This window comes from Bacillus sp. AFS037270, from assembly GCF_002585305.1.
In genome coordinates, this window is the sequence record NZ_NUNF01000013.1 from 115,344 (window position 1) to 173,014 (window position 57,671).

A 57,671-nucleotide genomic window follows, 5' to 3' on the forward strand; every position below is an offset into this window, starting at 1 on the left:
AGGCATCTTGGTAGGTTGATAATATGTTAGAAGTATCTCCGGTACGGACAGCATTTAGAAAAATTTGATTCTCTTTGATGTAAGGATTTGATTCTTCTTTAAATTCTTCCACTCTATTACCTTTGACCACTCGTAATAAATCATGACGTAGTTCAATGACCCCTTCTTCTGAGTATATCTCAAGTCCAACCCTGCCAGAGTTTGGCAGGATACACGTGTTGGATATAGTTGCAATGATTCCATTTTCTAGCTTCATGGTGACACTGCCAATATCGGACACCGTCGTTCCCTCTACCTTTCCCTGCATGATTTGATTATTAAAAGCGGCATATACTTCGTTAATATCGCCACATAAATAACGTAATAAGTCAACAATATGTGTCGTCTGTTCTACAAATTGCCCACCTGATTTAAGTACATCTCTCCACCAAGGAACCATCGGCATGTTTCCCATCCAATATCCGAGTGCCATCCCGACGTGACGGTCATGAAGGAGTGATAGTGCTCTCTTCGTTGTATCTTTGTAACGCCAGTTGTATCCAACTGAAGTAATAAGTCCCTTTTCTGCTATTTTTCTTGCAATTTCATCTGGCTCTTCATTCATCGCAAGCGGCTTTTCCACAAAGAATGGGATATTCCTTTCAATTAAGGCATGTTCAATTGCCCCATGAGCATATGGTGGAACGCAAATATATACAGCATCTAATTTTTGCTTGTCTAACATCTCCTCCACATTTGTATATCCAGTGGCATTTGACCAATTCCTCGCCTCTTTCTCAGCCTTTTCTAGACTTGTTCCACAAAATGCTGTAACATCCACTCCATTCATTTCCCCTAAAATACTTGCATGAGTTTTGGTAAACCAGCCCGTACCAACAAAACCAACCTTCATAGAAATCTCTCCTTTTTTTAAGTTTCTACCAATAAATTAAACGCTTTCATATTTCCTGAGACAAAAAAGAAAAGTTGCTCCTAGAAATAAAGCTGTCCTGAAAACATCAATTGACATGATCTCTTCGAACAGCCTTAATTTTTATTTCCTATTATAGATCATTAATAACGATATAAGTTGCTTTTACTGGTCCATGTACACCCACAACAAGGTTTAACTCAATGTCAGCTGAATTACTTGGTCCAGTTATAAAATTAATACATGATGCAACATGCCCTGTTTTTTGATGGATCTCTCTCATCTTTTGAGCTGCTTGTGTCATTCTAGGAACAATTGAACTTTTTGGAATTAGGGCAATATACGTACTTGGTAAAAAGCTTACGGTCCGTCCTTTATTCTCATCGCTGAATAAAACAACTGTTCCCGATTCTGCTAGTGTGATTTCACTGATGGTTATACCGACATTAGCCTGTTCTGCTTTAGCGATGTTTTCTTCGCCTTTTGTATGATCCCATTCATACACATCGATATTATGATTTGGCCATTCTTGCTTCATTAAAGAATCGAGGCCCCACTGGGAAAAACGCTCATCCTTCCAAGTAACAATGGGACCACCGCCGTAATTTGTGACGACTTCATTAAGTGTCGATGATAACTCCCTGCTATCTGTTGAATAAATAGTCGTATGGATTTTCTTACAATGTTCTTTTAATACTTCTAACAATTCATCTTGTGTAGCATCTTTTAAAACCTCATCCTGAGGGCGGAATTTCCAGTTTGGTTTCTCCACAGGTTTAGAGATTCGCGGCCGTCCAAGTCTTGTGGCAATTTGATTAAGAAAGGCTTCACGATTTTGTATTGCTCCTGCCATATTATTGGCCCCCTTTTTCACGGTTTTTAAACCAATCTCTGAATCTTTCTTTATTTGGTGCCGGGAAATCGCGGATATCGGTCCAAGCTTTTAAAGGTCCTGGGCCTTTGTAAATTTTATCCCCTACCGTAAAAGGGTTCATTGCCGTTGGAGCAATTTTTGAACCAATTTTATAGAGTGTCGGTGAAGCCGCACCTAGTCCAAACGCCTTCATTGCTAGCTTTTCTGAGATCGGTGCTTTGCCTTCTTTTTCTACTATTACTTCTCGATGCTTATGAAGAAGGTTGTGCAACGGAATCTTTACTGGACAAACTTCGGTACAGGCCCCGCAAAGTGTCGATGCATAAGGAAGTTCTTTGTAATCATCATAACCGCCTAATAATGGTGACAAGACTGCTCCAATTGGTCCTGCATAAATGGATCCATAGGAATGGCCTCCGACATGACGATACACGGGACAAACATTGACACATGCTGCACAGCGGATACATTGGAGAACGGATTGAAATTCTCCGCCAAGGATATTAGACCTGCCATTATCCACAATAACTAGGTGAAATTCTTCCGGACCATCCACATCCAATTCCTCTCTTGGTCCTGTTAGTACCGTGATATAACTTGTTAACTTTTGTCCAACTGCACTTCTAGTTAATAGGGAAACAAGAACTTCCATCTCCTCAAAGGTTGGAACAATACGCTCCATTCCCATTACAGTAATTTGTGTCTTTGGTAAGGCTGTAACTAAATCCGCGTTCCCTTCATTTGTGACAAGACTGAATGATCCTGTCTCGGCGACAGCAAAGTTACAGCCAGTGATTCCGATATCTGCAGTCAAATATTCCTGACGCAGCGTTTCCCTTGCATGCCAAGCCAATTCCTCCGGTTTGGATGTCTTTGTGTAACCAAGCTTTTCTGTAAATACATCCCTGATTTGCTCTTTATTTTTATGTAAAGCAGGGACGACAATATGGGACGGCGGATCGTGGTCATCCACTTGGAGGATGTATTCTCCAAGGTCGGTTTCAATCACCTGGCAGCCTTCTTGCTCCAACATACCATTTAAGCTGATTTCCTCGGTTACCATTGATTTTGATTTAACTATTTTTTTAGCATTTTTTTGCTGAACAATGCCTCTAATATATTCATTGGCTTCTTCTTTTGTTTGGGCAAAAAATACATGCCCGCCCCGTTTTGCCACATTTTCACTTAATTGCTCTAAATAATAATCCAGGTGCTCTAAAACATGCTGACGGATTTCTTCCCCATGTGAGCGCCAGTCTTCCCAATTTCCTAGTTCTTCAGCGGCAACACGTCTTTTTACACCCATTCCGTCTTGCGCACTGGCCACTGCCCCGCGCATAAAGGAATCGTGAATCCCATTATCAACGCGCTCCTTAAATTGCTGGTCGCTGATTTTCATTGCCATCTATTCTTCCCCCATTTCAAGCAATCTCGTATTTGGTCATCAAAAAATCTATTAGCGGCTATTTAATACTTCCGCAATATGCAGAACCTTAATCGGTTTTCCTTTGCGATCAATCCGTCCGCCAATATTCATCAAACAGCCTGCATCCGCACCAATTAAGTAATCGGCCTCTGTTTCTTCAACATGGCAAACCTTTTCATCGACCATTTGCTCAGAGATTTGTGTCATCTTAACAGAGAAGGTTCCTCCGAATCCACAGCATTGTTCTTTTCCTGGTAATTCGGTAAACTCTAATCCTTTGACATTATTTAATAGAATCATTGGTGCTCTTTTAACACCTAGTAATCTTGTCATATGGCATGAGGTATGATAGGTAGCTTTCCCCTCAAATTTTGCCCCCACATCTTCTACTTTTAATACATCAACAATGAATTGCGTGAGTTCGTATGTTTTCTCTGCCAGTTTTTTGGCCTTCGGTTCCCAAATCGGATCTCCTTTAAAAATATGAGGATATTCATGGAACATAAAGGCACATGAGCCTGATGGAGACACCACATATTCAGCATGCTGAAAGGTGTCAATCATCCGCTTCATTGCTTCTTTGGATTCTTTTGTATAACCACTATTATAAGCTGGCTGACCACAGCATACTTGGGATTCCGGAAATTCAATCTCACAGCCTAGTCTCTCAAGCAGTTCAACTGTTGCCTTTCCTACATTACTCTGGAACATATCTACAAGGCACGTTGCAAATAAACTTACCTTCATTTTTTCTCCATCCCTTCAAATGAAGCTAAAAAACCTGATGAAATCGGCTTTTTGTTTTTATTTATTTTTGTTTTAATTATATTACATGTTTGTTTGTTTTTGAATAGTTATCTTCTAATAAAAAAATAAATCGACAGATGCATAGCATCTATCGATTAAATCTTAACCTCTAATTTTCCGTTTTGCTCCTCAACTAGTAAAAAAACTGGACGTTCTTTCGGAGTTTGATTGGGCGCATGAATGGTCAGCATTAATTCATTTTTTAATGTTTTAAATAACATGCCGTGCCCTCCGTCTTCATCCATTAATGGCTGCTCCTCGTGAATCCACGGTCCATCGATTGTTCCTGTTAATGATCGGGCCATCCCAACAGCATAACCACGTGCACTCCTACTCGACCATAACATTAATAAACCGTTATTTTGTGTCCGATAGAGGAATGGACCATCTGTAACATAATCTTTCTCTCCCCGCACAGGAATTGTCCACTCTGCATCAGAAGCCTTAATCAAAACAATTGGGTCCCCGATTGCATTTTTAAAATCTGAAGCTAATCGAACAGCACAAATTTCTCCGTCGTGGACCTGTAGCCACTCGTGACAAAAGATGAGCCAAGGATTATTGCGATCATCTATAAATAAGGTTCCATCTAGGCATTCCCAATTCCGGGGAGTAACAGGCTCCTCTGTCAGTGGATGAAAAGGACCTAAAGGATTCTCGGATACTAGTATTTGGGTCCCGCGGCATTTTCCATCTGCTTTAAAACTAGCAAACATAAAATATTGCCCCTGATGATAAAAAACTTCAGGGGCCCAAAAATGTTGATCGGCCCAAAATTCAGCGTCTGGCCGAAAAACTTGATAAGGCCCTTCCCAGTTTTCTAAGTCACTGCTTTTATAAGCATTGAAACCTGTCGCTGGTCCATCCCAGACATTTTCATCAGTAGTGCCATACAAGTAATAAGTGTTAGAGTCCCTGTCTGATAGAATAAAAGGATCCCTAATGCGGATATCATTCTTTTTTAACAAATCCTTTCCTCCCTTTGTTGATAATAGTTTAAAGAATTTAATTGTTTAAAATCCCTGTTTCCTCAACCATAATTCACATAGTCTTGGCCATTCTCTAGCCTCGGGATGTTCTTCAGCCAAACCTAACCCGTGCCTGCCACTTTCGAAGATATGAAGGTCAAAAGGAACTTTATGACGGCTTAATCGCGCTGCAAACTTTAAACTATTTTCGACAGGTACGGAGGCATCGTCGGCTGTATGCCATAAAAATGCCGGTGGAGTTTCCTCTGTAATTTGATTTTCATTGGATAATAGTTCAACTAATTCAGCTTCTGGTTTTTCACCTAATAAATTTAATCGACTTCCTTCGTGCGTATATTCTCCCATCGAGATTACGGGATAACAAAGAACCATCAAATCAGGACGGCTGCTATACCGTTCGACAGGGTCTTCTGCAACCGGGTTTCCAAAATCATAATGATTTCCCGCACTTGATGCAAGATGTCCACCAGCAGAGAAACCAAGAATTCCTACACGTTTGGGATCTAGATTCCAATCTGCAGCATGAGATCGAACCATTCGGATTGCTCGTTTCGCATCATTTAATGGAATAGGATGTTTGTAAGGTGCGACCCGATAGTTGAGCACTACAGCTGAAATTCCAATTGAATTTAACCATTCTGCAACCGGGTAAGCCTCATGTTCTGCTCGTCTTTCATAAGCTCCACCTGCGGCAACGATCATAACAGGAAAGGGTCCAGGTCCTTCGAGCAAATATGGTTGAATGCTCGGGGCACCTTCATTTGGTACTTTTTCTTCAAGGTTTATATCTTCCCGAAGCGGTATTATTTCAATCATTCTTTCTCCTCCATTTTTTTTTAACCTATTCTACAACATTTTGCAGCCACGTTTCTAAACACCCAAAAATCGGGCAGCCACTAAGGAGCCCGATTCCTATATACCTTGTTCTTGTAGAAAAACTTCATGCTTACGTTGAATTTTGTTAAACGCGTTACATGCCGGTTTCATGAATAACATTGCTAATAAATTCCCGCTAAATAAGATACAGATAGGCGGTACATAGGAAAGAACAAAACAGATTCCAAAACTTCCAATTAACATATAAAGAGTAGATAAAGGATTCATAATCATAACAAAAAATGAATTCTTGATTACATCCGTTAGTTTCATCTCGTAATGGACAAAAATCGGAATGAGGTAAAATAGCGTACATACAAAAATAAAGGTGATGATGAATAATGGTATATAGAGAAATGTAGCCATACTTTTTGCTGCGTTTTGGATGAATAACAGATCTGCATATAACACCAATCCTGCAGCCACTATAAACACTCCGAGAAAATTGCTTTTTACAAATTCTTTTTTATAAGAAGCCCAGAAGGTTTTGACAATCGAAACCTCCTCTTCGCCCAGCATCCATTTTCGCACAACTGCAAACATCGCCACAGTAGAAGGAAAAAAGCCGAAAACACCCAGACCAAGAATAGTAGAAGCAATCCATAATAAATTTAATAAAGCTAGTTTCGAGATCCAATCCATCAGTTTATAAATACCGCCTAAAATACTCGAAGTTTCCATAACCATCCTCCTTCTGAATTTTCAAAAAGTTGATCAAGCCCTGCCACTCCTATATTAAGGGGTGGCACGAATCATCAACCTTTTAATCCGCTTGTACTGATTCCCTCCACAACATATCTTTGGAAGATAAAGAAGATAACAAAGACAGGAACCAAGGTAACTACAGACATGGCAAACATGGCACCCCAGTTAGAAACGGTTTCATTACTTAAGAACATATTTAGTGCCATTGAAACGGTATATTTTGCGGGACTGTTTAAGTATAATACCGGTCCTAATAAGGAATCCCAAGTCCAATAGAAGGAGAAAATCGCCGCCGTTGCCAAGGCCGGTTTAATTAATGGCAAGATGATTTTATAGAAAATATTAAAGGTATTACACCCATCAATAGTTGCAGCTTCATCCAATTCTCTTGGAATCGTGCGGATAAATTGAACTAGTAAGAAAATAAAGAATGGATGTCCAAAGTATGCTGGTATTGCAATCGGTTTAATCGAGTTAAGCCACCCAAGTTTTGAAAAGATGATATATTGCGGGACCATGACAACCTCATATGGCAGCATCAGTGTTACCATCATAAGTCCAAACCAGAGTGCTTTACCTTTAAATTCTAATCTTGCAAAACCAAAGGCAATTAAAGACGATGAAATAACTTGACCAATCAAGGTTACGATAACCAGGACCGCAGTATTTTTTATAAACACTCCAAATGAATTACCGCCAATCCCCTTCCAGCCTTCAGCAAAGTTATCTAATATAAATGGATCAGGTATTAGTGATTTGGCTGTTACGAAGATGGCATTACTTTCTTTAAACGAACTCATCAGAAGCCAAATAACCGGATAAAGCATTAGGACTGCAAATCCACCTACAAGGATATGATAAGTCCACCATTTTACTGATTTTATCCGCATACGTTATTTCCCTCCTTCTGATTCGTAGTGAACCCAGAATTTTGATGTTGCAAAAATGATTGCCGTTAAAACCCCTACGATAATGAGCATGATCCATGCCATTGCAGCCGCATAGCCCATGTTGAAGAATTCGAATCCTTGTAAGAATAAATAAAGGGAGTATAAAAGTGTTCCATCCAAAGGTCCCCCGGTACCTTTTGAAATGATAAACGCTGGAACAAATGTCATAAAGGCACCAATCGTCTGCATGACTGCATTAAATAAAATGACAGGGCTTAACATTGGAAGGGTAATTTTGATGAATTTATGCCATCCGTTAGCACCGTCCACACTTGCGGCTTCATAGTAGCTTTTGGGAATCCCTTTTAATCCAGCTAAGAAGATTAACATCGAGGAACCAAACTGCCACACTGACAAAAAGATTAACATCCATAAAGCAGCTGTCGGGTCACCGAACCATCTGACACTAGGGATACCTAGCAGTTCTAATAGAAGATTAATAATCCCTTTGTCTCCAAAGATGTTACGCCACATAATTGCGACAGCGACGCTCCCGCCAATCAGTGAAGGCAGATAAAATAAGGAACGGTATAAGCCAACTGCCCGAGATGCCGTATTTAATATCGCCGCAATTAGAAGTGCAAATGCTAGTCTTAGCGGTACACCAGCGAATACATAAATGAGGGTAACTTTTAATGATTGCCAATACCTTGGATCAGCAGTAAACATTTTTTTATAGTTTTCTAATCCAATCCATTGCGGAGCGGAAAATAGATTATATTTCGTAAATGATAAGTATAATGAAACAAGTATAGGTATTAATGTAAAGGCAAGGAATCCAACCACAAAAGGGCTAATAAATAAATAGCCTTTTATATTTTCTTTAATTGCCCGTTTCCGTGCGCTCACAGGTGCAATATAAATACTTTCTTGTACGTGTTCTTTTACGACGCGTGTAGCCATTTTGCCATCTCCTTTTCTCCGGACCATCACCCTAAGATTGAAAGGGCGATAGCTGATCCGAGAAAGGACCAGCTATCGGATTAAAATTATTTCTTATTTTGAGCCAAAATGCTTTCAGCTTGTTGTCTAAATTGTTTTGCAGCATCTTCTACTTTTAAGTTTCCATAGCTCATTTGCTCATTTAAGCTATCAAAAAGCTCGATAACTTCTCCTGCTCCAACTGGATCTGGACCATTAAATGCTGAACTATGTTTTTCAGCCCATTCAACATAAGTAAATACTTGTTGCTGTGCTGGAGAAAGAAGCGGCTTTAGGGCTTCTTTGACTGCTGCAGATCCTGGAACACCACGATCACCAAGCGCTAACTTGTTGGCTTCAATATCATTAGTTAGGAAGTTAATAAACTTTGCTGCCTCTTCTTTATGCTCAGAGTTATTCGCAATTGACCAGAACATACTTGGTTTTAAGAATAATCCTTTATCACTATCTGGTCCTGGCATGCTGCTGATTTCAAGCGGTCTGTTTGCAACCTGCTGAATACCAACAAACTGGTTAGACCATTGCCAAATACCGATTGCTTTTTGTTTTACAACAGGATCATCTTCGATTCCTTTTACCTGTGCCATATAGTCAGGTGTTGGAACCGCTTTATCCTTTACTAAACCTGAAGTCATTTTGAAGAAATCTACGAATAATTTGTCATCCTTATATCCTAAACCTGTACCATTCTTGTTATAAAGAGACTTTCCTTGTGTTCTTAAATAGTAATTAAAAAATACGTCTGCCTTAACACCAGTATCTACAAATAGGCCCGCAGCCTTTGCTTTTTTAGCAAGTTCTTGATAATCATCCCATGTCCAGTTTTCATCAAGTGATTCAACACCGGCTTTTTTAAGTAAGGCTGGGTCATATTGATAACCAAGTACGTTTACCCCTGCATTAAGTCCGTATAGTTTGTCACCAAGTTTTCCGCCATCAATAATATTTTGATTGGTGTCTTTGGTGTCGATTTGTTTGTCTAAATATGGAGTTAAATCAGCGATTTGATTGTTTTCTGCATACTGTGAGAAATAAGAAAGGTCCATTTGAATAATATCTGGTAATTGGTTGGCAGCTGCTTGTGGAGCTAGCTTTTTCCAATAATCATCCCAGCTGGCATATTCTGCTTCAATCTTCACATTAGGGTTTTGCTTCTCATACATATCAATGATTTTTAATGTGTAATCATGTCTTGGCTGCGATCCCCACCAAGCAATACGAAGTGTAACTTTTTCATCTTTACTTGCAGCTTTTTCTTTCCCATCAGATTCGCTCTTACTTGTGGTACTGCTTCCGCTACATGCTGCTAATGAGAATACTAGAATAAGTGAAAACAGCATAACCATGAACTTTTTCATTAGTTGAATCCCCCTTTTTCCTTTTTGTAAGTGTTTACATTTGTAATTATACCTTCACTATTAGAATTGTCTGAATATAAATAACCGAGTAGTTTGTTTAAAAATCAGACATTCTATTATTAATATTAAAAAAAGACTCCGATATGGGTAATATACATTCCCCAACGGAGTCTTCCTGAGTTACTTATTTATTTTTCTTAAGTATTTCATTTGCCTCTTTTCTAAATTTCTGTGCCCCTTCCCGCGGTGTGATTTTTTTAAAAAGAATTTGCTCAGATATGTCCTGTAACAAATGAACAACCTCAATTCCTCCAAGTGGATCTGCTATTTCAACATTGTTGTTAGTATTTTCAACATTGAATACGTAGTCAAAAGCCTTTTTCTGTTCTGTGGATAGGCCCTTTTTGACTGTCTCCGCCACTTTAGATGAAACTGGAACACCTCTTTCACCTTTAATTAACTTATTAGCTTCAATATCATTAACAAAAAAATTAATAAATCTTGCGGCGGCCTCCTTATGTTTTGAGCTTTTGGTGATTGAAAAAAGCATACTGGCTCTTACAGACAAACTTGTCTGTTGATTTGGCCCTGGCGGGACAAAAATCTCAAGTGACTGTCCTGATTCTTTTGAAAAACTATAATATTGATTGGAATATGCCCATGTCATCGGAGCTTGTTGTCTCACTAATAACTCATCTTCAATCCCTTTAATCTGTTCTGTTACATCAACCCTCGGGAACGCTCCTTCGTCCAATAATCTTAATTGTCTATCAAAATAATCGACAAATAATTGATCATCTTCATATCCTAATGAAGTACCCTCTGGATTATATAAATTCTTTCCATTTGTTCGCAAAAAGTAGGGGAAAAATACCTCAGGCGGTTTCATTCCATTAGTTCCATATATATTTTTTTGTTTGTGAACCTCCATAGCTATTTTTTCAAAGTCTTCCCATGTCCAATTCTGTTTAGGGACCTGATTTGTTGCAGAGGCAACTAAATTCGGGTCCATTATTACAGCAGGGGCATTTAAACCTAATGGGAAACCATAAATTTGGTCCTCCACTTTTCCCCCTAAAAGGATTTTCTCATCAATGTATTTGGTGTTAATGGTTTTATTTTCGATGTAGGGTGTTAAATCTTCAAGTAAATTATTGGCGCTATATGCTTTTAAATAGAGAAGATCCATTTGCATAATGTCTGGTAACTGGTTTGCAGCGGCCATTGGAGCTAACCGCTTCCAATAATCATCCCAATTTGAAAATTCAAATTCAATATGGATGTCTGGGTTCTTTTCTTCAAACAATTTTATAACCTTCAGCGTATAATCATGTCTAGGCTGTTCGCCCCACCAAGCAAACCTCAGGTTGATTTTCTCTTCTTTATTCTTGGAAGAATCCGCACTGCTGCTTTCTGAACATCCAGTGAAGGCCAACATTACTACCAGGGGTAAAATGGAGATTAATAGTTTTTTCATCGTTTTATTCCCCTTTTGTCTCATTTTACATACCTTGGACAGATTCTCGTTTATATTCAGATGGCGTAAATCCCGTTTGCTTTTTGAAAACCTGACTAAAATATTGGGCATTTTCCCCAAACCCAATTTTTTCTGCTAACTCAAAGATTTTTACATCGCTTTCATTTTCAATCATATAAATCGCCTTTTCGATTCGGACCCGAGTCAGATAATTAGAGAATTTCTCGCCCGTTTCTTTTTTAAATAGCTTTCCAAGATAATCAGCATTCATATACAACATCTCATTTGCAACCCACTGCAGGCTGAGCTGAGGATCAGCTATATGGTTTTCTATAATTTCAAGTACTCTGCTGATAATGGCGGAATGTCTATTTTTGGTTTGTTGAAAAAATACATCCGTTATTTCCTCAGCGATATCCTTGAAAAAGGACTTCATACTTTGAATTGTTTCTAATTCTAAAAGAACCTGCAGCTTTGTTAAATATGAGTTCATACTATTGGTATCGCACAAACGAATCATGCTATTAAAAAGTTGAATGACATATGATTTTGTAGCACTTATATCGAATCTCAAATCGGCTAAATAGTCGAAAAAAGTTATAATTTCATCCTCAACTTCTCTCCAACAGCCTGATTTGACTAATCGGCAGAATTTCTGATCATCATAATAAAATTCCTGCTGATCATGATCATTATTTTGATTATCTATGTCTTCTTTGGTAATAATGCTGCCTTCACCTAAATAAAAACGATAATTTAGACAATCCAGTGCTTCCTTGTATAATTTATTCGCAATGCTGATATTCCCGGTTTCACTTACAGCAATGGTGCAATCCAGTTGATAATATTGATAAAAGTTTTTTCTAATCTTTTCAATTTTTTCATGCAGCAGACTATTTTCACCATTATCCTTTACAAGGATTAAAATTAATTCTCCTACTGAGCAACTAAGAATATATGATTTAAAATTTAGTTCAGCTATGTTCTTTATGGCAAACAATTGCTCAACTTGAAATGGGCCCTCAATCTGGAATAAAACTAGGCGAACATTGGATATGTCTAAATCTAACTCAAGAAGTTTTTGATAGGATTTAGAGTCGGTATTTTCATAAATATTTGTAATATATTCCTTCAACCACTGTTCCTTTGCATAAGGAAGAACATTTTTAAGGGTTTCTTGCATATTATTAATAAATTGTTCCCGCTCTTTCTCCTGATTTAACTCTTCACTTATTTCCTTAAGTGCTTCGATAATCGTATTTTCATTACAGGGTTTAAGCAGGTAATGTTTAACCCCATACACCATTGCCTGCTTGGCATAATCAAATTCACTAAACCCCGATAACAATATAAAACGGATCTCTGGATAATGTTCATGTACTTTTGCCACCAATTCAAGCCCATTCATTCCAGGCATTTTAATATCACTAATAACAATATCCGGCTTATTCTGAGTGATTTTTTCAAAGGCTTCAAGTCCATTCTTTGCCGTCCCCATTAAACTTGTCCCGATTGACTCCCATTTAATCACTTTTGACATACCGTCAGTTATGATTCTTTCATCATCAACTAACAATACTTTGTACATGTTCTTCCCCCCTGTCATATGGCAGAACTATGATGATTTTAGCTCCATTATTAGGTTCACTCTCAATTTCAACTCCGTAATCGTTTCCAAATGAAAGTTTAATCCGATCAATAATATTGGCTAATCCAATTCCTTGCCCTCTTGTCTTTACCTCCCCTTTCCTTAATTTTTCTAAAAAGTCTGGCTCCATTCCAGGACCATTATCTTCAACGATTAGCTGGAAATTTTCTTTATTTACTACTGAATAAATTCTTATTTTACATACATCTACCATATTCTCCAGCGCATAATGGATGGCATTTTCCACGAGGGGCTGCAAGGTTAGTTTAGGTATATAGACATCAAACAGGTCAGAATCAACCTGCATGTTAAAGTCCAATCTTTCTTCAAATCTATATTTTTGAATGACTATATAATTCTTAACAATGTTTAACTCATCTTCAATCGGGATGAGTTTCTTCTTTAGGCTGATTGAATTTCGCAGCAGAAAACCAAGCGCTTCAACCATTTTAGATATTTGGTCTTGATCATTCATTTTAGCGAGCCAGTTAATTGACTCCAAGGTGTTGTATAAAAAGTGAGGATTGATCTGTGCTTGTAAGGCTTTAAATTCAGTTTCTTTTATTGTAAGCTGCTTTGAGAGGTTTTCATTTACCAATTCATCAATTTGTTGAGTCATACCTTGAAAGGTTTCATGTAACTTACCTACCTCATCATTTGAGAGGACAGAAGACTTCATGAAACCCTTCTGAGCTTCCTTAAAATCACCATTTTGCACGTATTGCATACCCTCAACTAAGTTCTCTAAAGGAATAGTTATATTTCTGACAAATCTAATGCCAAGGACCGTTACAATAAAAAACATTAAAATAAAAATGATGATAAGTACTGTTTTTATAAAACTAATATTCTTAAAGATTTGATTAAATGGTATAGCATTCACATAGCTCCAATCAAAGTAATGAGAGTTGATGTGAACTAGGAAATAATTTTTACCTCCGATCGTTTTTATTTGATAACCGGGGTTCTCATTTATGGACAGGGCTATTTTTTTCAACGGGCTTGCAGAATTTGTCGGATAAATTAGTTCTTTATCATTGGTGATTAAAAACTCGCCATCAATTTTACTTGATCCCTCAAAGAGGCTGCTGACAAGTTTGTCCATATTCATATTAATAATCAATGTACCTAGCGGTTCAAAACTCAAATTCTTATATTGTCTAATTTCTCGAGCCGTAACAATCGTAAAATCATTTCCATGGGGGTTTACCCAGATGTTTTTTCCATCTGCTAATAATGCTTCTCGTAAAATACTCATTTTTAGATCAGATGGTAATTTAAAAGATCTAGGGCCAGCAACGTACTCTTCCCCGTTCGTGTCGACAAGAATTACGGATTGAATATATTTCTCGTTGTTCACGTAGCTTAATAATTTATCCACCATATTTGAATGAATACGATATTGTTCATACTCTGTCCTCTTTTCACCGTTTGTTGCTAAGTACTGTTGAATTTGAGGATCGGTCAAGATATTGTAAGAAACATCTTCCATTTTTTGAAGTTCATTTTCAATGATATTGGAGGATGTACTTAACACTTGGGAAGATTTACTGTAGATTTGTTCATCATAAATATGAAAAGCATATTGTAATCCAAAGAAGGTAAATAAAAAGGAACTAATCATAATCCATGAAACTAAAATAAACAGTTTATATTTAATTTTTAGATTGGCATATTTTCTTTTCGACAAATCAAAAACTGTCTTCATTAGAGTTTTCTCCAATAGATTATTTTTGAATATTTATAACTTTTAGCAGACTGAAAGCGTCATCATATTCTTTATATTGTAAATCATTCTACAAAATTTTTAAACCTTCGAGATACTTCAAATTTAGATAGTTTCATATGAATTAAATTTGGAATAAAAAATCCATATCGCCTTTGCACTGATATGGATTAAACGTAATTTATTATGTTTTTCAGTTACTTATTTTCCAGCTTCCAAGTTAGTGGATTATGCAATCACTAAACTCACCTAAGCTTTACTTAGAGACACCTTGCCCCGCCCTCTGTATTTTTGAAAATGCAAAGAAAGAAGACCACATAATGATAACTGCCGTCGTACTTCCGCTAAATATTGGGATTAATCCAGGGACCGTTGTCATCAAAAGGTAAATGGCAATCCCCCCCATCGCCATCAAAATGGTAGAAAGTGGATTCATTAACATGATGATAAAAGAACTTTTCAGAACCTGATGTACCTTAACATCGTAGTGCACAAAAGTAGGAAATGCATAAAAAACGGTTAATACAAAGCCAATACAAATAAGGAGAGCAGGATAATACATCAAATTAATTAGTCCACTCGTATTCTTTAGCAAATGAACATCGACATATAAGAAATATCCAAGAACAAGCAGAACTAGACCTAATAGATTACCTTTTATAAAATCCTTTTTGTAAGACTCCCAAAAAGTTTTAAAGACAGGAATATCGAAATCCCCCATTAACATTTTCCTCACGATTACAAACATTGCGATGGTTGCAGGAAAAAAGCCAAAAACAACTAAACCAAGGATAGAAAAGACAATCCATAAGAGATTAATATAGGCAAGCTTCATAATCCAATCACAAAGTTTATAAAATGCGCCGATTGCGCCATTCATCTGCATGACTCCATCCCCCTATTTAACTACTACTTTATTATTGCCTGGTGAATCATTAAATTAGCGTAGGCTGCTTTCATTGGTGCCATTTGCCTGAAACCAATTTTTCCTCCGCCATACACAGGGCCATACGTATGACCGTCATCTTCCCATTCAAGTACCACCAATTCATTAATGGAAAACTGTACAATCCCTTCATATTTTACTAATTTCATATGATAAGGAGGAAGGGCATCCTCTACGGGTGGAAGTGGATCAGCACCAATAGCCGCTAGGTGGAAGCCAAAGCTTTTTCGTAAATTGCATGTTCGGAACGCCCGTTCATCTGCGTACTTATGCCTGAAATAGGACAAGTGCAGTGAATTAATAGCACCTGAATGGTACTCCGGATACTGACCATGCCGAACCCGCAATTGTGGATCAAAGAGGTCCTCTCCATTTCTTCCGGCCGCCGCGAAAAAGAACATACAGAGACCTGGTTCCCGAACAGGATAAAAGTCCCATTCGATCATAATTTGGTCTGGAAAATCGACTGGACACCAATAAACCCAGTGTGCACGGTCCCCATAAATTACTGGATCAAGTTCGTTTTCTAAATGCATGCGGTTATGTTCAAAGCTTATCTTTGCTCTTCCTTCTAATTTCCAATCCTCAATATCTGTGTGCACTGTAAGAGGATTAGCGTAGAGGCATTCTCCTTTTTCAAATTGTTTAAATATCACTAAGCTGTCCCTCCCTTAAAGGTGAATTCGATCATTATTTACCTTACAATATAAATTCCTAATACTTTTCCTACAACCATACTTTTTTGCCATAACTGTTTATAGACTATACAAGTAGCTTTTTAAAACAAAAAAATGATGGCTTTAGTTAACCATCATTTTCTACCCTCGCATTATTTACTTCTTGATTGAGCTTTCGATATTGGCTGGGAGGTACACCAATTTGCTTCTTGAATATACGATTAAAATAGCTATGCCTATAGCCAACACTTTCCGCAATATCATTAATTTTCATATCGGAATGAATTAACAATTCCTTTGCCTTTTCAATTCTTAATTGGGTTAGATAATCAATAAAATTAATACCAATAATCTGCTTAAAGGCTTTACTTAACGAATATGGATTCGTTCCAACCTCGTCAGCACAACTTTCTAATGAAATATCATACATGTAGTTGTCCTGAATTTTAATGACGACCTTCTCAATTACACGCTTCAACTCCATATTCATCCGGCCCTCAATCTTTTGGATATACGGACAGATGACTTCCTCCGTAAACCATTTGATAATTCGGCCTGGTTCACGGATTTGCGAAAGTTCCTCAAACATATTTTTACCTTTAAACAATTCATGCGGATGAATTCCAGAATGTAAGATTTCATGTTGAATACTGCTGTAAAGCTGCATAACACCTTGCTGAATATTAATTTCATTTACTCCATTTTCCGTTAGTTCCTTTAAGAATGGCTGAACTAATTTCTCCACTTCTTCAGCTTGTCCCATTCGAATGGCTTGAATAATCTCTTTTTCAATTGCAAATGGATAGTGGAAGGTAGTATGTCCCGTTTGCTGTATTTCCTGCAGGTCGATAATTTGATTGCTGTTTTCAAAGATACGGAACCGTTTTCCACTTCTGACCTTTTCAAAAATATAAGGAATCTTTTTCATATTTTCAGTGGGTTCACTTATCGTAACCGTTACATTCATCTTAATAATTTCATTAATTGTTTCTGTTACTTTATTAGCAAACTGGTACAATACTTCTCGAGGTGATTGTTCCTGATTATATATTAATAATATGCCCACCGTTAAATCCGAGAATTTTATCACATTAAACTGCTCAAACATTTCTTTTGCTATTTCATCGATTATATTCGCGGCGACAAATGTTACTAATCCTTCATCCTTATTTGAAAAATGAACCATCGAATCGTCCAGACCGGTTAATTGGAGGTCTAGAGCTATAAACCCTTTACCATCCACAGTCCACCCGTAATTTTCCATTCTGTTCTTCAGGTCTTCTTCGGTATGATCGTATAAGTAACCTTGAATCAATTGCAAAATAAAACTACTCTTTAGTTCTGTGACTTGTTCAACAAGACGAGTCTGAAGGGAGTCACTTTTTTGTGTAAGCAATTGCCACTGTTGTTCGATCAAAGTGAATTCGTCTCTGCCTTTCTTTTCCCATAACCCCTTTTGATCATCCTCGTGCCCCAATTTCTCTAGAAGTTTCTTAATAGGTGAATAAAGACGATTGGAGGTAAACCAAGATAGAATAAAAGCTAGAACAAGTGCAGAGATACTTAATAACAATATTAATCGAGAAACAAATACTAATGGAGCGGTGATGGACGACATAGGTGCTGCAGATACATAGGTCCACTCAGAATCCGCTCTTGAAAATTGCCCATATGAAACTGAGTACATGATTTTCTTATATTCCATTTCAAACGAGCCTTTACTCCTATTACTCTGTGTCATTTCCTTAATTAAAGCCTTTTCAAAAGAGGAGTCCTTAGTACTGTTGGCAGAGAGTAAAACTTGTTTTTTTCCATCAAGGATAAATGTTGCTCCGTTATCATAAGGTGTTAATGTTTTTAACAGCTCTAAGGCTTTATTCCGGTCGATGGTAACAATAAGCGATCCGAACGGTTCCTTGCTTGTTGGCGGGAGGTTATGAACAAAAGCTAATGTATTCCCACCTGCAGAAGGGTACTCTTCCCAAAATAATTTCTTTCCGGTATGTAAAGTATTTTGATAAAAAACTTTTGCTTCATCATTTAGTACTTGGTATTCGCTATTAAACAAAATCGGTTTTTCTCTATCGATATATAATTCTGCTTTCTTAATTAAGGAATGGCTTCCTTGTACTAATAGCAAGGTTTTAGTAATATCATACGTTTCAGGAAACTGCTTAACAAAATCAATATTTTTTAAAGATTCCCCAAACCGGGGTTCGAATGCCCAATGGGAGGTGGAGTACTCTAGGTACTTAAACTGATCATCAATATTTTTTGCCCTTTGTTCGATTTGACTATTATGAATCGTCCTTAACTCATTTTCCACTTTTCCAACAGCAAAAAAATAAATACATAGACCAGTTATTAAGCCAGGAATACTGGCAATAAGTAAAATGAGAATGAAACTGTTTCGATGAAAACTTCCTCTCCACTGAAGTGTTTTTAGTTTACCTATTATGCTCTGAAAACCCACTAGTACACCTCCTGGTTGAATCACTGCCATTTCTATTAATCTATTATGACACACGTTTGTCAAAAAATGAAGGCGCTTTAAAAGTGATTGTCGAAATTTTTACACAAATAAAAAAGGAGCAATTACACCATTGGATTCATGCATGGTGCAATTGCTCCTTTTGAAAAGTGCGTATCAGCCTTTTACGGACCCTAACAGCATCCCTTTTGCAAAATGCTTCTGCAGGAAAGGATAAACTATTAAAATAGGTAAAGTCGCTATCACGACTACAGCTAGTTTTAATGATTGATCAGGCGGCTCCACATACGATGATCCCATTGAAGCAGCATCTCCGATCTGTGACTGGGAGAGGAGAATAATTTGCTGCAACAGTACTTGGACTGGCCATTTTGTATTATCACTGATATATAATAATGCACTAAAGAAGTCATTCCAAATAGCCACGGCATAAAACAAAGCAAACGTTGCAAGTACAGGTTTCGACAACGGCAGCATGATTCTCCAGAATATGCCTACCTCTGTGCAGCCATCAATTTTTGCCGCTTCCTCTAATTCAACAGGTATGTTCTGAAAGAATGTTTTAACAATGACCAGGTTGAATGGATTGATCGCAATCGGTAAAATTAATGCCCAATAGGAATCCAATAATCCTAGTGATTTTACGACGATATAAGTAGGAATCATCCCCCCGCTGAACAACATGGAGAAAACAATCAGCTTCATGAACACATTCCGGCCCATTAAGTGCTTTCTTGATAATGGATACGCCATGGAGAAGGTAAAGAACAGACAAACGACTGTCCCTACCAAGGTAACACAGATGGATACGAGTATACTCCTCGTGAATGTTGCGGTAGAAAAAATATACTTATAGGCATCTAAAGAAAATGTCTCTGGCCAGATAAAGAAACTTCTACGAGTAAGTTCAGCCTCTGTAGCAAATGAACCAGCAATAATATATATAAATGGGCAAATCATTACCAGACCAATAATTCCTAATAGTATGAAGTTAAAAACATCAAATACCCGTCCGGCAGGGGTATTGTGCATTTTTGGCATAGCCATAATTCCCACCTCCTAATTAATAACAAACTCTTAAAAAATACCTTCTTGCCCCATTTTTTTGGCAAGCTTGTTCGCACCTAAAACAAGGAGCACCCCAATTACTGATTTAAATAATCCTACCGCTGTACTATAACTATAGGCACCTTGTGTAATCCCTACAAAATACACATACGTATCAAATACATCGGCAACACTGCGGTTCAATGAATTGGACATTAAGTAAATTTGCTGGAATCCTGTATCAAGGAAGTGCCCAAGTCTTAAAATAAGTAGCACAATGATCGTACTTCTTACAGCTGGGAGTGTAACATGCCACAAGCGTCTCATTCGTCCAGCGCCGTCAACAATTGCAGCTTCGTATTGTTCCTTATCAACAGACGCCAAGGCTGCTAAGAAAATAACTGTCCCCCATCCCGTTTCTTTCCACATGATTTGGAATAACATTAACGGTCGGAACCAAGCCGGAGAGGATAAGAAATTAATTTCTTTTCCATAGAAATGGGCAACGATTTCGTTGATTACTCCTCCACTAGTGGTAAAGAAGATATAGGTAATACTTGCAATGATAACCCATGACATAAAATGCGGTACATAGATAAATGTTTGGACCGTTTTTTTGTAAGACTGCACTCTTAATTCATTTAATAATAGCGATAAGATTATTGGTGCAGGGAAGAAAAATACTAAATCAAGCGAAGCCATAATCGCAGTATTTCTTAATAATCTGAAGAAGTCTGGATTCTTAAAGAAATCCATAAAGTTTTCAAATCCCACCCACTTACTTCCAAGTACCCCGAGAAATGGTGAATAATCCTGAAAGGCAATCACGATCCCCCACATTGGAGCATATTTAAAAATAGCAAAATATAGGATGCCTGGAAGTAATAATAGGTAGAGCCATTTATCTCTCTTTAAACGATTGAGCCTGGATATACCGGATTTCACTTCTGCCTTTGATGCCTTTTTTGCAGTAACCGCTTGATTCGAAACAACAGTATCAACACTTTGTGGTTTAAGGCTTTCCATACGATCTCTCCTTTCATACGAGTGGATTAGGTAATCAGGTATCTTCTAAAACAGGCAGTGTAAAAACACCGCCTGTTTTAACTTCAATTATTTCTTATTTTCTTTGTATAATTTATTGATTTCTTTAATATAATCGTCTCCACCGGAAGTACGCCATAATTTGATTGCATCTTTAAATCCATTTTCATCAATTTGGCCAACAATAAATTTAATTCTTGCATCATTGATAATATTATCTAACTGTTGTCCTTTTTGAGCATATACTTCTGAAAGTAACGCATCGGCTGGATTCGGTACGACAATCTTTTCATTATCTTTCAGAATTTGCTGCTCCTTTTCTCTTACAGGTGTTAAGTCTGGTTTAAGGGAACGATCTTCAGGTATACCCATTTGGAATTGATTCAAGTCCGTAAATTCATTGACAAGGGACTTATTCGAGTCAGTAATAAGTGTTTGATATTTACCATCCTTGATTTCATAATGACGGCCTTCTACACCGTTATAGGAAAGAATTTGGGCTTCCTTCTCATTTAATTTATCTAAGAATGTTAACACTTGTTTCAACTCTTTTTCTGTTTTCACACTCGATTTAGGGATTGCTAAAATACCAGAATACCCGGATGTAGGCAATGTATGGAGACCTTCAGGACCTTCCACTGCGCCAAAAATATCAATAGGTTCTGTTAATTCAGGATGTGCCTTTCTCATATCTTCATCCGCACGGTGACCGCGGTCCAATACATCCACGATAACACCCGCTTGACCGTTCATAAGCGGGTCTCCCCATTTTTGCGGATCCATCACGGCAAAGTCTTGATTAATGAGTTTTTCATCATATAATTTTTTGAAGAATTTCAATGCATCCATGTATTCCTTCGTCGTAAAATCAGGCTGCAGTTTACCGTCTTTATCTTCACCCCATTTATTTGGAGCCCCGAACCATACTTGCATGATGTCAAACGGGCCAGTATATTTGGAAATAACCATTCCATAGGTGTCATCTTTGCCATTTCCATCTGGGTCATCATGTGTAAATGCTTTCAAGACATTATAGAATTCATCAATTGTCTTTGGTTCTTCTAAGCCAAGCTTCTTCAACCAGTCTTTTCGGATCGTAACTCCGAGCCTTCCTAACGGACGTGCACGATAAATACCGTAAACTTTTCCATCTATTGAACTATTTTGCAAAGTTATTTCGTTGGCTTTGCTTAAATTTGGATAATCTTTTAAGTACGGGGTTAAATCCCAAAAGGCTCCGTCTCTAACTGCACTTACGAAACTAGGAATCTTGCTTGGAATCATCATAATATCTGGCAGGTTGCCTGATGCCAGCGTAATATTCAATTTATCACTGTACGCACTATCAAGTACCCAGTTCATTGTAATGTTTGTATTTGTAAACTTTTCTAATGCCTTTAAAGCGGGGCTGTTATTAGCTGGTGGTTCTGGTGTATAAGCGGTTGTCATGATTTTGATTTCAGGTCTTCCATCCTTTTTACTTGTACCACTAGAAGTTTCGGAACTGCTGCATGCTGCTAAAGAAGAAAGTAACATGGCTGATAGGACTGGAATGGCTACTGCTTTACTTGTAAACTTTTTACCTTTTTTCATTTAAATACCCCCAAATTTTACTATAATCGCAGTTTCGACATTAAACAGTTATTTCAACTTTCGGCTATTATGCCCTTTTCGATAACTGAGTGATGATCTACCTTAAAATTAAATCGCTTTCATTTTTCTGACAATTACATTTTTTTGTCCTAACAAAAACCTTGATATAATAAGGTTTTTACGCCTTTAAACACTTTATTGTTGGACTAATACTTTCTTGAAATCCACATTTGGCAGGTATTCACCAATTAACTCCAACGAAATAATCGTATTTAGACACCACTGTGAGGTAGTATTAGTCGTAATACTTGGAACCTCGTTCATCGCCCTCCAACTTTGGACCACTTCCTCTTTTATTGGCAGCACCATTTGACTGATTTCTTCATTTAATAATAGATTCCAAGCTTTTCGGGCAAGATTTTTATCTTTTTTCTTGGCCGCGGCATAAGCCACCATTCCAGAAGCTAGCATAGGTAAACTAAATAGCTTATCGTGAAGGATTCCATTACTTCTAGATAATTTTTCCTGATTACTTAGGACATAAAATTCGCCAAATTCGGCTAACATATCGTCCCATTCTTCATCTCCGAGAACCTGTGCAAGTTCCATCCACGCCTGGGGACCCCCGAAAGCAATCACCATGTGATAGCCTCCTTCATTTCCGTCCCCCATATGTAGGAGAGTGCTTGTCTTAGGGTCATATCCAAAGGTTGGTCCTGAGAGCAAGCGGAATGGGAGCTGCTTTAACGTATTGATTCCCGTAATGATTTTTTCTTTGTACACATTGTTTTCTGTTCGTTCCCACTCTGATAACCAATTGGAACAAAAGGCAGCCCAATCCGGACCGACTCGGGCATGTGTTGGGAATTGTTCTGTTGTATAAAACTCTCTCATTGGATCTAGGTTGGCTAATGCTTGGTCAGCATCTTTTACTTCCGTGAGTAAATCTCTTACTCTTTCATCTGTTGTTAAGAAATAATAGTATTTATGTAATCCAGCCATACTAATACGAGCTTCTTTACAGCCGCAGCCCCAATGGACGACGTTATGGCGAGAACCTAATCCAGCATATTCACCAAAGTGGTAACAATCGACTTCACTGGTATGTCTTGTCATCGCCTCTGCCATGATAAACACGTCTTCTCGTCCTGACCGTAAAAAAGAATACCAAAGCCAAATATTCGGCACGAGCTCCGTATTTTGCCAAGCAAAACCACCGATATCATACATCCATTGATGACGGACCGGGTCGTAGGTATGCATGACGTCACCATAATTCCAATAACCATACCATCTTCGCTGTTCAATTTCCTTCTTATAAAAATGGAAGGCTTTATCAAGTTGTTCTTCTAACTGTGCTTTGATAGGGGTGCTTCGATTTTCTAAACTCCATACCCCTGATGCTTTCGTATGGTGATAATATTCTGGTTCACATACTAATAATAGAGGAGCTTGCCATTCTTCTATTTGACTAATTAAGTCTTCGTTTGACGGAGAATCAGAATAAAAATGTAAAAAGACTTCACTGGTATTGGCAATCCCGAACGGAGTAGAACGCATTTCATCAAAACCCTCATAGGCACTGACAACATGTGTCTCGTTATTATAATGCCGCAGGTCCATCGCTCCTGAATCTGGTGACCAAAACCATGCTTTCAGCTTTGCTTCGGACTTACTTAAATCACTAACTTCCAGTGCTGAGGGGAACTTTTGCCAAAAATTCTTTATCCCAACAGAGATCCCATGATCCTCTCCGCCAATATATAATAAACCCTTTGCTCTAGTACCATGTGTGGATTCCACCCAGGCAGAGGATTCTTGTGTCCGTTTGATGATTCGATAGTGGTCAGCTGAATCCTGCAGAATTTTGAAATCATTCCAAATAGCATTTTGTTTGGCATGTTCTAATAATTGAGAGTGTTTTTCTTCTGTTAGGCTGACGATTTCACCCGCTATCTGTTTTTGAAACAAGCCATCCACATTTCTGTGTCTTCTCGTTAGCAGAAGCTGGGCTGCTTCTGAATAAATCCCTTCATCTCCTGAAAAACGAGCATTACGATTCCACGCTTCTCCCGTAAGTGGAACTGATAATTCCAGGCCTACACCTTTAATAAAATCCTTTTCGGGATCGCCATCGTAGAATAGGGTATGAACGGTTCGAACGGATTCAGTGTTTGCATAAAAGTAAAGCCTTAATTCAAACGGAAGCAATGTGCTTGTTCCTGATACTGCCTGATGGTTTCCTTCAATTTTAATAACAGCTCTTAAAGGACCTTTTTGCTCAATTTCCACATTGTTAATAATTCCTTCAAATGGGTCTTCGCGAGTGAGTGTACTCCTATCTTCCTTACTGCGAGTCTCTCTAATCGCATTTAATTGACCGTCAAACGCAATCGTTTTTGTGCCTCTTTTTATAAAATTAATTATCCTCTTCCCCTGTTTGTTAAGGGAGAATAATAGTTTACCAGTGTCGATTTCAATAGTATGATTATTTTCCCTAACCTGCAAGATACTGTCAGATTTTACATGTTCATTAAGCGATACTTCATATATATCTTCATCGCCCTGAAGTACAGCGGCATGACCTGTCCACTTCACACTTCCATCCGGCCAAAAAGCCATTGGCCAAGTTTGTAACGAACTTTTTTTACCGCTGCTGCTCTGGAGACAGATCGTATCTTCCCTTTTTAATGCCCCTCTTTCCCAAGGAATTCCCCAAGAAATCCCTGTAGGATCCTTCGGCCTTTTGTTTAACCAATGTAATTTCATAGTTCCACTCTCCCACTGGCTGGTTTTATATGCTACAAATTCTATTATTTTCAGTCTTTTACTTTCCTTCAACGCTCAATTTTTGCGAGCAATATGATTTGACTTATTATGATCGCCTAAGACATTTTTGCATGATTAACAAAAAAACAGGCAGTTATTTTTTGCCTGTTTAATCATGTTTATTAACTTTTTATCAATTTTCCTTCTACCAGCTCTGGCAGACTATCAAATTCAGGAACTTCTACCAGATAGATATTCCCGTAACCAGTGCGGTCACTTGTAAACAAAATCTTGGTTCCACCTGGAGTATACCGGGGATGGACATGGACTTGCTGAATCTGAAAACTTCCACGATGCTTACATAGAATCCGCGGTCCTTCCATTCCCTCGTTTGTTTTTTTCCATAAGAAGATACAATCCTGATACCTTTCACCATGGTAGGCACTTGATTGTTGACCATCTCCTACAATGAAGCTCGAATCATTGGAATGGATGTGCATATTTTGATAAGGAAATTCAAATTCTTCACAAACTGAATTATCATATTTGGCAAACCCAAGGAATTTTCCGTCTTTACGGTCCAATGATTCGGTGAAACCATGATAGCCAATATGCAGACCGTCCGCATGCCAATACTCATGTCCCGCATATTGGTTTGGTTCTCCCTCTCTTATTTTCCAGACTTCACCGGTATTAATATTCAATACCCAAATACGATGGTCCACTTTTTCCCATGGCCCCTCATGACAGAAGGTGATTAGATGCGGCTGTGTTGGTGAAGCATTGACATGGCCAATCCACCGTTTTTCCTCATGAATTACTTTTGCTTCTCCCGTCTCAAATGTTAGTAAACATATTTGACAGTGCGGTCGTGCTGCTTCAGTTTCTTCAAACCCTACATATCCGCCTGATAAATTACTATTAATGGTTTGGGACAAATCCTCAGACAGACCAAAACACAGGTGTTTTCCATCAGCAGTACAGCTAAGATTGCTAAAGTTATATCCTTCTGGCAAAGTAAAAATCACTTTTTCTTCATATGAATCTAGGTCTATTGCGATAATCGTCTTACCAAAGGTAAAATACGCTTCATTTTTGACAGGGTTGATATAGGTTCCTTGTATTCCCTTCGAAACGTTTTTATCTAGGTCTGTTATTTGTGTTAATTCTCCGTTCTTCAGGTCCAGACTAAATAAGTTTGTGGCGTTTCCACGGTCCGAACAAATTAAAATTTTAGAACCGTTATCATACCAGCCGTCATTGGTAAAATACAGATGATAACTATGAGCCAAGTAATCTGTTAATTGTGTAATGGCCGCTCCCGTAATTGGATCTCGGAATTCCTTCTTTTCAGATGGCCATTTAGTTCCCTTCCCCATGCTCTATACCTCGTTTCTATTAATCTAAATAAAATACATGTTTTAATTCAATTGCTGCCGGACTATTATCGGGGTTGGTTTCCATAATATCTTTCATATAGGCCCACCATTTCTGGCAAACTTCGGTTTGAGCCATTGCATTCCATTTTTCTTCACTTTCGATTTCAACATAGGCAAACAGATTATTCGTTTTTTCATCAAGAAAAATCGAGTAATGATGGGCTCCGTGCTTTTTTAATTCTAGTGCAAGCTCAGGCCATATTTCATCATGGCGTTTCTTGTATTCTTCGTGAAATCCTTCAAACACCTTCATGACTGTTGCTTTTCGAATCATCTAAAACACTCCTTATCATTAATACGAATTACCCTATATTCAAATTTGCCGATTTCAAGTTTTCCCGGGCTTACTTTGCTATTCGTCTGTAAGTCAATTCCTTCAATTGGCAAGGTAACGCTTCCACCATTTCCGTCCATGTTGATCACAAACCAAACAGAATATCCATCACCCTGTCTCGGAGCAACAATGGTTCCTTTTGTTACGTCTGTTCTAAGTGATAAATTGGCTTCTTGTGAATAATGGTCGACGAGTTTCTGTAACATTAGGGCGCCTTCTGTTCCTTGTGGCATCGAACCAAGCATAACAATTTTTCCAGCACCAAGACGATGCTCGGTAATAAAGGATTTTCCTTCAGAAAGCCCCTCTTCAATGATGCCAACTGACTTCTCTTGGTCGAATTCGAATACTGAACTCCACAAACCAAGCGGTGCAGATACATCGAAGGCACGGCCGATGGTTCTGCTGTTATCCATAGGGTAAGTAAATAAAACCTCTACACCAGCGGTATTCTCAAGTTCCCCCAAAGCTTGATCTGTATGGACCGTATGGGACTCAGTCCTTCCTCCTGTTAAAGGGCCTGCAATCCAGACTCCGCCATTTTCAACAAATTGCTTCGCACGAGCTAGAAACTCTGATGACACATAAGGGATAAACGGTGTCAATAATACTTTATATCCCTCAAGGCTTGCCCCTTCAGGAATAAGGTCGCGATGGATCCCCATTGATAATACTTTTTCATAAAAATCTGTTACTAACGTGCGGTGATTTAACCCACGGTGTGATTCCGTTTTCAAAAAAGCCTTTGCCCGGTCAGAATAGGTGATGGCCAATTCTGCTTGACTCGGTCTTGTCGCTAGGATAATAGGTTCGATTTCTTTTCTCATCTTCTCTACTTCCAGCACATTGGCATAGCCAACTGTTGGTTTTCCCCATGCACTGATAACCGAACTATGCGGCTGCTCGCAGCCGGCACGCTGCTGTCTCCACAGCCAATATGAAAATCCTTCCGCTCCTAATGCATAAGCCGCAGCTGCCTCGGCTTTTAAATAGCCATTGGGATGAGGGCTTGCGTAGCTTTCGAGCGATGCAGCATACGATGTGCTGGTTTCCATTACCCAAAAGTCTTTGCCTTTCTTAAAGTTCCGCCACAAATCGCTGTTAATAAGATAGGCAGGGAAATTATCTACCGTTGCATAAGTATCAAAAGAAGCAAAATCAAGATTTTTAAATAATCGCTCATTATCAACACTAAACATAACGGAACTGTTATGGGTAATCGGTGCACCTGAATATTTTCTAATAATCGCTGCTTGCTCATCACAGAACTCAGCAATTTTTTCCATAGAGAATAATTGATACATCGTACTTAATGATGAGTTGTGTAAAAATGGTGCATGGCCTGGCTGCGGTACTTGTTCAAAGCTGTGGTAATATTCACTCCAAATTTGCGTACCCCATGCTTCATTTAGTTGCTCGACCGTCCCATAACGTTCCTCTAACCACTGATGCCATAAGTCTTTACATGCAGCGCACATACATTCACTAACATGACATTTGAATTCATTATCAATCTGCCAGCCAATCACACCCGGCAAACTTCCCACTGCTTTAGCAATATGTTCCGTGATCAGCGCGGCTCTTTCACGGAAATAGGAATGGTTGGTGCAGGCATGCTGTCTTGAGCCATGGCCCATTACTCTTCCATCCCGCTCGACATACATCCTTTCCGGGTGTCCGTCTGTGAACCAGATTGGCGGTGTGGGAGTAGGCGTACACATTACAGTCTCAATCCCATTTTCATAGAGTTTATTAATTACATTTATAAAGAAGGATAAATCATACTGGCCTTCTTTCGGCTCCATGTTGGACCAAGCAAATTCACCCATTCTTACGACATTAATACCTGTTTGTTTCATCATTTTAATGTCTTCATTTATTACGTTTTCATCCCATAGCTCAGGATAATAAGCTGCTCCGTGATATAACTTTTTGCCCAATTGACTTCACCTCAGTATTTGTATTTAGGCTCAATGAATCTATCAATCTATTCTTTTAATAAAATCAGTAATGGGTAATTGTAATTCCTTTATTCCTTCTATGACTAATTTTGCGACCTCACTTGCTCCGTGTTCACAAAAATGAGTGTTATCCTGAATCCCTTCTGGGTAATTAGGATGTACATTAGGCTCAAACCATGTAAATAATTGCTTAGAACCCTCTACGCCTAATGATTCATATAGCTTTCTGGTCTTTGTTAATAAATCAATTAGCTGGACTTCTAACTTTTCAGCCAACTGAATCATCGATTGAGGATAGTCCCCCAGTGAGTGGACTAAGGTATCCGTTTCATCAAAATGTCTGCGATTTACGGATGTAATCAAGATTGGAGTAGCTCCTTTTTCCCTAGCACCTTTAATATATTCTGTCAGGTATGACTGATACGTTGTAAAGGCTTCTGTCCCATATGGTTTTTGGTCATTATGCCCAAATTGAATGAACAAATAATCTCCCGGTTGAATCGATTCCAGGATTTTTTCTAACCGTCCTTCTGCAATAAAGCTGTTTGTACTGGCTCCACCTTTTGCATGATTGTGGACTTTTACCTCATCCGTAAAAAAGGATTGAAAAACCTGCCCCCATCCCGCCATAGGTGCTTCATGCGGCGGGCAGTTGGCTACTGTAGAATCTCCTGCTAAAAAAATTTGGACTGGCCTCTTCGAAACCATCTAGAACTCCTCCTATTACTTTTTCACTTTTGATTTTTGTACAGGTTTTACTTCATAAATATTTGGTACCGGCGGCTTTTCCATATTGTGTCCGAGAAAGAACCCAGGATGCGGCGGCTGATTATAGGCCACATTTTGCCAGGCAATGGCTAATCGATAATTTGGGTCGTGCATGAGTGTGTAAATCCGATGATCTGTTATATCAGTTGTCGTATAGATTCTAAGTGCTGTACTATCATCAGTCCGCCAAATGACTTCCTCGCGCCAATCCCCCAGAATATCGGCCTGTAAACAAGGATTCCCCTTTGTTCCATTATTTGACCTAGTTCCGTCTGCAGTAAGTAAATTCACTAGTCTGCCATTTTCATAGTCCCATTTATCAATTTTTCCTACGCCAATTCCTGTGTCAATATCATAATCATGGTCGAGAAGTTCCCTTAACAAATCTCCATCCCACCAGATCGCAAAATTAAACGACTGAGGGTTCACATCCGATATCTTTTCACCTGAACTGCTATATAGTCCTGCGCCTCCGGTCTTCCAATGGGTGGATGACCACACTTCCGCTCCCTCATAGCGCGGGTCAATATCTGCTGCCATCCCTCTGCCCACATCTTCAACTGATGGAATTCCCCAAAGAATTTCTCCTGTTCTTGCATCATGAATTTCTGTGCCATTGTCTTGTGGAGTCTCATGCACTTGGAAGATTTCTAAACCGGGCCTGCTAGGGATAAAATTCCCGACATGGATGGCATCGCCATGTCCTAAACCAGTGGTATAAAGCCCAGTTCCGTTGTGATCAATGACACAGGAGCCATAGATAATTTCATCTTTCCCATCATCATCTACATCTGCAGCACTTACACTATGGTTTCCTTGACCGGAATATCCCTCATTACCAGGTTCAAGGCTATCAAACTTCCATAATTTTGACAGTTCGCCTTCGCGCCAATTATAAGCAACTAATACCGCTCTGGTGTAATAGCCACGGCACATCACTAGACTTGGTCTTTCGCCGTCAAGATAGGCAATGCATGCGAGAAACCGGTCGACACGGTTCCCTTCATCATCCCCCCAATCGGAACCCTTTCCTCTTGGCGGGTCATAATCTGTTGTTACTAACTCTTTTCCTGTGGTTCCCTCAAATATAGTCAAATACTCTGGGCCTTCAAGAATGAAACCATCTTTATTCCGAAAATCAGCATCAGCTTCTCCAATTACCTTTCCTGTTCCATCTATCGTTCCGTCAGCAGTTTTACAGGCAATTTCCGCCTTCCCATCACCATCGAGGTCATAGACGAGAAATTGCGTATAATGCGCTCCGGCACGGATGTTTTTCCCTAAATCTATTCTCCATAAATGGGAACCATTTAATTTATAAGCATCTAAGTAGACGTTTCCTGTATATCCCTTATGTGCGTTGTCATGAGAGTTCGTTGGGTCCCATTTTAAGATGATTTCATATTCTCCATCTCCATCCACATCTCCCACACTAGCGTCATTCGCTTGATAGGTATAGAAGACACCATCTGGAGAAATTCCGCCTTCTGGTTTATTAAGTGGAAGGGTCAAATAATTGGTTTCCCATACATCGACGGTCTCTGATTGGGGCTGTTCCTCACCATTTATTACGGCACAAACACTATAAAGTGAACTGATTTCCCCATTATGGTCCAAGTAATTTGTACTTGTGGTAATGGGGGAAGGGTTCACTCTCATGCCATCGCGGTAGAGATTAAAAGAAATTTCTTCCGGGTCGGTTCCGAACAAGCGCCACCCCACATAAACACCATTCTTAACTTTGACTGCGATTAACCCCCGATTTAAGCTCTCCATTTGACGTAAAGATACTGATTGTTTATTACGATTATTTGACATCCATTTGATCCTCCTGAATTGTTTAATCGTTGGACACCATAAGGGTAATGGAAATAGGATTAGCCCATCAATTACATTTTTTTGAATAGTAGCGTTTTAAGACCCGTTTTTAAAACTTGGACTTTCTTGTTACTTTGTACATTTTTGTTAAACTTCACAATTAAAAATAAACCCATCATATATCTTGTCTCTGAATAAACAATTCTTCAAGTCTATTAGAAAGTTCATCATCGGATAATGGATTACGATGAGTATTTTCCAAATAAATATATTTTTCTGTTTCCGGCATCAAATATTCCTTATACCATAAGAAGAAATCAGGGCTATCTCCCTGCATTCTGATAAATTTGCGTAAAGCATCGAGTGAATACAGGGTACTTTTTACATTGGTTAACCAATCTGCACGGTAAAAATTTTCCCATTTCCCGTGTTCCGCCCGTTTTAATGCAAGTATGCTATCGTTATAATGGCGTATCGATTGTGACACGCGAACAAATGCAAGCGCGTGTTCTTGCTTTTTAAAATGGAAATATCCATTACATAAGGCTATAAAACCATTACATCCGGAAACGTGTAGTTCAACGTGCAATGTAAACTGGTCGTAGAAACGCTGCTGATCCTCTACACCAAGTTCGGCACTCAAGTTCCGGCATTGCTGTAATAATTTCTCCCAGCCCCTAAGCCCATCTTCGCATTTGTTCTTAAACCAAAGGACCTGCTCCTCAAAGGCAATTTCACCTGTTGCCCAATGAAGTTTGGATAAAGGGATATCAACTTTTCCCTGAAGCCAATGGCCGATAATTTTCCTGGCGGGATGATGATAAAATTCCTCTCCGGCTCTATCATCTTTATTTTCACCATATAGGATGGATTGGTTGAAATAGCTTTGATATAGCTGTTCGATTTGTTTGCTGCCCGTTTGATACAAACGTTTTATAAAACGCTCTAAGTGTTTTTCTTGATTGACAGTTCCTTTGCTCCATAATTCACTTACTAAATCTAAAGGATAGAGATGGGGCCGAATATTTCCGCTGTTCAATAAAAGATACGAATCTGCTCCTGCTTCAAAAGCCTTCTCCATTTCTTCAATAATCATTTCTGGCGGTGATGGGAACATCGTTAAATGATTGGATGCTTGCAAATCATGAAAGGTAATATGATAGTAAATCCCGTGTTCACCATGATCGTCCGCTGTCGGCAAGGAAGGAATCCTAAGGTTTTCATTCCCTTGTCTCCGTGACACCATTTTCCCGTATCCATTATCAGCCCAAATGTAGATGACACCCTCTGGCACTTTGATATGCCCTTCTTTATACAACTCTGCAATTTCACCATATAGGGCCATAGAACAAACCGGCTGTTCGACAGATTGCTGAATCAATTCATATTGCCTTGCTACTACCTTTGAAATCATGTCACCCCGTTTTTCTGGTGTGTCAAATTCCGGGGCATACAGCCAAAAGGGTGCATCTCCTTGTCCGCGGAATGAGAGAACCCAAATGATCTTTTGATGCTTTTGCTTTTCAATGGCTTCCTTCCACAGATTCTCGAATAACTCTGGATTTTCTTGATAGTTTGGCTGTTTCCCAGGATAGGCACGTAAAAACATTTCTGCCCCCAGCGGTTCCGCATGGTGATGGGTCAACCATAGGCCCATCTCTGAAGCCAATTCGGCATGAATCCCATGTCTTGGAAGATCTGTTCCAGGGATCACCATATTGCCGCCACAGCGTAATAGCGCTTCAAATACGGGATACCATACTTCTTTTGTAGGAGGATACTCTTCTTTCCACCCTATTAAACAAACCTCATCATTCACAAACCAGCCACGATATTTAACCTTGGCTTTGTACGAATTAAAATTTTTAAAAGGGATCTTTATTTCCGTCTTTTGTTGAATTGGTAAATCAGCCCAAAACCAAAAAGGATCAATGCCTAAATAATCCTTACTGTAATGAAGAAGTCCATATATAATCCCTAGATCATCGTTTCCAATGATGTGCATGACCGGTTTTCCATTTTGAAAATTGAACCGGAAACAATAACCCTCCGGCCACTCGGGACAATCATCCTCCTTTGAGTCGTATCGAATGATCAGATCAGGGGCCTCATCAAGTGAGGAGGTTAATTTAGGAGGCTTACCAAATACCTTTTTATGATCCCTGACGATCATATCTAGGGCATATTGAACTGGGGTTGTTATGTTTTCTGGCGGAAAAATAACTGTACTTTCAACGATTAGAACATAAGAGTGATTGAACATATTTCTCCCCTAACTTTTAATTATGTAAAAATACCTGTGGAAGGAATGTCCCTCCGCAGGTTCGATCTGTTTACTCTAATCTTTTTTTGTGCGTTTTAATAATAAGGATAGAAAGGCAAGAACTAGGCCTTGACCCCAGCCTTGAACTCTTTTATATGGGACTCCTTTATACCCTTCAGCATCATCCATGACCGCAGTTCCGGCTGAAACATTCATGACGGACCCGTCCTCTTTGACTTGCTTTAGAATTGCATCAATTGATTTTTGAACATATTTGTTATACAGTTTCCCTTTTGTTAGTAACGCTGCTGCAATTCCTGCCGAACCTGACGTTTCTAAATATGATTCAGGATCTGTCACGATCGTATGCCAAAGTCCGGATTCATCCTGTAAGCGAACCAATGCACTTAGCTGATCACGGAGTGACCCTTCTATAATCATAAAGGATGGATGCTGCACCTTCACAAGCTCTAATGCCCTAGCCATGGTGTAGGCAGCCCAGCTGTTTCCACGGGCCCAAAAAATGCCGGACATATGGTTTTGGGCGATATTGTCCCAGCCATGATAGTATAGGTTGGTCAAGTCATCCTGGAGAAACTGCTCATGACCATGATATTGCTTTAAGCCGAAATCAATGTAATCCTTCCGATCGAGCATATGCCCCATTCGTAAGAGAAAATAGCCCGCCATAAACATCGTATCGACCCATGCCTGCTCGGGGAACACGTTTTTGACACCGTTTACAGTATGCTGCAAAACACCATCTGCAAATTTCTCTGCATCATTTAATAAGAAGTCTGCCATTTGAATGGCATATTCTAAATATTTTTCCTCGTCCGTTGCTTTATATAAAGTGATGAGGGTATGACCGATGGAGGAGGCATTTACCGTTAAGTTCGGAAGTCCATCCTCTAATTCCTCATCGACCCAATCCTTTATAAATTCCAAATATCGTTTCTCACCAGTTGCTTCATAGCTTTCCGCAACACCGTAAAAGGCAACCCCGCCCGGCCAGTCCCAGCTGAAATCCATTTTTGAGGTTCTATCGACGACAAGTTCAATAGCTTCTTTTACTTTTTCTTCATCAAATACAAGTTGAGGCATCTTTATCCCACCCAAAATTAATAAAAATAGATAGTTGGCATAACTTTCGAATTCAATAGAGCTTTAGTTGAATGCTTTATCAGCGGTTTCTTGAGACTTATCAGCGGTTTTGAAATTTTATCGGCGCTTTTTCCCGTCTTATCGCAAAAAAACAAAAAACACCGTTTGGCCCCTAATAGCTCACTAGACTAATTGTGAAGAATCACTAGTCTGCTTTAATAATTCTTTAATACTAAATGGGCGATTTTCCTTAGCTGACCGCCATACACCTTCACCAACTGCTATAGAATAAGCCCCCGCTTCGGCACCCGCTAAAATTTGATAAGGACGGCTCGGATCAACCCCCATAAAGAGATCTTCCTGTAGCAATGGGTCTCCCCCGCCATGTCCCCCTTCATTTTGCAATACATGAATGATTTCCTTTGAACCGAATAGCGGATAATATTCAATCGTCTGTTCCGGGAATGGGAAAGGAATTCTGCTTGGTTCATGAAATTCTGTCGTTTCAATTCTCCCTTTTGTCCCATTTATAGCTAGGCGATAACCCTCATATGGAAGGGAAAAATTAACTGAATAGCTTAAAAAAGCACCTTTATCGTACTTAACTGTCACTGCATAAGTATCTTCAATTTCGATTTCATGGTCGAAAATACAAGAATCTGGACGATAATTCGTATAGTTTTGCGCCGACTTTTCAATACCCTCGGATTTGATGTGATCATCCTTTACTGCCAGGTTATTTCGGCGGTTCGACCAGCGCGTATAATATTGGCAATTTTGTCTTTCCTGACAAGTACTGCAGTAACGATGATCAGTTGGACTTGGATTTAATTCTCCGTCTTTACCATAATAATTTAAGGCACCATAGGCAAAGACCTGTTCCGGCTTTTGATCAATCCACCAATTGACCAAATCGAAGTGGTGAGTTGATTTATGAATTGATAAACCGCCTGAACGATTTCGATCGCGATTCCAACGCTTGAAGTAACTGGCCCCGTGGTAGGTGTCGATATACCAGTTCAAATCAACAGATGTAACTCTGCCAATCTTCCCTTCTAAAATCATCTCCTTAATTTTTCGATGGAAAGGATTATAGCGGTAATTGAAGGCCACAATTACTTTTCCATTACTTCTTGCTTCCGCCTCCATTACCCTTTTTGCATCATTGGCAGTAGTAACCATCGGTTTTTCCGTGATAACCGTTAAATCATTCTCTAAACCTTGTAAAATATAATCGATATGGGTATCATCCCGGCTCGTAACCACAACTGTATTCGCATTAGTCTCTTTAATCATTTGATGAAATTGGGTTGGATGATAAGCAGGGATTGAACTTAAAGTCGGAAAGTTTTCCTTTGCAATCTCAATTCTGCGTCCATCCGGATCGAGTAACCCTACAATTTCATTTTGCTGCGAAAATTGTGTTAATACTGGCTGAATAAACATCCCAAGTGCACGATTGCTTAGTCCGCAAACTACGATTCTATTCATTTCGTTCCCTCCATTGCCGCATGCTAAGTTTGTTTTTTCACTTATTTACCTATAAAAAATCCCCATCGTAATTCTGTTTGGAAGCAAAATTAAAATGGGTATTTTGATTTAATGAACTTTATAGATACTTCAATTAAGAGCTTAACCAGCCGCCGTCTACCGGTAAGATGTGACCGTTAACGTAATTGGAGGCGTCAGAAGCTAAGAAAACGACCGCTCCTTTTAAATCTTCTGGAGTCCCCCAACGTCCCTGTGGAATTCTTGAGGTAATAGAGGCATTCCGGCTTTCATCCCCACGAATTGGAGCCGTATTATCCGTCACCATATAGCCAGGTGCTATCGCATTCACATTTACGCCTTTGCCTGCCCACTCATTTGCAAATGATTTTGTCAGACCTGCCACCGCATGTTTGCTTGCTGTATAGGCAGGTACACGTAATCCACCTTGGAAAGATAACATAGAGGCAATATTAATGATTTTCCCTGAGCCTTTTTCAATCATATGTTTGCCCACTTCACGGCATAATTGAAAAACGGCATGTTGATTAACATTAATGACTTCATACCAATCTTCATCTGAGAAATTCTCCTTGTGCACGACGAATGATGCCAGCATTGTTTACTAAAATATCAATTTGTCCGGCAACGGATAAAGCTTCAACAACAAGCTCACTTGGCGCCCCTTGCTTGGACAAATCTATTTTAAGGTCATGAAAAGTTCCGCCGATTGCTTCAATCTGCTCACGAGTTGCTGACATATCGCTCATGCCTGCACCAATGACGGTTGCCCCCGCTTCGGCTAGACCAATTGCCATGCCCTGGCCAAGTCCCCGGCTTGCACCAGTGATAAGGGCCACTTTCCCTTCTAATGAAAATAAAGATTTCATGTTACTTCCTCCTTACAAGTCGTTTTAGGCTTGTTCGTACTTATTTTTTAAGAACACGAGACTTTCATTAATAAAAGGTTCTGTCGTTTCTTCCATTAAAATATTGATATAAGGCTTTTTCTGTTTAACCTGTTTCAAGACCGTATCATAATTTAAAAGTCCCTGGCCAACTGCAAGTGTCTTCAATTGGTTATCCTCTACAACAAAATCCTTAGCATGGAGAATTACAATTCTGTCACCTAACAGTTCGAATGCTTCCCGGATAATTTGGTCCTGTTCTTGATAGGTATCAACCGTTAATAAATTGACAGGATCAAGAATTACTTGAAGATTATTGGAATTGACCATGTCCAAAAGCCGTTTCATCACTTTCGAAGAATAAATCGGATGATTCACACCCGCTTCAATACCTACTATGACTCCAAATTTCTCCGCTTCCCGCACTAGTTCTCGAACACTTTCAACCACTTCCAGAAACGGCTCTTCTTTAAAATTTTCAACTGTATAAACAATTTCGGGATTGACGTTACCCGTTTCGGTCCCGACTATACTGCAGCCAAAATCCCTTGCAAAGCGGATATGCTCTTTAAAACGCTCAATCCCTTTTCTCCGTTCTGCATGGACAGGATGAATCATGTTGAAATAACAGCCTAATACTGCAATTTGAACATTTTTTCGCGCGAACGCTGCGCCAATATGATGAGCCAAACCAGGACTTAATGCCCCTGGTTCGAGCTTCATATAATCAAAGGATTTACCTAAGGCTAATTGAACAGATGTGAGCCCTTTCCCTGCTATCTCTTCTACTAACTCTTCTAGGGGACGATTTTCCACATCATGTGCTCGTATGCCAATGTTCAACTCCATCACCTACATTCTGTTTTTCGAAAATAAAAACATCTTATCTGAGAGAAATACACCTCATTCGGAAGTTAACTTCCTTATCAGAGAGTTAATTTATTCCTAGGAAGCAACTACCTTAAATCTTCCATTTTGACATGATCCATGTCATCATATGTGATGTTTTCACCGCACATCCCCCAAATAAAGGTGTAATTGCTTGTAGCAGTTCCTGTATGAATGGACCAGCTTGGGGAGATGGCTGCTTGTTCGTTTTTCATAACCAAATGTCTTGTTTCATCCGGTTTACCCATGAAGTGGAAGACACGAGTTTCCGGTTCCATATCAAAATATAAATAAACTTCCATACGGCGTTCATGTGTATGACAAGGCATAGTATTCCACACGCTTCCAGGTGATAACATTGTTAATCCCATTTGAAGCTGGCAGGACTCACATACATTCGGATGAATATATTGGTGGATTTTTCGTTCATTTAGGGTTCCAGCGCTGCCTGCTTCAAGCGGTTTAATTTCATTAATATCAATTTTTACTGTAGGATATTTATGGTGTGCAGGAGTGGAATTGATATAAAACTTAGCTGGATTTTTAGAATCATTGGATCTAAATAAAACCTCTTTGGTCCCTTTTCCTACATATAAGCCGTCATAGCGCTGCATATCATATTCTTCACCGTCAAGAATGACTAGGCCGTTTCCGCCAATATTGATAATCCCCATCTCACGGCGCTCTAAGAAATAACTTACTCCTAACTCTTTATCAAGTTTAATGGTCAATTCCTTTTCAGCAGGAGTAACGCCACCGAAAATCATGCGATCCACATGGGTATAAGTTAGATGGACCTGATCCGCTTCGAAGAGTGTTTCTACTAAAAACTCCCTTCTTAGTTCCTCAGTATTATATTTCTTCATATCTTCCGGATGATGTGCATAACGAGTTTCCATTTTCCATTCTCCTTTTCTATGTTTCTATTTTTTTAAATTCCTTAGCGGACAATTTTGCCTGCTTCGTTGTCCAATATTTTCGCTATTTCCTCTACTGTAAAAGCATTGCAATCTCCATGAATCGTATGCTTTAGTACTGATGCCATTGACGCAAAGGAAATGGTCCGAGATAATGACCATTTTTCTAAAATGCCGTGCAACACCCCCGCCGCAAAAGCATCCCCTCCTCCTACTCTATCCACAATATGATCGATCAAATGCTCCGTGGATTGGATCAACTCACCTTTCGTATAGATGTTGCCTTGCAGCTTATTGGTCGAGGCCGAAAGAACCGTCCGAAAAGTGGAACCCATGTATTGGATATTCGGGTACAACTCAGTTATTTTTTCATAGTAGTATTTAAGTTTTTCTTCTTTTAAAAGTGAGTCATTTGCAGGTTCGATACCTAGTAAATGACTAGCATCCAATTCTCCGCAAAAACAGATATCAATATAGCCCAAGAGCGGCTTTATCGCTTCCGAGCACGCTTGCTGGCTCCATAACGATGCCCGATAATTAAAATCAAGACTGGTCATAATTCCTGCTTCTTTTGCCTTCTTAACTGCCAACAACACGAGATCCCTTAAATTCTGTGATAGTGCAAGAGTGATTCCGGTAACGTGAAATAAGTCAATTCCTTGGAATAGTTCATCAAAGTTTAATTCTTCCATCGATAAACTGGAAAAACTGGAATACTTTCGATCATACGTTACTTGTGCACTTCTACCGCCTACTCCGCTCTCCAGATAATAGGTTCCTAACCGCTCTCCGCCTTTTATAAGGAAATGGGTATCAACACCATAAGATTTTAGATGTCTTTCCACAGCAGCGCCCAGTGGGTTATTCGGGATCTTGCTGGCAAATTTAACATCATGACCAAACTGTGAAAGAGACACCGCCACATTGGCCTCTGCCCCGCCATAATGCATCAACAGGTTATCTGCTTGAAAAAGTCTTTCTCCTGATTTGGTAGAGAGACGCAGCATAATCTCTCCAAGCGTCACTATTTTCTTCATGTTAATACCCCTCAAATTTAAATTCTGTAATACAAGTACTCTACTAAAGAAAGAATAGCCATGGATTGTCCATAAGGCATGCCCGTTACAGGGATTTCCTTGTAAAATTCTTGTGTTTCTCCCATTGCTGTTCCTGCCGATACATGCTGCAATTCCCCTTTTTCGTCAATATTCTCAACCACTGCCTGTATCGCTTTTAGTCCCATATTTAAATACTTTTTATCCGTATAACGTTTCCGAACAGCCTTTAAGGTTCCAAAAGCGAAGCCTGCTGTACAAGAAGCCTCAACATAGGAGGTTGGGTCGTTTAGCACCGTTTGCCATAAACCGCTTTCATTTTGGTAAGTTTCAAGTGCCTCAATTTGTCTATTTAGCGTGTCAATGAGTACCTGACGGACTGGATCGTTATCTGGTAAATCTACTAAATCCAAAAACTCTGGAATCGCAATCGTTACCCAGGAATTGCCGCGTCCCCATAATGCTTCCGCAAAGTTGTGATTTCCTTCAAATGTCCAGCCGTGGAACCATAATCCCGTTTTTTTATCGAACAGATATTTAATATGTACCAAGAATTGTTTTTTCGCTTCTTCAATATACTCCGGCTTGTTCAGTAATAAACCGATTTTTGTTAATGGTAAAACACTCATCATTAACGTGTCATCCCATAATTGTTGATAATTCTCAGATCCAAACACGACATGTTGGATTCCGCCATCCTTTGTCCTTGGCATATCATGATACAGCCAATCCCCCCAAGTTTCTAAGTATGGAAGATAAGTAGGATTGTTGGTTTCTTCATACAAATAGGCAAGTGTTAGCATTTGCACCATTGTGTTAACGTTTTTTTCGACCGGCGGTTCTTTAAACTGATCGTCGAACCATTTTACAATTATATTTAATACGTTTTCATTTTTTGTCAGTTTATAATACTTCATCATTCCATACAGGCCAACACCGGCTGTCCATTCCCAATAGTTAAAGCTCTTATTATCAATTTTTCTGCCATCGGCAAGCGGAATGGCATACTTCCCGTCTGGATCATTTAAGTTAACTAGGTTATCAATCAATAATTCAATTTTCTTTTCAATTTCATTTCTGTGCAATTTGATTACCTCCACTAATGTTATTGAAAGAGCGTGTAAATAAATGAAATTTTAGTGTTAAGCATTCACCTTTTATTATATGGAAACCCTTTTTTTAAATAAATTTAAAATTCCGTTTTCTTTTATTAAAAAACAGTGTTTTCTTAAGACTGATTTTCAAGCACATATACGAACTTTGAAATGGGCAGCTTTGTCCTACTAATGCCTTCCGCAACAAGTTTAGCCATTTGTTTAGCCCCTTTTTTGGTAAAATGGGTAAAATCCGTTTCATTGACAGATGCCATAAAAAAAGTAAAAGCTTCCTCATAACCAATGGATTCGAATAACCTTAAACTTTTTTCCATTAAATCAATGAAAACCACGTTTTCTTCTTTGGCTATTTCTTTCATTGCTTGGCAGTATTCTGGGAAATCATTAATAAACTGGTCATTTTCACAATGCAGCCTGGCAACAGGTGTAATGAGTACCGGTTCTGCCTGACATTTCCTGGCACCGTCCACATACATTTTTAAATAGTCTTTATAGGTAGTAGAAGGATCCGTATAACGTTCACGTTTATTTGCAGTGGCGTCATTATGCCCCATTTGGATCAACAAATAGTCGCCTTCCTTCATTTCCTCTGCAATTTTATGTAATCGCCCTTCCTCAACAAAGGTTTTAGAGCTTCTCCCGCCGATGGCATGATTGATTACCTGAACATCATTTGTTAGATAGTTTTGGAGAAATTCTCCCCAGCCGCCCTGATCTTTTTCGCTTAGACCATAGGATTGGACAGTCGAGTCCGCTGCTAGAAAAATGCTAATTTTATTTATAGTCAAGTATAATCCCCCTTTCAATTCCACCAGCTTAAATATCGGTCTTTTAACAAATACCATAACCAGAACTTGCTTACCATTAGACATTTTTGCACCTGCAAATTACCTTGTTGTACTTTTTTGCCTTGTTAGTACCTTTTTGAAACAGCAGAAAATCGGTCCTTTTGTACTGTGAAAATAGGTACAGATCGTCATTTAGGGCTTAGAGCGCACTGTATTTTCACCAAAAATAACGGAATTTTAAATTAAGTATTCAAAATAATTAAAATATAATGAAGATGATTTTTCTCAACCTAGAATCCACTTACGTTTGATATTTAAAGAGGGAGAGGTGATTCATTCACCTTATTGTAAGCGTAATCATACCTGCCAACTTTTCGAAAAGAAATTTTTAGGAGGATAAAAATTTGAAAAAACGCTCTATCACTAAAAAGCTATTATCTACCACAATCGCATTACCCCTGCTATTAACAAGTGTTTCAACCGCCACTGCCAGCGGGGTCCAAAACAACCAACCTTCAACCAAGTTCCAGGGAAAAGGAGTACAGTTAGAATACCTTGATCGTGGTTTAGTAGCCGCCTCTACATCTGAAGGGGTTTTTTTAAGCTGGCGCCTGCTGGCAAATGAAGTAAAAGGATCTTCTAAAACAGGATTAACTGGTGTGGATTTTAATGTCTATCGCGACGGGAAAAAGATCGCAACGGTAACGGACAGTACCAACTTCTTAGATAAAGGCGGAAGTACTACATCTAAATACTATGTAAGTTCCGTTTTAGACGGTAAAGAATTAGACCAGAGTGCTTCCGTCACAGCATGGGGGCAAGCCTACTATGATTTGGCTCTAAAAAAACCAGCAGACGGAGTAACCCCAGCTGGTGAAACCTACACTTATTCGGCTAATGATATGAGCGTTGGAGATGTTGACGGCGACGGGAAATACGAATTTTTCGTCAAATGGTATCCTTCTAATGCCAAGGATGTATCACAAGTAGGCTACACCGGCAATACGTATATTGATTGCTATAAGCTTGACGGCACTCTCCTCTATCGAATTGATTTAGGAGTAAATATTCGTTCCGGCGCCCATTATACCCAGTTCCTTGTATATGATTTTGATGGGGACGGAAAATCGGAAATCATGTTCAAAACTGCGCCAGGAACAAAGGTGATTAAATACGACCAAGCAGGAAACATCACCTCTGAAAAATATATCACCATGCAGCAAAAAGACATTGAGGCTGGATACAGCAATACTGATGATTATCGAATGAGCAAAGAAGATTATTATAATCATGTGGTTAAAATGTTTATGAACTGGGAGAAGCAAGAAGAGGTAATGAATGGGCATTGGCCAAAAACACTGGAAGAGTGTTTCGGAATCGAAAAGAAATATAGCTATCCACTTTCGAAAGAAGATGCCAAAAGCTTAGCAGATTATTTTATGGATGTATATGCCCCCAGCCGAAGCAGCAATAACAAGCTAAGAAACTTTGAAGGTTTTATTGTTGACGGCCCTGAGTATTTGTCTGTCTTTAATGGTGAAACAGGTGACGAAATGGATACCATTGACTATAAACCTGGACGTTATGACGATGGCTTGATGTGGGGAGACTACGCGATGGCAAGGATTGAGCCGGGAAACCGTGTCGACCGGTTCCTTGCAAGTGTAGCTTACCTGGATGGTGAAAAGCCTTATGCTGTTTTTGGCCGCGGTTATTACACAAGAACCAATCTGGTTACATACAGCTGGGATGGAAAAAAACTGAAGGAAAACTGGGCGGTTGACAGCGGATGGACACCAATGACTAATCCATTTAATGATGGTCCTCATGGCAGAAACGGTACAGACCCTGTATATGGTTCGATTACTACCCAAGGAGCCCATTCACTAAGTGCTGCAGATGTTGACGGGGATGGAAAGCAAGAAATTGTTTATGGTGGAGCAACCATCGACGATGATGGATCCTTAATGTATAGCTCCAAAGACACTATGCCTCCTCAAAGTGCAGCACCTGGAACTACCGCTCGACTTGGTCATGGAGATGCCCTTCATGTGACAGATATCGATCCAAACCGCCCTGGCATGGAGATTTTTATGGTCCACGAAGGTGCTGCCTGGGCTCCATATGGCTATTCACTGCGTGATGCAAAAACAGGGAAAACTATTTATGGCGGCTATACCGGTAAAGATACTGGACGAGGTATGGTTGGAGACGTTGATCCATCACATCCTGGTTTAGAAACATGGGCTGTTGGTTTATGGACTGCGGATGGACAAAAAATTAGTAATACTGCACCAGGAACTAATATGAATATTAAGTGGGCTGCAGATATGACTACACAGATTGTAGACGGGGCACGTGATGTCACTCCTACTATTAAAGATTGGAAGAAAGGTACTGTGCTCACTGCTGAGGGTACAAGAACTAATAATGATACAAAGGGAAATCCCGGGTTAGTAGCTGATATATTCGGTGACTGGCGTGAGGAACTCCTTGTCCGTACTGCCGATAGTTCTGCCATCCGGGTTTACCTCAGCACGGAAGTGACAAATCATAAATTGTATACATTAATGCATGATCCTCAATATCGCGCGGAAGTAGCTAGGCAGAACACAGCCTATAATCAGCCTTCTTACCCAAGCTTTTATTTTGGAAGTGATACCAACTGGGCTAACGTTCCAATCAATGTATACTGGACACCTGGTGTGTTGTCGGTTTTAGAAAATAAGATCAAGGAATACGAAGCAAATGGGGAGTTATCTGGACCTATTATTCCACTGTTAGAAAATTCCCTGAAACAGGCGCAATTCCACTTAGAAAAAGGTTCGGTTGATACTGCACTGACTTTTGTAGAAAAATTCGCTTCTGAATTAACCAAGAAAACGAATCAGGCCTATTTATCATCCAATGCCAAATTAAACCTAAGCCATGATGCACATGAAATGATAGATATGTTAGAAAAAGCAGAGAATAAATAAGACAATTTGCAGATAGAGTGTCTCAACTTGCGGTTAAGCTACTCCTACTTGCGGATAGAGTATTTCAATTTGCGGATAGTCTACTCCCACTTGCAGATAGAGGTTTCAATTTGCGTAAAGCAATTCATTAACTGAAAAAGAAACTTAAACTTGTAAAAGGTGTCAAACAACTGATGATTATAAGTTGTTTGACACCTTTTTTTATGAGATTAGAGAGTATATAAGTTTTTGACTTTGAGAATTGTCTAGCTCCTGCGCCTAGCCCCTCGATGGTCTACAGCCAATCCGTCCAAAAGGTTAAAAAGNNGCTTGTCGGGGCTGACCAAGGCGCTTCCGCTTTTCTTATTGTGATAATCCTTGTCGTTCCAACTCCAGAAGTCGAGTCTTCATCTCTAAACCCCCCCGATAACCAGTCAACGCTCCGTTCTTTCCTACTACACGATGGCAAGGAACCGTTATTAAAATGGGGTTAACGCCAATTGCTGTACCAACAGCCCGAACGGCAGCGGGTTTGTTTATGGTATTGGCTATTTCGGAATAAGATCTAGTTTCTCCGTAGGGGATCTCACTCAAAGCGGTCCACACCGATAGTTGAAAGTCTGTTCCATTGTAATCAAACGGAATGGTAAAGCATTTCCGTTTGCCATCTAGGTATTCAACAAGTTCATTCTCATATTGCTTGAGTTCTTCCCGACTTTCAACAATAGGACTTCCGGGAAAGCGTTTCGCTGCCCATTCAGCTAATTCCTCAAATGGCATACCCTGTGAACCTACAAAGCAAAGTCCCTTTGAGGTAGCCGCAATGTACATCTTCCAATCTTTATAGTTTAATATTGACCAATAGATAGTCGGCTTAGTCTGAGATTTCACTTTCCCATTCCTCCGTGTTACATTTTGACTGACGGTATTGTGCAGGTGTTTCTCCCGTCTTCTTTTTAAAAAGTGTAATAAAATAAGGTGTATTAGGGATACCTGCCATTCTAGATATTTCAGTAACTGCTCTGTCAGACTTCATTAAAAGGTCTTTAGCCTTTATGATCCTGACTTCTTGAATATATTCAACAGGTGTCATCCCTTTTACTTTTTTAAAGGTTCTCTGCAAATGATAGGGACTTCCATGACTGATGTCCGCAAGCGTTTCAAGCGTCAATTTGCTATTATAATTTTCATTGATAAAATTAGTAATCATATTGATCCATTGTTGGTCAGGCAAGTTTTTTTCATTGGGCTTACAGCGTTTACACGGACGGAAGTTGGCTGCAAAGGCTTCTTCTGCACTTTGAAAGATTCTAACATTATCTTTTTTGGGAACTCGTGACTTGCAGGAAGGTTTACAAAATATCCCTGTGGTTTTTACCGCGTAAAAAAATAAACCATTATACGAAGCGTCGTTTTCGATAATTGCCTGCCATTTTTCAGCTGTTATCATTCCGTTATCAAAACCTTTTTGTCCACTCATTGTTCCACCTCTAACCGTATTATAACGCACCCCAAATAAAAATAGCCTGTTTTGCAAATAGAAAAGCAAGATTACGAAATCATTTTTTGTGATAATAATAGTAAAAGAATGCGGGTGATTATTTTGACAAACGTAAGAGAAAATCATTGGTTTGACGGTAATGATAAGCTTTATATTCATTTACCGCTAGACTTTAATATGGCTGCAAATCTTGGCTATTTAGGACGGAATAAGAATGAATGCATGTTTGACATTGAAAATAATGTGATTACAAGAGTAGTTCATTCAGGGGTAGCCAACAGACTTGTTGAAATGTACCTAAATGATAATAACCAAATGATTGTTCAGTTTATAGATTCTACACCAGATGAAAAAGAATTGAAAAAAGTTTTTAGTTTCATTTGGGAATGGTTTGACTTAGACCGGGACTTATCTCCATTTTACAGAATGGCCAAAGAAGACCCGCTGCTTGAAAAACCAGCCCAGGAATTCCGCGGATTAAGGGTGATTGGTGTGACCGACTTGTTCGAGGCCCTTTGTTGGGGCGTTTTAGGGCAGCAAATTAATTTAGCGTTTGCCTACACTCTAAAAAAACAGTTTGTTGAAAGATTTGGGGAGTCTATAGAATTCAATGGTAAGAAATATTGGACCTTCCCTACCTATAAACAAATTGCTAAATTAACACCGGAGGACTTAGCGGATATTAAAATGACTGTGAGAAAGAGTGAATATATTATTGGCATTGCTAAGTTAATGGACAGTGGTGAACTTTCTAAAGAAAAACTATTAGCAATGGATTTTAAAGACGCTGAAAAAAGTTTGATTAAGATACGCGGGATTGGTCCATGGACAGCCAATTACGTATTAATGCGCTGCTTACGATTTCCGACAGCTTTTCCGATAGATGATGTCGGTTTGCATAATGCCATTAAGTTCTTGAGGGGTTCGGAGAAAAAGCCTTCGAAGGAAGAACTCATGGAACTTTCATTAAACTGGTCCGGCTGGCAGGCATATGCTACGTTTTACTTATGGCGGGTTCTCTACTAGTTACATTATTATTGTATCCTCAGGCTGGACTAGGTTGATTAATGTTTGATTTATGAACATACAAGTATATGAAGGTCTTGAAAACAATTTCTATTCTTGAAGGTTTATAATGAAGGCTGTTACCCTTCAAGGCACTAAAAATATACAAGTTTTATTTGAAGCTTTCTGAAGAATTGTCCTCAAATAAACTTCCTTTTGAAAATTTAAAACAGGTTCACTAATTTCCGATTGGGATACAGTATCCATATTCTGCGAGTGAGCATTATTAATGGCCTTTAAAAGGACCAATCTGCCCCTGCCCGCTCCAACCATACGGGTGATCTCGTAAAGTTAAACTATCTGGAATCTGGACTGGATTATTTTTAAAATCAATCGTTGTATCATTACTTCCCCGCGGCCACTTAATTACTTCTGCATCGGTAAATTCCTCAATTAATTCTTTGATACTTTTCATTTTTGTATGAGTAAATAAGATGCTGTATTATTCACCATTGCAAGGACATGAAAGGATTTTGCTGCCTCGACCTTTAAATTTGTCGTTCCCTTTCCCCCCCAGTTTTATTAGAGCCATTGTTATGTTCCCTATTGAGAAGGATCCATCAAATAGCCCCATAATATCGTTAAAAAAACTTCATTGCCGAATGTTTCTTCAAAAAACAGCTTTTTCCCCAGTTTTATTTCAGATTCGTTCCCTGCTTCTTCTTTTGAGAAAGCTGATTTGATTTGACGGGATGTTAAGGCAAAAGATAAAAATTATTAACATTTTGTGAAAACGGTTCCTAAAGATGTAACATTTAGTATAATAGCTTTGTAGAAATTTTTTTTATTTTACATTATTTTTTGATGAAATATTTTTTAATGTTCAAAATGAAATTCATTTAAAAAAAAAACAAACTTAAGGAAGGTGTAAGAGTGACTAAGTCATCCTATTATTTAGGCGTTGATATTGGAACAACTAGTACGAAAGCCGTGCTTTTTAAGAAAGATGGGTCTGTAATCAGTATGCATCATGTTGAGTATCCGCTTTATAGTCCTGCTCCCTCAATTGCGGAGCAGAATCCAGATGAAATATTTCAAGCAGTAGTAGAAGCAATAAAATTTTCTGTGTACAAAGGGGGTATTAAATCAGATGACCTTAAACTTGTATCGTTCAGTTCTGCCATGCATAGCGTGATTGCTGTCGATGCAAACGGAAAACCACTTACCCGCTGTATAACTTGGGCAGATAGCCGGGCAACAAGGTGGGCAGAGAAAATAAAAAATGAAATGAATGGGCTTGATATTTACTCTAGGACAGGCACTCCTATTCATCCAATGTCACCGTTAACCAAAATTGCATGGTTAAGGACTGAGCATCAGGATCTATTTTCTAGAACCAGTAAATTTATTGGTATAAAGGAATATGTCTTTTATAAATTCTTTGACAGATATATTGTCGACCACTCCATTGCCTCAGCTATGGGTATGTTTAATTTAGAAAATCTCTCATGGGATAAAGAAGCTTTAAAGGTTGCCGGGATTTCAAGTAATCAATTATCGGAACCAGTGCCGACCACATTCTATTTAACGGGGCTAAAAGACGAATATGCCTGTGAAATGGATATTTCAAAAGAAACTCCGTTTGTTGTAGGAGCAAGTGATGGTGTGTTGTCTAATCTAGGGGTTAATGCGATAGACCCAGGTGTTGTTGCTGTCACAATTGGGACAAGTGGTGCAATCAGAACGGTTACAAATAAACCAGTTACAGATCCGAAAGGAAGGATTTTCTGTTATGCATTGACTGAAAAACACTGGGTCATTGGCGGGCCTGTAAATAATGGCGGAATGACATTTAGGTGGGTTAGAGATGAACTCGCTTCTGCTGAAGTAGAAACCGCAAAGCGCCTCGGAATCGACCCTTATGAAGTGTTAACAAAAATTGCTTCCCGTGTTTCACCGGGTGCGGATGGCCTTATCTTCCATCCATATCTTGCGGGTGAGCGGGCACCGATTTGGAACTCCAATGCAAGAGGCTCATTTTTCGGTCTTGGACTCCACCATAAACGAGAGCATATGGTAAGAGCCGTGTTAGAAGGAGTTATATTAAATCTTTATACCGTCCTACTCGCTCTTCAAGAAATGATTGGCGTACCAAACAAAATTCAGGCTACAGGTGGATTTGCAAGATCAGAGTTATGGCGACAAATGATGGCCGATATTTTTAACCAAAAGGTAGTAGTTCCCGAAAGCTTTGAAAGTTCTTGCTTAGGGGCTGTTGTTCTAGGAATGTATGCTCTTGGGGAAATTGAGGACTTCTCTATCATGTCAGATTTGGTTGGATCTACTTATGAACATGAACCATCAGAAGAAAATATTGAAATTTATCAGGACCTTATAAAAATTTATATTCGAGTTTCTAGACTTTTAGAAAATGAGTATGACGAAATAGCTGATTTTCAGAAAAAATGGATTAAATAGAGAGGATGAATATGGTATGGAGAAAAACCGCATTTCTACAATAAAGCCTTATACACGGGCAATTTTAAAAGCACATTTATGTTCCTGTGGGGTAGATTACAATAAAATGGACAGACCTGTGATTGCCATAGCCAACTCTTGGAATGAAATTGTACCTGGTCATGTTCATTTAAGGGAGCTCGCAGATCGTGTTAAAAAAGGTGTAATCGAAGCTGGAGGGCTCCCACTTGAATTTAATACAATAGCCGTTTGTGATGGAATTGCTCAAGGCCATGATGGTATGAAATATTCCCTTCCAAGCAGGGAGGTTATCGCAGACAGTGTAGAGACGATGGTGAATGCTCACGGTATCTTTGACGGAATGGTTGTACTGAGTTCTTGTGACAAAATTGTTCCTGGAATGCTAATGGCTGCAGCTCGACTAAACCTACCAAGTCTTGTCGTTCTTGGTGGTGTAATGCCAAATCATATTAAACCGAAAGAATCTAAAGTGGCACGTCAGAAATTCCTTGCAGGAGAATTAGATGAAAAAGGGTTAGTAGAAGTTACGAAAAAGTATTATCCAAGTGCCGGAGCATGTCCTTTCTTAGGTACCGCTAACACCATGCAAGGTCTATCTGAAGCTTTAGGGATGGCAATGCCTAAATCATCCTGGATGCAAGCTCTTTCAGATGAGCAGTTAGATGCCGCTGAAGATGCTGGACGGCAAGCAGTTGAATTAGTCAAAAAAGGAATTAGACCAATTGATATCTTAACGGGTGATGCCTTCAAGAATGCTATTTCCGTACTTCTAGCCATGGGTGGTTCCTTAAATGCCTGTCTGCACCTCCCAGCAATTGCCCAAGAAGCAGGAGTGGAACTACCTTTTGATTTATTTGATGAAATCAGCCGGAAAGTACCTTTTATTGCTGGGGTTACACCAAACAATAATGAATTTACTACCAACGATCTACAAAGAGCAGGTGGAATTCCGGCACTAATGAACGAACTGTCACCATATTTAAATTTGGATGCATTGACTGTTACCGGGAAGACAGTTCGTGAAAACATTAAGGGTTCCAAAGTATTAGATCGTGAAATCATATATACATTAGATAAGCCGATTGACCAGGAAGGCGGAATTGCTGTTTTAAAAGGAAATCTTGCTTCACAAGGTGCACTTGTTAAACAATCGGCAATTCCTGAAGAGCTCAGAAAGTTTTCTGGTCCTGCAAAAGTCTTCGACTCTGAAGAAGAATTCCTTGAGGTATTTGATTCGGGAGGCATTAATGAAGGCGATGCAGTCGTTATCCGTTATGAAGGACCAAAAGGCGGTCCTGGTATGAGAGAGCTGCACCGTTGTACGGAAGTATTAGGTAAGTTTAAGAAAATCGCTCTAATTACTGACGGAAGATTTTCAGGAGCGTCTGCAGGTCTTTCCATTGGGTATGTCAGCCCGGAAGCTGCGGAAGCAGGTAATATTGCCCTTGTTCGTGACGGGGACATTATTGAAATAGATATTGCGAATCGAATGCTGTCAGTAAATGTAAGGGATCAAGAACTTGCTATGAGAAAAGAGCATCTCGAAATACTTAAACATGAAGCTAGTAAATTCTTAAGATTATATTCAGCTAGTTCAGCTTCTGCAGCTATGGGTGCAGTCAGAATTATAGATTAATAGAGGTGAATAAGATGTTAAAAAAATATGATATTTTAAATAAAATTCAAAAAGGAAAAGTTGTCGCTGTTGTCAGAGGTAGAAATGCAAATGATGCATATGAAATTTCAAAGGCTTGCATTAAAGGAGGGATTAAAAATATAGAAGTAACTTTTACTACTCCAGGTGCCCTGGAAGTCATTAAAATGCTTTCCGATGAAACAATAAAATCGAATGCAGTCATTGGAGCAGGAACGGTCTTAGATCCAGAAACTGCTCGAATCGCTATGTTGAATGGTGCTGAGTATATCGTAAGTCCTCATTTTTCACAAGAGATTAGTAAAATTTGTAATCTTTATTCCATCCCTTACATGCCAGGATGTTTAACGGCGACCGAGATGGTTGAGGCATTAAAAACAGGCGTTGACGTGGTAAAGGTCTTCCCCGGCGGTCTCGCAGGTACATCCTATATCGAGACTATCAAAGGACCTCTGCCTAATATTAACCTAATGCCGTCAGGCGGAGTCAACTTAGATAATGTAAGGGAATGGCTCCAAAAAGGCAGCTTTGCCGTGGGGATTGGCAGCGTTCTGACAAAAGATATTGAACCTGATAACTATGAAGAAGTTCAGAAACTAGCAAAACTATTCATTGAAAAAGTCCAAAATTTGTAAGAGAAGTAGTTTATGTGTCATCACCGCCTTTCACTAGGCGGTTCCTCTTAGTTTTTTGTATGACATAAATTGTTAAATTTTTTTTAAAAAAACTAATTGATTAAAGAAATATTTTTCCGTATAATCGGGATAGAAAATGTAAGTGCTTTCATATTAGGTTATTTAAATTTTTACACAGGGGGATTTATATGTTATTACTTATTGTTCTAGCCGCTGTAGTCGTTTTATTGCTGTTGATTACTTGGGCAAAGCTGAACCCGTTCGTAGCTCTAATCATTACAGCAATTGGCGTTGGACTTGCAACAGGTATGCCGCTCGTTGCTCCAGATCCAGAACACCCAGGTATTATTGATTCAATTAAGACAGGTATGGGAAATACATTAGGATTCCTTGCCATTGTTCTTGGATTAGGTACAATGCTTGGAAAAATGATGGCAGAGTCAGGCGGAGCAGAGAGAATTGCTCAAACACTAATTAACCGCTTTGGAAAAAAGAGTTCACTGGGCAATGATGTTCGTTGGATTTATTGTAGGTATCTCAGTATTCTTCCAAGTAGGATTCGTTCTTTTATTACCACTAGCATTCACAATTGCTCGTCAAACAGGTGTCTCACTTGTTAAAATCGGTGTTCCGCTTGTAGCAGGACTATCTGTTGTTCATGGATTGGTTCCTCCCCACCCTGCAGCAATGGCAGCGGTAGGAATCTTTAAAGCAGATGTAGGTAAAACTATTTTTTATTCCATAATTGTAGGTCTTCCAACAGCAATCTTAGCTGGTCCAGTTTTTAGTAGTTTCATAGGAAAGCGTATTCACAAGGGTGTTCCAAAAGAATTAGCAGAGCAAATGGTCGCTCCTAAAGAATTACATGAACTGCCAGGCTTCTTTAATACAGTTTTTACTATCTTAGTTCCAGTTCTCCTTATGCTTGCTTCTTCTGTATCAGAATTAGTATTAGAAAAGAAAAAGGCAGTTTTGGATACAATTTCTTTCACTTTGTTGGGGATGCTGTTACTGCATTATTAATTGCAACGGTTTACTCATTCTTTAGCCTTGGATTCTTCCGTGGCATGAACCGTGAAAAAATCTTAAAATTCACTAATGAATGTTTAGCTCCAACAGCTTCTATCATCTTAGTTATCGGCGGCGGAGGCGCATTCAATAAAGTGTTACTGGATTCAGGTATTGGTACTTACATTGCTGAATTAGCACAAGCTTCTCATGTATCACCTATTCTTCTAGGATGGGGAATTGCTGCAATGATTCGTATTTGTACAGGTTCCGCAACTGTTTCTATGATGACAGCAGCAGGTATTGTTGCTCCAATCGCAGCTTTAGTCCCTGGCACAAACGTTGAACTTCTTGTATTGGCAACTGGTGCTGGCTCATTAATAGCTTCACATGTAAATGATGCAGGTTTCTGGATGTTTAAAGAATACTTCGGACTATCTGTGAAAGAAACATTAATGACATGGACTGCTTTAGAAACAATTATTGCGGTAGCTGGTTTAGTATTCATTGAGATTTTAAATATCTTTGTATAAAAAGTAAACTAGTCCTTTGTATGAGAACTGTACCACATATTATGGTGAGTTTATAAAAAGGCCTATGATGTTAACAGATTAACAGATAACCTCGGTATTCACCGGGGTTTTTATTTTATTTAGCGAATCTAGGGTGTTTAGAATTATAGATATTTCAGCAGACCACGCAACTGCTTGATCTTGGGCGAATCATGCGAAAAAATGCAGTTGTTCCATTTTGAAAGTCATTGTTCTGTATTCCAGCCTGGCCCACCAAACGTGCATGTCCCAAATGGGCTTTTACCCGACACACGGATAAGTGGTGACAATTGTTCCGACATAAAGTTTTCGTTATATACAAAAAAACCTTGGTAACACAACGGTTACCAAGGCTTTGTATGAATGACCTGTGAGGGGTTCGAACCCCCGACCTCAACCCTGTCAAGGTTGCGCTCTCCCAGCTGAGCTAACAGATCTCTTATTAAGCTACAAATCTAATTATAGTGAAAAAGCTCAGAATGTCAATACCATTTTAATCAACTTTTCGAAAAAATACTTTTTTAGAACAAACGTTCCCATTTAACTTGAATAAAGAACTAATGTTCGGTTATAATAAAACTATAAACGAAAAAGGAGTGTTTACCATGGATGGACTTTTAATTCGTTCAATCGAAGAACACCTGCCAATTGAAATGATTTATCTTGCTGAGAACAAAGAGCTTTCCCAAAGAAAGCTAATCGTGAAAGAAATAAACGATGACTACATTCGGGCCTATTGTCTGCTTCGGAAACAAGTGCGCACGTTTAAACGCGAAAACATTTTATCAATTATGCCGGAAACTCGTTCACCTAGAACGTACCTCCATTAAACATACCCCACCTCCCACAACCATTCCCTTCCCTATTAACAACTTCTTTCTAGTTATGATAAAATGCACTTGTATCAAACGAACTACGGGGGGATTTCCATGCAGTATCCAAAAGGCACAATCAAAGAATATACCTTTCATAGCTCAGAACTACAAGAAACCACGCAGCTTCTTATCTATCTGCCAGCAAACTTTTCACCACTTTTCAAATACTCACTGTTAATTGCTCAGGACGGCAGAGATTATTTTCAGCTTGGACGGATTGGGCGATTAGCAGATGAGTTACTTTTTAAACAAGAAATTGAAAATTTAATTATTGTTGGGGTACCCTATAAGAATGTACAAGACCGACGGCGGAAATACCATCCCGATGGTGATCAAAACCACCAGTATATTCGTTTTCTAGCACACGAATTAGTTCCCTTTCTAGATAAGGAATTTCCAACCTATCAGATGGGTTCCACCAGGGCATTAATTGGTGACTCTCTTGGAGCCACTGTTTCTTTAATGACGGCAGTCCACTATCCGCATTCCTTTGGAAAAGTATTGCTTCAATCACCATATGTCGATGAGCACGTCCTCAATTTAGTAGAAAATTTTAAAGAAGGGCAGCTTTTAGAAATTTATCATGTGATTGGAACTCAAGAAACAGAGGTCCCAACTACGGACGGGAAAGTAAAAGACTTTTTAGGTCCAAACAGAGTACTTGCCAATAAAATACAAGCAAAACCAATTACATACTTTTTTGAAGAATTTAATGGTACCCATACATGGACCTATTGGCAGCCTGATTTAAAGCGGGCGCTTAAAATGTTTTTTTAGAACTTCTATAGAAATTTTAATTTATTTAATGTATTTAGAAAATTTGCTATAATGATTGAAAGCGATTTTATCAATGTTTTTGTAAAATAATCTCAATATTGGAGGTAACCGCATGAAATTTGGTGTTGTCATTTTCCCATCGAAAAAGCTTCAAGATGTAGTGAATTCTTATCGTAAACGTTACGATCCGCATTATGCTCTTATTCCTCCGCACTTGACATTAAAAAGTGCTTTTGAAGCAACAGAAGAAAATGCCAAGATTTTTGCTGATAAACTACGTAAAATTGCTGAAAAGACGGGCCCCTTTTCATTAAAAACGGCGAAAATCAGTTCCTTCAAGCCAGTAAATAATGTAATCTATTTTAAGGTGGAACCAACGAACGAGCTTTCCACCCTACATTCAGAAATCAATCGAGAATTGATTGATGGAAATACAGAATATGCCTTTGTCCCTCATATTACGATTGGCCAAAAGCTGTCAAACGATGAACACTCTGATGTTTATGGTTCACTCCGGATGACAAAGATTGATCATGAAGAAACGATTGACCGCTTTCATCTGCTTTATCAATTAGAAAATGGTTCTTGGACCGTATATGAAACATTTCGGCTTGAAAAGGAATAGTAAGACGTGAAAATCAAAGTGGTTGAAAACCAAAAAGAACTTGAAGATGCCTTTTCTATTAGAAAAATTGTTTTCGTTAAGGAGCAAAATGTTCCGATCGAAGAGGAAATAGACCAATACGAGGATGAAGCAACTCATTTTGTTATGTATGGAGATACAGCCACCCCCCTTGCTGCCGGTAGATTCCGTGTTGTTGATGGTTATGGTAAAGTCGAACGAATTTGTGTGTTAAAAGAAGCCCGTAAGACCGGAGCAGGAAGATTAATGATGAATGCCATCGAAACCTTCGCTCGGAAACAAGGCTTACACAAACTAAAACTAAATGCCCAAACCCATGCGATTCCCTTCTATGCAGGACTTGGCTATGAGATAGTATCGGGAGAATTTTTGGATGCAGGTATTCCTCATAAAACGATGGTAAAACAAATTCCTACAGAAGCACTTGCCGACTAACTGGCAGGTGCTTCTTTTAGCTGGATAATTAATCAAACACTTTCCGAAGCTGGCTGGTTTTGTTAAGATAGAACATGTGTTATTTTCGTGAAATAGAGGTTTTAAATATATGAAAACAGCTATCTACCAACAACAGCTAATTACACTATCACAATTGGCTCGAGATCAGTACCAAAAAATTTACTTAGCGGGGAAAAATGGAGAACTTGACTGCCCCACCTGTCAGGAAAAGGTAAAATTGTTTCTTGGAATCCAAATGGAGCCGCATTTTTTTCATGTCCATACACCCGAAAAAAAATGCCTTGATCCTGATCCCATTATAGAATCGGATGATACTCCACTTTATATCGAGCGGAATGGTTTTAAAATCCCCCAAGGACGGACCATTACCGTGACAAATGCAAACCTAGAACTATTTCAGCATGCTAAACCGATTGAATACTCCCTTCCTTATACACCAACTAATAAAAATGTTGGACAGGAACTGCCAACCTATTTAAGACTGCTTGCTGAAAAAGGAGTAGTTCTTGATAAAAGCCAAGTGGATGCCGTTATGGAAACAGATGGCTCATTATTAGTCCTAGCAGGAGCAGGGAGCGGAAAAACACGTGTTTTAACGGCGAGGACTGCTTACATGCTCGAGGTAAAACAGGCCGATCCTGGCTCTATTATGCTTGTAACCTTCACCTCCAAAGCGGCTGCAGAAATGAAAAATCGTTTGCTTTCCTATCCAAATATGCAGCGGGGAAAGATCAATCAACTTGTTACCGGTACCTTTCACAGTATCTTCTATCGAATCTTAATGTTCCATGATGCCGCCCATTGGTCCTCAAATAAATTACTCAAGAAGGATTGGCAGCGCGATAAAATCCTTAAAGAGGCTGGGAAAGACCTCCAATTGTCTGAAAAGGAATTTGCTTATGATTTAGCACTGCAGCAAATTGGTTTTTGGAAAAATTCTCTTCTCATGCCGCATGAAGTCAAACCCACATCTGATTGGGAAGAGAGCGCGGTTTTTTTATATAAAAAG

Annotated in this window: 46 protein-coding genes, 1 tRNA gene and 2 pseudogenes (2 of these 49 cut by a window edge); 11 read left to right on the top strand and 38 right to left on the bottom strand. The window is 39.1% G+C overall.

The genetic code is table 11. The annotated features are described in order from the left end of the window. The 34 genes and pseudogenes from COD92_RS06520 to COD92_RS06685 all read right to left on the bottom strand — a co-directional run. Positions 1 to 892 carry the 5' portion of a Gfo/Idh/MocA family protein gene (locus tag COD92_RS06520; RefSeq protein WP_306418540.1) on the bottom strand. Its footprint begins 71 nt before the window's first position, so the window shows 892 of its 963 coding nt (coding positions 1-892); its start codon is at positions 890 to 892; the stop codon falls past the left edge of the window. A gap of 151 nt (positions 893 to 1,043) precedes the next feature. Next, on the bottom strand, positions 1,044 to 1,763 hold the full coding sequence (locus COD92_RS06525) for a LutC/YkgG family protein (protein WP_098528426.1): 720 nt from the start codon (positions 1,761 to 1,763) through the stop codon (positions 1,044 to 1,046). A gap of 1 nt (position 1,764) precedes the next feature. Further along, a complete protein-coding gene (locus COD92_RS06530; protein ID WP_098528425.1) occupies positions 1,765 to 3,189 on the bottom strand; it encodes a LutB/LldF family L-lactate oxidation iron-sulfur protein in 1,425 nt (474 codons plus the stop codon). A gap of 51 nt (positions 3,190 to 3,240) precedes the next feature. After that, entirely contained in the window at positions 3,241 to 3,957 is a 717-nt protein-coding gene (locus COD92_RS06535; RefSeq protein ID WP_098528424.1) for a (Fe-S)-binding protein, read from the bottom strand. Positions 3,958 to 4,112: 155 nt separating this feature from the next. Next, on the bottom strand, positions 4,113 to 4,985 hold the full coding sequence (locus COD92_RS06540) for a glycoside hydrolase family 43 protein (protein WP_098528423.1): 873 nt from the start codon (positions 4,983 to 4,985) through the stop codon (positions 4,113 to 4,115). Positions 4,986 to 5,030: 45 nt separating this feature from the next. Continuing rightward, complete coding sequence (locus COD92_RS06545) at positions 5,031 to 5,822, bottom strand: alpha/beta hydrolase (RefSeq protein WP_098528422.1); 792 nt, start codon at positions 5,820 to 5,822, stop codon at positions 5,031 to 5,033. A 96-nt stretch (positions 5,823 to 5,918) separates the two neighbouring features. Then, entirely contained in the window at positions 5,919 to 6,563 is a 645-nt protein-coding gene (locus COD92_RS06550) for a YesL family protein (RefSeq protein WP_176541105.1), read from the bottom strand. 74 nt (positions 6,564 to 6,637) lie between these two features. Beyond that, positions 6,638 to 7,477, bottom strand: a complete 840-nt coding sequence (locus tag COD92_RS06555) for a carbohydrate ABC transporter permease (RefSeq protein WP_098528420.1) — start codon at positions 7,475 to 7,477, stop codon at positions 6,638 to 6,640. A 3-nt stretch (positions 7,478 to 7,480) separates the two neighbouring features. After that, a complete protein-coding gene (locus COD92_RS06560; protein ID WP_098528419.1) occupies positions 7,481 to 8,440 on the bottom strand; it encodes a carbohydrate ABC transporter permease in 960 nt (319 codons plus the stop codon). 86 nt (positions 8,441 to 8,526) lie between these two features. Then, the gene (locus COD92_RS06565) at positions 8,527 to 9,837 is read right to left on the bottom strand and encodes an ABC transporter substrate-binding protein (protein WP_098528418.1); all 1,311 of its coding nucleotides are present in this window, start codon (positions 9,835 to 9,837) and stop codon (positions 8,527 to 8,529) included. A gap of 184 nt (positions 9,838 to 10,021) precedes the next feature. Continuing rightward, positions 10,022 to 11,314, bottom strand: a complete 1,293-nt coding sequence (locus COD92_RS06570) for an ABC transporter substrate-binding protein (protein WP_098528417.1) — start codon at positions 11,312 to 11,314, stop codon at positions 10,022 to 10,024. A 25-nt stretch (positions 11,315 to 11,339) separates the two neighbouring features. Beyond that, positions 11,340 to 12,902, bottom strand: a complete 1,563-nt coding sequence (locus COD92_RS06575) for a response regulator transcription factor (RefSeq protein ID WP_098528416.1) — start codon at positions 12,900 to 12,902, stop codon at positions 11,340 to 11,342. Next, entirely contained in the window at positions 12,880 to 14,670 is a 1,791-nt protein-coding gene (locus COD92_RS06580) for a sensor histidine kinase (RefSeq protein WP_098528415.1), read from the bottom strand. Before COD92_RS06580 ends, COD92_RS06575 begins: the two co-directional genes overlap by 23 nt. Before the next feature lie 274 nt (positions 14,671 to 14,944). After that, positions 14,945 to 15,574 carry a YesL family protein gene (locus COD92_RS06585; protein ID WP_098528414.1) on the bottom strand — a complete coding sequence of 210 codons (630 nt, stop codon included), beginning with the start codon at positions 15,572 to 15,574 and terminating at the stop codon, positions 14,945 to 14,947. 23 nt (positions 15,575 to 15,597) lie between these two features. After that, a complete protein-coding gene (locus COD92_RS06590) occupies positions 15,598 to 16,290 on the bottom strand; it encodes a DUF1961 family protein (protein ID WP_098528413.1) in 693 nt (230 codons plus the stop codon). Between the two features lie 148 nt (positions 16,291 to 16,438). Beyond that, a complete protein-coding gene (locus COD92_RS06595; RefSeq protein WP_176541104.1) occupies positions 16,439 to 18,784 on the bottom strand; it encodes an AraC family transcriptional regulator in 2,346 nt (781 codons plus the stop codon). Positions 18,785 to 18,958: 174 nt separating this feature from the next. Beyond that, positions 18,959 to 19,843: a carbohydrate ABC transporter permease gene (locus COD92_RS06600; RefSeq protein WP_098528574.1), complete on the bottom strand. Its 885-nt coding sequence runs from the start codon at positions 19,841 to 19,843 to the stop codon at positions 18,959 to 18,961. 36 nt (positions 19,844 to 19,879) lie between these two features. Beyond that, complete coding sequence (locus COD92_RS06605) at positions 19,880 to 20,875, bottom strand: ABC transporter permease (RefSeq protein WP_098528411.1); 996 nt, start codon at positions 20,873 to 20,875, stop codon at positions 19,880 to 19,882. Between the two features lie 87 nt (positions 20,876 to 20,962). Beyond that, complete coding sequence (locus COD92_RS06610; protein ID WP_098528410.1) at positions 20,963 to 22,486, bottom strand: extracellular solute-binding protein; 1,524 nt, start codon at positions 22,484 to 22,486, stop codon at positions 20,963 to 20,965. 195 nt (positions 22,487 to 22,681) lie between these two features. Further along, positions 22,682 to 25,255, bottom strand: a complete 2,574-nt coding sequence (locus COD92_RS06615; protein WP_098528409.1) for an exo-rhamnogalacturonan lyase family protein — start codon at positions 25,253 to 25,255, stop codon at positions 22,682 to 22,684. 182 nt (positions 25,256 to 25,437) lie between these two features. Continuing rightward, positions 25,438 to 26,634, bottom strand: coding sequence for an oligogalacturonate lyase family protein (locus COD92_RS06620; RefSeq protein ID WP_098528408.1), 1,197 nt, complete (start codon positions 26,632 to 26,634; stop codon positions 25,438 to 25,440). A gap of 19 nt (positions 26,635 to 26,653) precedes the next feature. Then, positions 26,654 to 26,968 (bottom strand): L-rhamnose mutarotase, encoded by a 315-nt coding sequence (rhaM, locus tag COD92_RS06625; protein ID WP_098528407.1) that lies wholly within the window; start codon positions 26,966 to 26,968, stop codon positions 26,654 to 26,656. Then, a complete protein-coding gene (locus COD92_RS06630; protein WP_098528406.1) occupies positions 26,965 to 28,968 on the bottom strand; it encodes a beta-galactosidase in 2,004 nt (667 codons plus the stop codon). The genes rhaM and COD92_RS06630 overlap by 4 nt, the downstream gene beginning before the upstream one ends. 42 nt (positions 28,969 to 29,010) lie before the next feature. Continuing rightward, a complete protein-coding gene (locus tag COD92_RS06635) occupies positions 29,011 to 29,697 on the bottom strand; it encodes a rhamnogalacturonan acetylesterase (RefSeq protein ID WP_098528405.1) in 687 nt (228 codons plus the stop codon). 15 nt (positions 29,698 to 29,712) lie between these two features. Continuing rightward, entirely contained in the window at positions 29,713 to 31,575 is a 1,863-nt protein-coding gene (locus tag COD92_RS06640) for a rhamnogalacturonan lyase (RefSeq protein ID WP_255286578.1), read from the bottom strand. A 175-nt stretch (positions 31,576 to 31,750) separates the two neighbouring features. Next, a complete protein-coding gene (locus COD92_RS06645; protein WP_098528404.1) occupies positions 31,751 to 33,838 on the bottom strand; it encodes a glycosyl hydrolase 115 family protein in 2,088 nt (695 codons plus the stop codon). Between the two features lie 75 nt (positions 33,839 to 33,913). Continuing rightward, a complete protein-coding gene (locus COD92_RS06650; RefSeq protein ID WP_098528403.1) occupies positions 33,914 to 34,942 on the bottom strand; it encodes a glycoside hydrolase family 88/105 protein in 1,029 nt (342 codons plus the stop codon). Positions 34,943 to 35,125: 183 nt separating this feature from the next. Beyond that, complete coding sequence (locus COD92_RS06655) at positions 35,126 to 36,433, bottom strand: Gfo/Idh/MocA family protein (protein WP_098528402.1); 1,308 nt, start codon at positions 36,431 to 36,433, stop codon at positions 35,126 to 35,128. A 133-nt stretch (positions 36,434 to 36,566) separates the two neighbouring features. Further along, positions 36,567 to 37,320: pseudogene (gene kduD / locus COD92_RS06660) on the bottom strand (2-dehydro-3-deoxy-D-gluconate 5-dehydrogenase KduD). Positions 37,321 to 37,344: 24 nt separating this feature from the next. After that, entirely contained in the window at positions 37,345 to 38,187 is an 843-nt protein-coding gene (locus COD92_RS06665; protein WP_176541103.1) for a sugar phosphate isomerase/epimerase family protein, read from the bottom strand. 107 nt (positions 38,188 to 38,294) lie between these two features. Continuing rightward, on the bottom strand, positions 38,295 to 39,125 hold the full coding sequence (kduI, locus tag COD92_RS06670; RefSeq protein ID WP_098528400.1) for a 5-dehydro-4-deoxy-D-glucuronate isomerase: 831 nt from the start codon (positions 39,123 to 39,125) through the stop codon (positions 38,295 to 38,297). A 41-nt stretch (positions 39,126 to 39,166) separates the two neighbouring features. Further along, positions 39,167 to 40,180 (bottom strand): sugar kinase, encoded by a 1,014-nt coding sequence (locus COD92_RS06675; RefSeq protein WP_098995970.1) that lies wholly within the window; start codon positions 40,178 to 40,180, stop codon positions 39,167 to 39,169. Between the two features lie 17 nt (positions 40,181 to 40,197). Then, positions 40,198 to 41,283 (bottom strand): beta-galactosidase BglB, encoded by a 1,086-nt coding sequence (bglB, locus tag COD92_RS06680; protein ID WP_255286577.1) that lies wholly within the window; start codon positions 41,281 to 41,283, stop codon positions 40,198 to 40,200. Between the two features lie 143 nt (positions 41,284 to 41,426). Then, positions 41,427 to 42,101, bottom strand: coding sequence for a rhamnogalacturonan acetylesterase (locus COD92_RS06685; protein WP_255286576.1), 675 nt, complete (start codon positions 42,099 to 42,101; stop codon positions 41,427 to 41,429). A 404-nt stretch (positions 42,102 to 42,505) separates the two neighbouring features. On the opposite strand from COD92_RS06685, the gene COD92_RS06690 reads away from it, so the two are divergent. Then, positions 42,506 to 45,079, top strand: a complete 2,574-nt coding sequence (locus COD92_RS06690; RefSeq protein WP_098995971.1) for a rhamnogalacturonan lyase — start codon at positions 42,506 to 42,508, stop codon at positions 45,077 to 45,079. Between the two features lie 342 nt (positions 45,080 to 45,421). Here COD92_RS06690 and COD92_RS06695 read toward each other — a convergent pair whose 3' ends face one another. After that, positions 45,422 to 45,949 (bottom strand): methylated-DNA--[protein]-cysteine S-methyltransferase, encoded by a 528-nt coding sequence (locus tag COD92_RS06695; protein WP_098528397.1) that lies wholly within the window; start codon positions 45,947 to 45,949, stop codon positions 45,422 to 45,424. Next, on the bottom strand, positions 45,933 to 46,538 hold the full coding sequence (locus COD92_RS06700; protein ID WP_098995972.1) for a bifunctional transcriptional activator/DNA repair enzyme AdaA: 606 nt from the start codon (positions 46,536 to 46,538) through the stop codon (positions 45,933 to 45,935). The genes COD92_RS06695 and COD92_RS06700 overlap by 17 nt, the downstream gene beginning before the upstream one ends. A gap of 198 nt (positions 46,539 to 46,736) precedes the next feature. Here COD92_RS06700 and COD92_RS06705 point away from each other — a divergent pair, with 198 nt between their 5' ends. Beyond that, positions 46,737 to 47,585: a DNA-3-methyladenine glycosylase family protein gene (locus COD92_RS06705; RefSeq protein ID WP_483295669.1), complete on the top strand. Its 849-nt coding sequence runs from the start codon at positions 46,737 to 46,739 to the stop codon at positions 47,583 to 47,585. A 265-nt stretch (positions 47,586 to 47,850) separates the two neighbouring features. On the opposite strand, the gene COD92_RS06710 is transcribed toward COD92_RS06705, so the two are convergent. After that, positions 47,851 to 48,039, bottom strand: coding sequence for a hypothetical protein (locus COD92_RS06710; protein WP_098528395.1), 189 nt, complete (start codon positions 48,037 to 48,039; stop codon positions 47,851 to 47,853). A 458-nt stretch (positions 48,040 to 48,497) separates the two neighbouring features. On the opposite strand from COD92_RS06710, the gene gntK reads away from it, so the two are divergent. From gntK to COD92_RS06730, 4 genes and pseudogenes are all read left to right on the top strand, one after another. Then, a complete protein-coding gene (gene gntK / locus COD92_RS06715; protein WP_098995973.1) occupies positions 48,498 to 50,042 on the top strand; it encodes a gluconokinase in 1,545 nt (514 codons plus the stop codon). 16 nt (positions 50,043 to 50,058) lie between these two features. After that, a complete protein-coding gene (ilvD, locus tag COD92_RS06720) occupies positions 50,059 to 51,699 on the top strand; it encodes a dihydroxy-acid dehydratase (RefSeq protein ID WP_098995974.1) in 1,641 nt (546 codons plus the stop codon). A gap of 14 nt (positions 51,700 to 51,713) precedes the next feature. Continuing rightward, positions 51,714 to 52,352 (top strand): bifunctional 2-keto-4-hydroxyglutarate aldolase/2-keto-3-deoxy-6-phosphogluconate aldolase, encoded by a 639-nt coding sequence (locus COD92_RS06725; RefSeq protein ID WP_098528392.1) that lies wholly within the window; start codon positions 51,714 to 51,716, stop codon positions 52,350 to 52,352. Positions 52,353 to 52,540: 188 nt separating this feature from the next. After that, positions 52,541 to 53,893 (top strand): annotated as a pseudogene (locus COD92_RS06730) (GntP family permease). Positions 53,894 to 54,275: 382 nt separating this feature from the next. On the opposite strand, the gene COD92_RS06735 reads toward COD92_RS06730, so the two are convergent. Next, a tRNA-Val gene (locus tag COD92_RS06735) sits at positions 54,276 to 54,348 on the bottom strand. Positions 54,349 to 54,516: 168 nt separating this feature from the next. Here COD92_RS06735 and COD92_RS06740 point away from each other — a divergent pair. The 5 genes from COD92_RS06740 to COD92_RS06760 all read left to right on the top strand — a co-directional run. After that, positions 54,517 to 54,741: a WYL domain-containing protein gene (locus COD92_RS06740; protein WP_098528390.1), complete on the top strand. Its 225-nt coding sequence runs from the start codon at positions 54,517 to 54,519 to the stop codon at positions 54,739 to 54,741. Between the two features lie 99 nt (positions 54,742 to 54,840). Beyond that, complete coding sequence (locus COD92_RS06745) at positions 54,841 to 55,563, top strand: alpha/beta hydrolase (RefSeq protein ID WP_098528389.1); 723 nt, start codon at positions 54,841 to 54,843, stop codon at positions 55,561 to 55,563. Between the two features lie 112 nt (positions 55,564 to 55,675). Next, the gene (locus COD92_RS06750) at positions 55,676 to 56,188 is read left to right on the top strand and encodes a YjcG family protein (RefSeq protein WP_098528388.1); all 513 of its coding nucleotides are present in this window, start codon (positions 55,676 to 55,678) and stop codon (positions 56,186 to 56,188) included. A 6-nt stretch (positions 56,189 to 56,194) separates the two neighbouring features. Next, complete coding sequence (locus COD92_RS06755; protein WP_098528387.1) at positions 56,195 to 56,641, top strand: GNAT family N-acetyltransferase; 447 nt, start codon at positions 56,195 to 56,197, stop codon at positions 56,639 to 56,641. A gap of 109 nt (positions 56,642 to 56,750) precedes the next feature. After that, positions 56,751 to 57,671: the beginning of a UvrD-helicase domain-containing protein gene (locus COD92_RS06760; RefSeq protein WP_098528386.1), read on the top strand. Its footprint extends 1,380 nt past the window's final position; 921 of the gene's 2,301 nt are visible here — the first part of the coding sequence; the start codon lies at positions 56,751 to 56,753; its stop codon lies beyond the right edge, outside the window.

What these genes read in the sequence shown, in the direction of transcription:
- COD92_RS06745 (WP_098528389.1), top strand. Translation starts at nt 54,841, where the DNA reads ATGCAGTATCCAAAAGGCACAATCAAAGAATATACCTTTCATAGCTCA.
- COD92_RS06665 (WP_176541103.1), bottom strand. Translation starts at nt 38,187, where the DNA reads ATGGAGTTGAACATTGGCATACGAGCACATGATGTGGAAAATCGTCCC.
- COD92_RS06740 (WP_098528390.1), top strand. Translation starts at nt 54,517, where the DNA reads ATGGATGGACTTTTAATTCGTTCAATCGAAGAACACCTGCCAATTGAA.
- ilvD (WP_098995974.1), top strand. Translation starts at nt 50,059, where the DNA reads ATGGAGAAAAACCGCATTTCTACAATAAAGCCTTATACACGGGCAATT.
- COD92_RS06585 (WP_098528414.1), bottom strand. Translation starts at nt 15,574, where the DNA reads ATGCAGATGAATGGCGCAATCGGCGCATTTTATAAACTTTGTGATTGG.
- COD92_RS06555 (WP_098528420.1), bottom strand. Translation starts at nt 7,477, where the DNA reads ATGCGGATAAAATCAGTAAAATGGTGGACTTATCATATCCTTGTAGGT.
- COD92_RS06645 (WP_098528404.1), bottom strand. Translation starts at nt 33,838, where the DNA reads ATGTTCAATCACTCTTATGTTCTAATCGTTGAAAGTACAGTTATTTTT.
- COD92_RS06615 (WP_098528409.1), bottom strand. Translation starts at nt 25,255, where the DNA reads ATGAAATTACATTGGTTAAACAAAAGGCCGAAGGATCCTACAGGGATT.
- COD92_RS06710 (WP_098528395.1), bottom strand. Translation starts at nt 48,039, where the DNA reads ATGAAAAGTATCAAAGAATTAATTGAGGAATTTACCGATGCAGAAGTA.
- COD92_RS06600 (WP_098528574.1), bottom strand. Translation starts at nt 19,843, where the DNA reads ATGCCAAAAATGCACAATACCCCTGCCGGACGGGTATTTGATGTTTTT.
- COD92_RS06575 (WP_098528416.1), bottom strand. Translation starts at nt 12,902, where the DNA reads ATGTACAAAGTATTGTTAGTTGATGATGAAAGAATCATAACTGACGGT.
- rhaM (WP_098528407.1), bottom strand. Translation starts at nt 26,968, where the DNA reads ATGATTCGAAAAGCAACAGTCATGAAGGTGTTTGAAGGATTTCACGAA.
- COD92_RS06635 (WP_098528405.1), bottom strand. Translation starts at nt 29,697, where the DNA reads ATGGTTTCGAAGAGGCCAGTCCAAATTTTTTTAGCAGGAGATTCTACA.
- COD92_RS06640 (WP_255286578.1), bottom strand. Translation starts at nt 31,575, where the DNA reads ATGTCAAATAATCGTAATAAACAATCAGTATCTTTACGTCAAATGGAG.
- COD92_RS06700 (WP_098995972.1), bottom strand. Translation starts at nt 46,538, where the DNA reads ATGAGTGGACAAAAAGGTTTTGATAACGGAATGATAACAGCTGAAAAA.
- COD92_RS06650 (WP_098528403.1), bottom strand. Translation starts at nt 34,942, where the DNA reads ATGCCTCAACTTGTATTTGATGAAGAAAAAGTAAAAGAAGCTATTGAA.
- COD92_RS06705 (WP_483295669.1), top strand. Translation starts at nt 46,737, where the DNA reads ATGGCTGCAAATCTTGGCTATTTAGGACGGAATAAGAATGAATGCATG.
- COD92_RS06545 (WP_098528422.1), bottom strand. Translation starts at nt 5,822, where the DNA reads ATGATTGAAATAATACCGCTTCGGGAAGATATAAACCTTGAAGAAAAA.
- kduI (WP_098528400.1), bottom strand. Translation starts at nt 39,125, where the DNA reads ATGGAAACTCGTTATGCACATCATCCGGAAGATATGAAGAAATATAAT.
- COD92_RS06655 (WP_098528402.1), bottom strand. Translation starts at nt 36,433, where the DNA reads ATGAATAGAATCGTAGTTTGCGGACTAAGCAATCGTGCACTTGGGATG.
- COD92_RS06580 (WP_098528415.1), bottom strand. Translation starts at nt 14,670, where the DNA reads ATGAAGACAGTTTTTGATTTGTCGAAAAGAAAATATGCCAATCTAAAA.
- COD92_RS06725 (WP_098528392.1), top strand. Translation starts at nt 51,714, where the DNA reads ATGTTAAAAAAATATGATATTTTAAATAAAATTCAAAAAGGAAAAGTT.
- COD92_RS06535 (WP_098528424.1), bottom strand. Translation starts at nt 3,957, where the DNA reads ATGAAGGTAAGTTTATTTGCAACGTGCCTTGTAGATATGTTCCAGAGT.
- COD92_RS06525 (WP_098528426.1), bottom strand. Translation starts at nt 1,763, where the DNA reads ATGGCAGGAGCAATACAAAATCGTGAAGCCTTTCTTAATCAAATTGCC.
- COD92_RS06570 (WP_098528417.1), bottom strand. Translation starts at nt 11,314, where the DNA reads ATGAAAAAACTATTAATCTCCATTTTACCCCTGGTAGTAATGTTGGCC.
- COD92_RS06605 (WP_098528411.1), bottom strand. Translation starts at nt 20,875, where the DNA reads ATGGAAAGCCTTAAACCACAAAGTGTTGATACTGTTGTTTCGAATCAA.
- COD92_RS06530 (WP_098528425.1), bottom strand. Translation starts at nt 3,189, where the DNA reads ATGGCAATGAAAATCAGCGACCAGCAATTTAAGGAGCGCGTTGATAAT.
- COD92_RS06620 (WP_098528408.1), bottom strand. Translation starts at nt 26,634, where the DNA reads ATGGGGAAGGGAACTAAATGGCCATCTGAAAAGAAGGAATTCCGAGAT.
- COD92_RS06565 (WP_098528418.1), bottom strand. Translation starts at nt 9,837, where the DNA reads ATGAAAAAGTTCATGGTTATGCTGTTTTCACTTATTCTAGTATTCTCA.
- COD92_RS06750 (WP_098528388.1), top strand. Translation starts at nt 55,676, where the DNA reads ATGAAATTTGGTGTTGTCATTTTCCCATCGAAAAAGCTTCAAGATGTA.
- COD92_RS06610 (WP_098528410.1), bottom strand. Translation starts at nt 22,486, where the DNA reads ATGAAAAAAGGTAAAAAGTTTACAAGTAAAGCAGTAGCCATTCCAGTC.
- COD92_RS06560 (WP_098528419.1), bottom strand. Translation starts at nt 8,440, where the DNA reads ATGGCTACACGCGTCGTAAAAGAACACGTACAAGAAAGTATTTATATT.
- COD92_RS06675 (WP_098995970.1), bottom strand. Translation starts at nt 40,180, where the DNA reads ATGAAGAAAATAGTGACGCTTGGAGAGATTATGCTGCGTCTCTCTACC.
- COD92_RS06550 (WP_176541105.1), bottom strand. Translation starts at nt 6,563, where the DNA reads ATGGAAACTTCGAGTATTTTAGGCGGTATTTATAAACTGATGGATTGG.